Annotated in this window: 57 protein-coding genes and 1 pseudogene (1 of these 58 cut by a window edge); 31 read left to right on the top strand and 27 right to left on the bottom strand. The window is 73.6% G+C overall.

Features of this window, described 5'->3' with window-relative positions; all coding sequences use genetic code 11:
* The coding region (locus AB0E19_RS25725; RefSeq protein ID WP_362184552.1) for a carboxyl transferase domain-containing protein at positions 1 to 500 on the bottom strand (500 nt) is incomplete at its 3' end.
* 134 nt (positions 501 to 634) lie between these two features.
* Between AB0E19_RS25725 and AB0E19_RS25730 the strand changes: the two genes are divergently transcribed.
* From AB0E19_RS25730 to hutH, 5 genes are all read left to right on the top strand, one after another.
* Positions 635 to 1525, top strand: coding sequence for a biotin--[acetyl-CoA-carboxylase] ligase (locus AB0E19_RS25730; protein WP_362184553.1), 891 nt, complete (start codon positions 635 to 637; stop codon positions 1523 to 1525).
* Between the two features lie 122 nt (positions 1526 to 1647).
* Complete coding sequence (locus tag AB0E19_RS25735; protein WP_362184554.1) at positions 1648 to 2889, top strand: adenylate/guanylate cyclase domain-containing protein; 1242 nt, start codon at positions 1648 to 1650, stop codon at positions 2887 to 2889.
* Between the two features lie 52 nt (positions 2890 to 2941).
* On the top strand, positions 2942 to 3730 hold the full coding sequence (locus AB0E19_RS25740) for an enoyl-CoA hydratase-related protein (protein ID WP_360605649.1): 789 nt from the start codon (positions 2942 to 2944) through the stop codon (positions 3728 to 3730).
* A 102-nt stretch (positions 3731 to 3832) separates the two neighbouring features.
* Entirely contained in the window at positions 3833 to 4966 is a 1134-nt protein-coding gene (locus tag AB0E19_RS25745; RefSeq protein WP_362184555.1) for a sensor domain-containing diguanylate cyclase, read from the top strand.
* Between the two features lie 79 nt (positions 4967 to 5045).
* The gene (gene hutH / locus AB0E19_RS25750) at positions 5046 to 6587 is read left to right on the top strand and encodes a histidine ammonia-lyase (protein WP_362184556.1); all 1542 of its coding nucleotides are present in this window, start codon (positions 5046 to 5048) and stop codon (positions 6585 to 6587) included.
* Positions 6588 to 6679: 92 nt separating this feature from the next.
* Here hutH and AB0E19_RS25755 read toward each other — a convergent pair whose 3' ends face one another.
* Positions 6680 to 6943 (bottom strand): hypothetical protein, encoded by a 264-nt coding sequence (locus AB0E19_RS25755; protein ID WP_362184557.1) that lies wholly within the window; start codon positions 6941 to 6943, stop codon positions 6680 to 6682.
* 114 nt (positions 6944 to 7057) lie between these two features.
* Here AB0E19_RS25755 and AB0E19_RS25760 point away from each other — a divergent pair, with 114 nt between their 5' ends.
* Both AB0E19_RS25760 and AB0E19_RS25765 read left to right on the top strand, forming a co-directional pair.
* Positions 7058 to 7441 (top strand): hypothetical protein, encoded by a 384-nt coding sequence (locus tag AB0E19_RS25760; protein ID WP_362184558.1) that lies wholly within the window; start codon positions 7058 to 7060, stop codon positions 7439 to 7441.
* Positions 7442 to 7636: 195 nt separating this feature from the next.
* Complete coding sequence (locus AB0E19_RS25765) at positions 7637 to 8908, top strand: Ig-like domain-containing protein (protein WP_362184559.1); 1272 nt, start codon at positions 7637 to 7639, stop codon at positions 8906 to 8908.
* Positions 8909 to 8978: 70 nt separating this feature from the next.
* Here AB0E19_RS25765 and AB0E19_RS25770 read toward each other — a convergent pair whose 3' ends face one another.
* The 3 genes from AB0E19_RS25770 to ilvA all read right to left on the bottom strand — a co-directional run bounded on the left by AB0E19_RS25770 (position 8979) and on the right by ilvA (position 12150).
* Complete coding sequence (locus AB0E19_RS25770) at positions 8979 to 9839, bottom strand: ABC transporter permease (RefSeq protein ID WP_362184560.1); 861 nt, start codon at positions 9837 to 9839, stop codon at positions 8979 to 8981.
* On the bottom strand, positions 9836 to 10846 hold the full coding sequence (locus tag AB0E19_RS25775; protein ID WP_362184561.1) for an ATP-binding cassette domain-containing protein: 1011 nt from the start codon (positions 10844 to 10846) through the stop codon (positions 9836 to 9838). Before AB0E19_RS25775 ends, AB0E19_RS25770 begins: the two co-directional genes overlap by 4 nt.
* Positions 10847 to 10920: 74 nt before the next feature.
* On the bottom strand, positions 10921 to 12150 hold the full coding sequence (gene ilvA / locus AB0E19_RS25780; RefSeq protein WP_362184562.1) for a threonine ammonia-lyase: 1230 nt from the start codon (positions 12148 to 12150) through the stop codon (positions 10921 to 10923).
* Between the two features lie 146 nt (positions 12151 to 12296).
* On the opposite strand from ilvA, the gene AB0E19_RS25785 reads away from it, so the two are divergent.
* Genes AB0E19_RS25785 through AB0E19_RS25800 form a run of 4 tightly spaced genes read left to right on the top strand, consistent with a single transcriptional unit; the run spans position 12297 to position 13782 of the window.
* Positions 12297 to 12809, top strand: coding sequence for a MarR family transcriptional regulator (locus AB0E19_RS25785; RefSeq protein ID WP_362184563.1), 513 nt, complete (start codon positions 12297 to 12299; stop codon positions 12807 to 12809).
* A 33-nt stretch (positions 12810 to 12842) separates the two neighbouring features.
* Positions 12843 to 13289 carry a sigma factor-like helix-turn-helix DNA-binding protein gene (locus tag AB0E19_RS25790; RefSeq protein ID WP_362184564.1) on the top strand — a complete coding sequence of 149 codons (447 nt, stop codon included), beginning with the start codon at positions 12843 to 12845 and terminating at the stop codon, positions 13287 to 13289.
* The gene (locus tag AB0E19_RS25795; RefSeq protein ID WP_362184565.1) at positions 13286 to 13534 is read left to right on the top strand and encodes a hypothetical protein; all 249 of its coding nucleotides are present in this window, start codon (positions 13286 to 13288) and stop codon (positions 13532 to 13534) included. The genes AB0E19_RS25790 and AB0E19_RS25795 overlap by 4 nt, the downstream gene beginning before the upstream one ends.
* Positions 13535 to 13590: 56 nt before the next feature.
* On the top strand, positions 13591 to 13782 hold the full coding sequence (locus AB0E19_RS25800) for a DUF1059 domain-containing protein (protein ID WP_362184566.1): 192 nt from the start codon (positions 13591 to 13593) through the stop codon (positions 13780 to 13782).
* 134 nt (positions 13783 to 13916) lie between these two features.
* On the opposite strand, the gene AB0E19_RS25805 is transcribed toward AB0E19_RS25800, so the two are convergent.
* On the bottom strand, positions 13917 to 15071 hold the full coding sequence (locus AB0E19_RS25805) for a cystathionine gamma-synthase (RefSeq protein WP_362184567.1): 1155 nt from the start codon (positions 15069 to 15071) through the stop codon (positions 13917 to 13919).
* A gap of 173 nt (positions 15072 to 15244) precedes the next feature.
* On the opposite strand from AB0E19_RS25805, the gene AB0E19_RS25810 reads away from it, so the two are divergent.
* Positions 15245 to 16351, top strand: coding sequence for a hypothetical protein (locus tag AB0E19_RS25810; protein WP_362184568.1), 1107 nt, complete (start codon positions 15245 to 15247; stop codon positions 16349 to 16351).
* A 93-nt stretch (positions 16352 to 16444) separates the two neighbouring features.
* A complete protein-coding gene (gene msrA / locus AB0E19_RS25815) occupies positions 16445 to 17104 on the top strand; it encodes a peptide-methionine (S)-S-oxide reductase MsrA (RefSeq protein ID WP_360605677.1) in 660 nt (219 codons plus the stop codon).
* An 82-nt stretch (positions 17105 to 17186) separates the two neighbouring features.
* Here msrA and greA read toward each other — a convergent pair whose 3' ends face one another.
* Complete coding sequence (gene greA / locus AB0E19_RS25820; RefSeq protein WP_362184569.1) at positions 17187 to 17684, bottom strand: transcription elongation factor GreA; 498 nt, start codon at positions 17682 to 17684, stop codon at positions 17187 to 17189.
* Between the two features lie 189 nt (positions 17685 to 17873).
* A complete protein-coding gene (locus tag AB0E19_RS25825; RefSeq protein WP_362184570.1) occupies positions 17874 to 18275 on the bottom strand; it encodes a DUF4307 domain-containing protein in 402 nt (133 codons plus the stop codon).
* A gap of 98 nt (positions 18276 to 18373) precedes the next feature.
* On the opposite strand from AB0E19_RS25825, the gene mca reads away from it, so the two are divergent.
* The 5 genes from mca (at position 18374) to AB0E19_RS25850 (ending at position 23398) form a co-directional block, all read left to right on the top strand.
* Positions 18374 to 19255 (top strand): mycothiol conjugate amidase Mca, encoded by an 882-nt coding sequence (gene mca / locus AB0E19_RS25830; RefSeq protein ID WP_360605683.1) that lies wholly within the window; start codon positions 18374 to 18376, stop codon positions 19253 to 19255.
* Entirely contained in the window at positions 19248 to 19490 is a 243-nt protein-coding gene (locus AB0E19_RS25835; protein WP_362184571.1) for a hypothetical protein, read from the top strand. Before mca ends, AB0E19_RS25835 begins: the two co-directional genes overlap by 8 nt.
* A 230-nt stretch (positions 19491 to 19720) precedes the next feature.
* Positions 19721 to 20596, top strand: a complete 876-nt coding sequence (locus tag AB0E19_RS25840) for a metallophosphoesterase (protein WP_362184572.1) — start codon at positions 19721 to 19723, stop codon at positions 20594 to 20596.
* A gap of 8 nt (positions 20597 to 20604) precedes the next feature.
* A complete protein-coding gene (locus tag AB0E19_RS25845) occupies positions 20605 to 21270 on the top strand; it encodes a 4'-phosphopantetheinyl transferase superfamily protein (protein ID WP_362184667.1) in 666 nt (221 codons plus the stop codon).
* A 103-nt stretch (positions 21271 to 21373) separates the two neighbouring features.
* Entirely contained in the window at positions 21374 to 23398 is a 2025-nt protein-coding gene (locus AB0E19_RS25850; protein WP_362184573.1) for a thioredoxin domain-containing protein, read from the top strand.
* A 76-nt stretch (positions 23399 to 23474) separates the two neighbouring features.
* On the opposite strand, the gene AB0E19_RS25855 is transcribed toward AB0E19_RS25850, so the two are convergent.
* From AB0E19_RS25855 to AB0E19_RS25865, 3 genes are all read right to left on the bottom strand, one after another.
* Complete coding sequence (locus tag AB0E19_RS25855) at positions 23475 to 23873, bottom strand: rodlin (protein WP_360605693.1); 399 nt, start codon at positions 23871 to 23873, stop codon at positions 23475 to 23477.
* 96 nt (positions 23874 to 23969) lie between these two features.
* Positions 23970 to 25004: an LCP family protein gene (locus AB0E19_RS25860; RefSeq protein WP_362184574.1), complete on the bottom strand. Its 1035-nt coding sequence runs from the start codon at positions 25002 to 25004 to the stop codon at positions 23970 to 23972.
* A gap of 404 nt (positions 25005 to 25408) precedes the next feature.
* A complete protein-coding gene (locus tag AB0E19_RS25865; protein ID WP_362184575.1) occupies positions 25409 to 25819 on the bottom strand; it encodes a rodlin in 411 nt (136 codons plus the stop codon).
* Positions 25820 to 26037: 218 nt separating this feature from the next.
* Here AB0E19_RS25865 and AB0E19_RS25870 point away from each other — a divergent pair, with 218 nt between their 5' ends.
* Together AB0E19_RS25870 and AB0E19_RS25875 are read left to right on the top strand one after the other, a co-directional pair.
* Positions 26038 to 26451 carry a rodlin gene (locus AB0E19_RS25870; protein ID WP_360605701.1) on the top strand — a complete coding sequence of 138 codons (414 nt, stop codon included), beginning with the start codon at positions 26038 to 26040 and terminating at the stop codon, positions 26449 to 26451.
* A 180-nt stretch (positions 26452 to 26631) separates the two neighbouring features.
* On the top strand, positions 26632 to 26865 hold the full coding sequence (locus AB0E19_RS25875) for a chaplin (protein ID WP_362184576.1): 234 nt from the start codon (positions 26632 to 26634) through the stop codon (positions 26863 to 26865).
* 75 nt (positions 26866 to 26940) lie between these two features.
* Here the strand turns inward: AB0E19_RS25875 and AB0E19_RS25880 are convergent, their stop codons facing one another.
* Positions 26941 to 28218: an FAD-dependent oxidoreductase gene (locus AB0E19_RS25880; RefSeq protein ID WP_362184577.1), complete on the bottom strand. Its 1278-nt coding sequence runs from the start codon at positions 28216 to 28218 to the stop codon at positions 26941 to 26943.
* 14 nt (positions 28219 to 28232) lie between these two features.
* Positions 28233 to 29540 (bottom strand): ATP-grasp domain-containing protein, encoded by a 1308-nt coding sequence (locus AB0E19_RS25885; protein WP_362184578.1) that lies wholly within the window; start codon positions 29538 to 29540, stop codon positions 28233 to 28235.
* Positions 29541 to 29855: 315 nt separating this feature from the next.
* Here AB0E19_RS25885 and AB0E19_RS25890 point away from each other — a divergent pair.
* A pseudogene (locus tag AB0E19_RS25890) lies at positions 29856 to 30698 on the top strand (glycosyl hydrolase); the annotation flags it as partial.
* Positions 30699 to 31418: 720 nt separating this feature from the next.
* Here the strand turns inward: AB0E19_RS25890 and AB0E19_RS25895 are convergent.
* The 9 genes from AB0E19_RS25895 to AB0E19_RS25935 form a co-directional block, all read right to left on the bottom strand.
* Positions 31419 to 32567 carry a GNAT family N-acetyltransferase gene (locus AB0E19_RS25895; protein ID WP_362184579.1) on the bottom strand — a complete coding sequence of 383 codons (1149 nt, stop codon included), beginning with the start codon at positions 32565 to 32567 and terminating at the stop codon, positions 31419 to 31421.
* Complete coding sequence (locus AB0E19_RS25900; RefSeq protein WP_362184580.1) at positions 32564 to 33238, bottom strand: lipopolysaccharide biosynthesis protein; 675 nt, start codon at positions 33236 to 33238, stop codon at positions 32564 to 32566. The genes AB0E19_RS25895 and AB0E19_RS25900 overlap by 4 nt, the downstream gene beginning before the upstream one ends.
* 52 nt (positions 33239 to 33290) lie before the next feature.
* The gene (locus AB0E19_RS25905; RefSeq protein ID WP_362184668.1) at positions 33291 to 34427 is read right to left on the bottom strand and encodes a glycosyltransferase; all 1137 of its coding nucleotides are present in this window, start codon (positions 34425 to 34427) and stop codon (positions 33291 to 33293) included.
* A gap of 23 nt (positions 34428 to 34450) precedes the next feature.
* Entirely contained in the window at positions 34451 to 35254 is an 804-nt protein-coding gene (locus AB0E19_RS25910; protein ID WP_362184581.1) for a polysaccharide deacetylase family protein, read from the bottom strand.
* A complete protein-coding gene (gene murJ, locus AB0E19_RS25915) occupies positions 35151 to 36842 on the bottom strand; it encodes a murein biosynthesis integral membrane protein MurJ (RefSeq protein WP_362184669.1) in 1692 nt (563 codons plus the stop codon). Before murJ ends, AB0E19_RS25910 begins: the two co-directional genes overlap by 104 nt.
* 364 nt (positions 36843 to 37206) lie before the next feature.
* Positions 37207 to 38547 (bottom strand): O-antigen ligase family protein, encoded by a 1341-nt coding sequence (locus tag AB0E19_RS25920; protein WP_362184582.1) that lies wholly within the window; start codon positions 38545 to 38547, stop codon positions 37207 to 37209.
* 2 nt (positions 38548 to 38549) lie between these two features.
* Positions 38550 to 40004, bottom strand: coding sequence for an exopolysaccharide biosynthesis polyprenyl glycosylphosphotransferase (locus AB0E19_RS25925; protein WP_362184583.1), 1455 nt, complete (start codon positions 40002 to 40004; stop codon positions 38550 to 38552).
* Positions 40001 to 41137 (bottom strand): glycosyltransferase, encoded by a 1137-nt coding sequence (locus tag AB0E19_RS25930; RefSeq protein ID WP_362184584.1) that lies wholly within the window; start codon positions 41135 to 41137, stop codon positions 40001 to 40003. Before AB0E19_RS25930 ends, AB0E19_RS25925 begins: the two co-directional genes overlap by 4 nt.
* Before the next feature lies 1 nt (position 41138).
* Positions 41139 to 42200, bottom strand: a complete 1062-nt coding sequence (locus AB0E19_RS25935) for a DUF3344 domain-containing protein (protein WP_362184585.1) — start codon at positions 42198 to 42200, stop codon at positions 41139 to 41141.
* Between the two features lie 379 nt (positions 42201 to 42579).
* Between AB0E19_RS25935 and AB0E19_RS25940 the strand changes: the two genes are divergently transcribed.
* The 6 genes from AB0E19_RS25940 to AB0E19_RS25965 all read left to right on the top strand — a co-directional run bounded on the left by AB0E19_RS25940 (position 42580) and on the right by AB0E19_RS25965 (position 46735).
* On the top strand, positions 42580 to 42819 hold the full coding sequence (locus tag AB0E19_RS25940) for a chaplin (RefSeq protein WP_362184586.1): 240 nt from the start codon (positions 42580 to 42582) through the stop codon (positions 42817 to 42819).
* A 274-nt stretch (positions 42820 to 43093) separates the two neighbouring features.
* Positions 43094 to 43960 (top strand): hypothetical protein, encoded by an 867-nt coding sequence (locus AB0E19_RS25945; protein WP_362184587.1) that lies wholly within the window; start codon positions 43094 to 43096, stop codon positions 43958 to 43960.
* A gap of 248 nt (positions 43961 to 44208) precedes the next feature.
* Positions 44209 to 44481 carry a hypothetical protein gene (locus tag AB0E19_RS25950; protein ID WP_360605729.1) on the top strand — a complete coding sequence of 91 codons (273 nt, stop codon included), beginning with the start codon at positions 44209 to 44211 and terminating at the stop codon, positions 44479 to 44481.
* Positions 44482 to 44642: 161 nt separating this feature from the next.
* Entirely contained in the window at positions 44643 to 45524 is an 882-nt protein-coding gene (locus tag AB0E19_RS25955) for a hypothetical protein (protein ID WP_362184588.1), read from the top strand.
* Positions 45525 to 45647: 123 nt separating this feature from the next.
* The gene (locus AB0E19_RS25960) at positions 45648 to 46160 is read left to right on the top strand and encodes a hypothetical protein (RefSeq protein WP_362184589.1); all 513 of its coding nucleotides are present in this window, start codon (positions 45648 to 45650) and stop codon (positions 46158 to 46160) included.
* Between the two features lie 296 nt (positions 46161 to 46456).
* Positions 46457 to 46735 (top strand): chaplin, encoded by a 279-nt coding sequence (locus tag AB0E19_RS25965; protein ID WP_360605735.1) that lies wholly within the window; start codon positions 46457 to 46459, stop codon positions 46733 to 46735.
* A 74-nt stretch (positions 46736 to 46809) separates the two neighbouring features.
* Here the strand turns inward: AB0E19_RS25965 and AB0E19_RS25970 are convergent, their stop codons facing one another.
* Together AB0E19_RS25970 and AB0E19_RS25975 are read right to left on the bottom strand one after the other, a co-directional pair.
* Entirely contained in the window at positions 46810 to 47676 is an 867-nt protein-coding gene (locus AB0E19_RS25970) for a tyrosinase family protein (RefSeq protein WP_362184590.1), read from the bottom strand.
* Positions 47660 to 48058: a tyrosinase family oxidase copper chaperone gene (locus AB0E19_RS25975; protein WP_362184591.1), complete on the bottom strand. Its 399-nt coding sequence runs from the start codon at positions 48056 to 48058 to the stop codon at positions 47660 to 47662. Before AB0E19_RS25975 ends, AB0E19_RS25970 begins: the two co-directional genes overlap by 17 nt.
* A gap of 149 nt (positions 48059 to 48207) precedes the next feature.
* Here AB0E19_RS25975 and AB0E19_RS25980 point away from each other — a divergent pair, with 149 nt between their 5' ends.
* Genes AB0E19_RS25980 through AB0E19_RS25990 form a run of 3 tightly spaced genes read left to right on the top strand, consistent with a single transcriptional unit; the run spans position 48208 to position 50415 of the window.
* A complete protein-coding gene (locus AB0E19_RS25980) occupies positions 48208 to 48711 on the top strand; it encodes a DUF5949 family protein (protein WP_362184592.1) in 504 nt (167 codons plus the stop codon).
* Positions 48712 to 48728: 17 nt separating this feature from the next.
* Positions 48729 to 49388: a vitamin K epoxide reductase family protein gene (locus tag AB0E19_RS25985; RefSeq protein ID WP_362184593.1), complete on the top strand. Its 660-nt coding sequence runs from the start codon at positions 48729 to 48731 to the stop codon at positions 49386 to 49388.
* A gap of 1 nt (position 49389) precedes the next feature.
* Positions 49390 to 50415: a glycosyl hydrolase gene (locus tag AB0E19_RS25990; protein ID WP_362184594.1), complete on the top strand. Its 1026-nt coding sequence runs from the start codon at positions 49390 to 49392 to the stop codon at positions 50413 to 50415.
* On the opposite strand, the gene AB0E19_RS25995 is transcribed toward AB0E19_RS25990, so the two are convergent.
* Positions 50381 to 50977 (bottom strand): TetR family transcriptional regulator, encoded by a 597-nt coding sequence (locus AB0E19_RS25995; RefSeq protein ID WP_362184595.1) that lies wholly within the window; start codon positions 50975 to 50977, stop codon positions 50381 to 50383. The two genes, AB0E19_RS25990 and AB0E19_RS25995, sit on opposite strands and share 35 nt — an antisense overlap.
* Positions 50978 to 51004: 27 nt before the next feature.
* Positions 51005 to 51703, bottom strand: coding sequence for a hemolysin III family protein (locus AB0E19_RS26000; protein WP_362184596.1), 699 nt, complete (start codon positions 51701 to 51703; stop codon positions 51005 to 51007).
* A gap of 198 nt (positions 51704 to 51901) precedes the next feature.
* Here AB0E19_RS26000 and AB0E19_RS26005 point away from each other — a divergent pair, with 198 nt between their 5' ends.
* Positions 51902 to 53734, top strand: coding sequence for a phosphoenolpyruvate carboxykinase (GTP) (locus AB0E19_RS26005; protein WP_362184597.1), 1833 nt, complete (start codon positions 51902 to 51904; stop codon positions 53732 to 53734).
* Between the two features lie 138 nt (positions 53735 to 53872).
* Here the strand turns inward: AB0E19_RS26005 and AB0E19_RS26010 are convergent, their stop codons facing one another.
* On the bottom strand, positions 53873 to 54401 hold the 3' portion of the coding sequence (locus AB0E19_RS26010) for a hypothetical protein (protein WP_362184598.1). It continues 62 nt past the right edge of the window; 529 of the gene's 591 nt are visible here — the last part of the coding sequence; its start codon lies off the right edge, out of view; its stop codon occupies positions 53873 to 53875.

The following is a 54401-nucleotide window of genomic DNA, read 5'->3' on the forward strand; positions in this document are numbered from 1 at the left end:
CGTAGGGTGTTGCGGCGGAAGATCTCGCCGTACATCCCGAGCGCGCTCACGCCCTCCTGGATGCGGGCGCCGCCGGAGTCGTTGATGCCGACGACCGGGCAGCCGGTCTTCAGCGCGAAGTCCATCACCTTGATGATCTTCTGGCCGTACGTCTCGCCGAGGGCCCCGCCGAAGACCGTGAAGTCCTGCGAGAACACGGCCACCGGACGGCCGTCCACGGTGCCGTACCCGGTGACGACGCCGTCGCCGTACGGCCGGTTGTTCTCCAGGCCGAAGTTGGTGGACCGGTGCCGGGCCAGCTCGTCCAGCTCCACGAAGGAGCCCTCGTCGAGGAGCAGGGCGATCCGCTCACGCGCGGTCAGCTTCCCCTTCGCGTGCTGCTTCTCCACGGCCCGCTCCGAACCGGCGTGCGTGGCCTCGTCGATGCGGCGCCTGAGGTCCGCGATCTTGCCCGCGGTCGTGTGAATGTCGATCTCGTACTGCTCTGCCGGCTCGGACATCGGGATGCGGCTCCCTGCCTGGTCACGGGGGGTTCGTTGACTGCGAATGGGCTACTGAAGGCCTACTGATCCGTAGGGTATCGACGGCGATACGGTTCGGCACTGCGGTCTTTGCCACACCTAGTCTGGCTTGCATGACGTCCTCCAACGCCTCCGGCGGTCGCTGGTCCGACCTCGACCGGCCCCCGCTCAACACCTCCGTCCTGCGCCGGGCCCTCCTCCTCCCGGACGGGCTGTGGAGCTCCCTCGACGTGGTCGCGAGCACCGGCTCGACCAACTCCGACCTGGCCGCGCGGGCGGGCGAACTGCCCGAAGGGGCCGTGCTCGTCGCCGAGGAGCAGACCTCCGGCCGCGGCCGGCTCGACCGCACCTGGAGCGCGCCCGCGCGGTCCGGGCTCTTCCTCTCCGTCCTCCTCAAGCCGGACGTGCCCGCGCACCGGCTCGGCTGGCTGCCGCTGCTCACCGGAGTCGCCGCCGCCACCGGCCTCGTCAAGGCGGCCGGCGCCGACCTCTCCCTCAAGTGGCCCAACGACCTCCTCGTCACCATCCCCAAGGACTCCGACAAGCTCCGTCCAGGGGAGACCCCAATCGGCGAGGAGCGCAAGGCCGGCGGGATCCTCGCCGAGCGGGCCGGGGACGACGGGATCGTCGTCGGGCTCGGCATCAACGTCTCGCTGCGGGCCGACGAGCTGCCCGTCCCCACGGCCGGCTCGCTGCTGCTCGCCGGCGCCGTCTCCACCGACCGCGACACCCTGCTGCGGGCCGTCCTGCGCTCCCTCGCCGACTGGTACGGCGCCTGGGTGCGGGCCGACGGCGACCCCGAGGCGTCCGGGGTCCTGGCGGCGTACACGGCCGACTGCGCGACCCTCGGCCGGCGGATCCGCGCCGACCTGCCGGGCGAGCGGATGCTGGAGGGCCAGGCGCTCTCCCTGGACGGCGACGGGCGCCTGGTCGTCGCCACCGAGGGGGGCGGCACGGAGGCGGTCGGCGCGGGCGACATCGTCCACCTGCGGGCGACGGGCTGAACCCCCGGACCGTTCAGGCGTGAGCCAGCCCACACCTGTCGTATCGTGGAGCGCGATCCAGGCGAACAGATCGGCAGGACAGTGGGAAGCGGCAGCGGCAGGGAACGGGCAGGAGGCGGCCGGTGACCGTCGACGACGCGAACGCGGGCGACGGCCGCTCCGAGTCGCACGCGCCGCGGGGTTCACACGAGCCGGACGGCGCGCACGAGCCGTCCGGGGCGACCCCGTCCGGCCGGGCGGCCGATGCCTCCGGCGGCGCCGAGGGCTCGGCGTACCCCACGCCGCACCACGCCGTCGACCACACCGTCGAGCCGACCGACGACCCGCTCGCCATCCGCCTCGAACAGCTCATCCTCGGCGCCGACCGCCGCTACACCCCCTTCCAGGCCGCCCGCACCGCCGGCGTCTCCATGGAGCTGGCCTCCCGCTTCTGGCGGGCCATGGGCTTCGCCGACATCGGGCAGGCCAAGGCGCTGACCGAGGCCGACGTGCTCGCCCTGCGACGCCTCGCGGGCCTCGTCGAGGCGGGGCTGCTCAGCGAGCCGATGGCGGTGCAGGTGGCCCGCTCCACCGGGCAGACCACCGCCCGACTGGCCGAATGGCAGATCGACTCCTTCCTGGAGGGCCTCACCGAGCCGCCCGAGCCCGGCATGACCCGCGCCGAGGTCACGTACCCCCTGGTCGAGCTGCTCCTGCCGGAGCTGGAGGAGTTCCTGATCTACGTGTGGCGGCGGCAGCTCGCCGCCGCCACCGGGCGCGTCGCGCAGGCCGCCGACGACGAGGAGATGGTGGACCGCCGGCTCGCCGTCGGCTTCGCCGACCTCGTCGGCTTCACCCGCCTCACCCGCCGCCTGGAGGAGGAGGAGCTCGGCGAGCTGGTCGAGGCCTTCGAGACCACCTGCGCCGACCTGGTCGCCGCGCACGGCGGCCGGCTCATCAAGACCCTCGGCGACGAGGTGCTGTACGCGGCGGACGACGCCGGCATCGCCGCCGAGATCGCGCTCCGGCTGATCGAGACGCTCAGCCAGGACGAGACCATGCCCGCGCTGCGGGTCGGCATCGCCTTCGGCACCGTGACGACCCGGATGGGCGACGTCTTCGGCACCACCGTGAACCTCGCCAGCCGGCTCACCTCGATAGCGCCGAAGGACGCCGTCCTCGTCGACAGCGCCTTCGCCGAGGAGCTGACCCGCACCGGCGAGGTGCCCGTCTCCGAGGCCGAGGCGGCGGAGGAGGCCGCCCGCGCCGAGAAGGAGGGCCGGGCCCCGGAGACGTACCGCTTCGCGCTCCAGCCGATGTGGCAGCGGTCGGTGCGCGGCCTCGGCGTCGTGGAGCCCTGGCTCCTGAACCGCCGTCCGACCTAAGATCCCTCCCGGTGAACCATGTGAACCGTCGTTAACCGGGAGGGCGCAGGAGATGTCCGAGCAGCGTTTTGGTGAGTTCGTGCTGGTCCGCAAGGAGGGGCACGTCGCCGAGTTCGTCCTCGACCGGCCCAAGGCGATGAACGCGGTCTCGTCCGAGATGGCCCGCTCCATCGGCGAGGCCTGCGCGGCGCTCGCCGCCGACCGGGACGTCCGGGTCACCGTCCTGAGCTCGTCGAACGACCGCGCCTTCTGCGTCGGCGCCGACCTGAAGGAGCGCAACTCCTTCACCGACGCCGAGCTGGTCCGTCAGCGGCCCACCGCCCGCGCGGCGTACACCGGCGTCCTGGAGCTGCCCATGCCGACCGTGGCGGCCGTGCACGGCTTCGCCCTCGGCGGCGGGTACGAGCTGGCGCTCTCCTGCGACGTCATCGTCGCCGACGCCACCACCGTCGTCGGCCTCCCCGAGGTCTCCGTCGGCGTCATCCCCGGCGGCGGCGGTACGCAGCTGCTGCCGCGCCGGGTGGGCGCGGCGCGCGCCGCCGAGCTGGTCTTCACGGCCCGCCGGGTGGAGGCGGCGGAGGCCCGCGAGCTCGGTCTGGTGGACGTGCTCGCGGAGGACGCCCGGACGGCCGCCCTGGAGCTGGCGGGGCGGATCGCGGCGAACTCGCCGGTCGGGCTGCGGGCCGCGAAGAAGGCGATGCGGCTGGGCCAGGGCCTGGACCTGCGGGCGGGCCTGGAGGTCGAGGACGGCGCTTGGCGCTCGGTGGCCTTCTCTGGCGACCGCGCCGAGGGCGTGGCGGCGTTCAACGAGAAGCGGAAGCCGCAGTGGCCGGGCGAGTGAGACGCACCGCCCTCCGGGCCGATTGATCCCTTTTTGTACTAGATGTCACTTTCCGTGACGTCTCGGAGGGGAAATCCGCACAAACCTCCCTAAGCTGGAGGAATGGGAGAGGATGTGCGGTTGCGGGCCGTGGTGGCGCTGGCGCAGGGGATGGCGGCGGCGCACACCCCCCGCGAGTTCTGGCGGGCCGCGGCGCTCGGGGCGTGCGCGGGGCTGGACGGGAGCTTCGGCGCCCTGTCGGTCTGGGAGCGGGACCACGGGCGGCTGCGGGTCCTGGTGAACGCGGGGGAGCGGGCCTCCGGCGAGGAGGAGTTCCCGGATGCGGAGACGTATCCGGTGCACCAGTTCCCCGAGATCACCGAGTTCCTGCACGAGCGGTGGGCGGTGGGCGCCGGTCCGCACGCCTGGATCGAGACGGCCGGCGCCGAGCCGGTCACCGGGCGGGTGGAGGGGCTGCGGCGGCGCGGCCGGGGCGCCTGCGTGGTCGCCCCGATCGTGCTGCACGGCCGGGCCTGGGGCGAGCTGTACGTGGCCAGGCAGCTGGGGGCGAAACCTTTCACCAGCGAGGACGCCGACTTCGCCAACGTCCTCGCGGCGGTCGTCGCGGCCGGCATCGCCCAGGCCGAGCGCCTGGAGGAGGTCCGCAAGCTCGCCTTCACCGACCCGCTCACCGGCCTCGCCAACCGCCGGGCGGTCGACGCCCGCCTCGACGAGGCCATCGAGCGCTACCGGTCCGACGGCTCCGTCGTCAGCCTCGTCGTCTGCGACCTCAACGGCCTCAAGCGCGTCAACGACACCCACGGCCACGCGGTCGGCGACCGCCTCCTCGAACGCTTCGGCTCGGTCCTCTCCCGCTGCGGCGCCCGGCTCCGCGGCGCCCTCGCCGCCCGCCTCGGCGGCGACGAGTTCTGCCTGCTGGCCATCGGCCCGAGCGCGGACGAGGTGGTGGCCGTCGCGGAGGAGCTCTGCGTCCGGGCGGCGGAGCTGGAGCTCGGCGAGGGCGTCGCCATCGGCGTCGCCTCCACCGGCGACCCCATCGGCCCGCTGAAGTCCGCCCGCCGCCTCTTCCGTCTCGCCGACGCGGCGCAGTACCAGGCCAAGGCCGCCCGCTCCACGAAGCCCGTCGTGGCGGGCCGCGACGGCACCGTCATCCGCCTCGCCGACGCCCCGCCCGGCGCCCGCGACCGCCGCCGCTTCCGCGACGCGCCGACGGTGGAGCCGCCTCCGGATCGGTAAGGGGTCGCCCTGGTGGGGGACGGTGACAGATTGCCTAGTGACAGGTCGCTCTTCAATCCGTAGGGTGCTGAATATGGATATGCAGACAGTCGTTCTCGGCACGTCCGGCACGACCCCGCAGGACGTCATCGCCGTCGCCCGTCACGGCGCCCGTGTCGAGCTGTCGGAGGGGGCCGTCGAGGCGCTCGCCGCCGCCCGCGCCGTCGTCGACGCGCTCGCCGCCAAGCCCGAGCCCGTCTACGGCGTCTCCACCGGCTTCGGCGCCCTCGCCACCCGGCACATCGACCACGAGCTGCGCACCCAGCTCCAGCGGAACATCGTCCGCTCGCACGCCGCCGGCATGGGCCCGCGCGTCGAGCGCGAGGTCGTCCGCGCCCTGATGTTCCTGCGGCTCAAGACCGTCGCCTCCGGCCACACCGGCGTCCGCCCCGAGGTCGCGCAGACCATGGCCGACGTCCTCAACGCCGGCATCACCCCGGTCGTCCACGAGTACGGCTCCCTCGGCTGCTCCGGCGACCTCGCCCCGCTCTCCCACTGCGCCCTCGCGCTCATGGGCGAGGGCGACGCCGAGGGCCCCGACGGCACCGTCGGGCCCGCCGGCGAACTGCTCGCCGCCGCCGGCATCGAGCCCGTCGTCCTCCGCGAGAAGGAGGGCCTCGCCCTCCTCAACGGCACCGACGGCATGCTCGGCATGCTGATCATGGCCCTCGCCGACCTCGACACCCTCTACAAGTCGGCCGACGTCACCGCCGCCCTCTCCCTCGAAGCCCTCCTCGGCACCGAGAAGGTCCTCGAACCCGAGCTGCACGCCATCCGCCCCCACCCGGGCCAGGCCGCCTCCGCCGCCAACATGCTGGCCGTCCTCAAGGGCTCCGGCCTGACCGGCCACTTCCAGGCCGGCGAGGCCCCCCGCGTCCAGGACGCCTACTCGATCCGCTGCGCCCCGCAGGTCGCCGGCGCCGGCCGCGACACCATGGCCCACGCCCTGCTCGTCGCCGAGCGCGAGCTCGCCGCCGCCGTCGACAACCCGGTCGTCCTCGGCAACGGCGAGGTCCGCTCCAACGGCAACTTCCACGGCGCCCCCGTCGCGTACGTCCTCGACTTCCTCGCCATCGCCGCCGCCGACCTCGGCTCCATCGCCGAGCGCCGCACCGACCGGCTCCTCGACAAGAACCGCAGCCACGGCCTGCCGCCCTTCCTCGCCGACGACGCCGGCGTCGACTCGGGCCTGATGATCGCCCAGTACACCCAGGCCGCCCTGGTCAGCGAGATGAAGCGGCTCGCCGTCCCGGCCTCCGCCGACTCCATCCCCTCCTCGGCGATGCAGGAGGACCACGTCTCCATGGGCTGGTCCGCCGCCCGGAAGCTGCGCACCGCCGTCGGCAACCTCGCCCGGATCATCGCCGTCGAGCTGTACGCCGCCACCCGCGGCATCGAGCTGCGCGCGGGCCTCACCCCGGCGCCCGCCTCGCAGGCCGCCATCGACGCCCTGCGCGCCGCCGGCGTCGAGGGCCCGGGCCCGGACCGCTTCCTCGCCCCCGACCTGGCCGCCGCCGACGCCTTCGTCCGCGAGGGCCGCCTGGTCGCCGCCGTGGAGCCGGTCACCGGCCCGCTGGCCTGACCGCGGCCCGCGTCCGCGGGAGGCCGCCCCCCCCGGCCGGGGGGGCGGCCTCCCGCGCGTTCGCAGGACGCGTCCGACCAGGACGCGCCCGACTAGGACGCGCGCCCGTGCCGTCGCATCGCCAGTGCCACGAAGCCGGCGCCGACCCCGAGGAAGCCGGTCCCGCCCAGCACGTACGCGGTGGTGTCCGGGCCGCCGGTCTCGGCGAGCCGGCCGGTCGCGGGCTCGGTGGCGCCGCTCCGTACGCCCGCTCCGGGAGCCGCGCCGGAGGCGTTGGCCGAGGGGACGAACCACAGGGCGCACAGCAGGGTCCCCGCCGCGGTGGCGGTCAGCAGCGGGCGTCGGGCGGCGGACACGCGGATCTCGTTCTCCTCACGCAGAGCCCCGCGGGAAGCCCGCGGTGCGCCGATGGTAGTGAACCCAGCGGGTCACGGGAAAGCCGAGGCCGGGCAGGCCATACGCTCCCAGCCATGAGCACTCCCGAAACCCCCGCCACCGCCGCCGGGACCATGGCCGAGACCGCCACCCGCCACGTCCGCCTCCGGGTCGACATCGTCCTGGAGATCGACGGCCCCGCCGAGCTGACCGCCGCCGCCGAGGGCCGGATCGACGCCGACGAGTTCATGCCGGCCGACGAGCGCGAGCACGCCAGGACCGCCGTCCGGGAGGACCCCTCCGAAGCCCTCGCCTACCTCGTGGAGCCCTTCGACCTGGTCCGCGACCTGCCCGGCGTCGAGCTGGTCCAGGCGGCCTGGAGCAGCGAGGAGATCGAGTACGACCCCGACGCGATGGAGTGGGAGCTCGACGAGGATGATGAGGACGGCGAGGACGGGGAGGACGACGTCCGGCCGTAGGCGGCGAGCAGAGGACGGGCCCCGGGACGGCGTCCCGGGGTCTTTTCGCGCCGTCATGGGGCGGACGGGGAACCGGAAGGCCCCCGTGCGCGTGTAGATCAGTGGTGTTCAGTGGTCTTCCCCACAAACCCCCCGCTTCCGGAACCGGAGGGGGTCTTATGGGTGTTCTGATGGATTGACAGGGAATCGGCGACGATGGAGAAGCGTGTGATGACGGTCGGCAAGCGCCGCAGGAGCCTGGCCGCGGCGGCGGCGGTGCTCAGCGGCGTACTCGTGCTCTCGGCCTGCAACGACGACGAGGCGTCCGGCCCGGCCGCGTCCGGCTCGGCCACCGCCACCTCACAGGCCCAGGTCGACGAGGCCGCCGAGCAGAAGACGTCCAAGGCGCAGATCGCCATCTCGCCGGAGAACGGCTCGCAGAACGCCTCCATCAACAAGGACGCCAAGGTCGCCGTCACCGAGGGCAAGCTCACGGAGGTCACCATGACCTCCGCCGAGGGCACCTCCGTCAAGGGCGAGATAGCGGCCGACGGCCTCTCCTGGAAGCCGACCGGCCAGCTGGAGCGCGCCACGGTCTACAAGATCGCCGCGACCGCCGTCGACGCGGAGGGCCGGGAGGCGCACGAGAACTCCTCCTTCACCACCGTGTCGAAGGAGAACAGCTTCATCGGCAACTTCACCCCCGAGGACGGCTCGACCGTCGGCGTGGGCATGCCGGTCTCGATCAAGTTCAACAAGGCGATCACCGACAAGAAGGCCGTCCAGGGCGGCATCACCGTCTCCTCCAGCTCCGGCCAGGAGGTCGTCGGCCACTGGTTCGACTCGACCCGGCTCGACTTCCGCCCGGACGACTACTGGAAGGCCGGCTCGACGGTCACCCTCAAGCTCGACCTGGACGGGGTCGAGGGCGCGAAGGGCGTCTTCGGCGTCCAGCAGAAGACGGTCACCTTCAAGGTCGGCCGCAGCCAGGTCTCCACCGTCGACGTCGCCACGAAGACGATGACCGTCAAGCGCGACGGCAAGGTGATCCGCACCATCCCGATCTCCGCCGGCTCCCCGGACAACACCACCTACAACGGCGAGATGGTGATCTCCGAGAAGTTCAAGGAGACCCGGATGAACGGCGCCACCGTCGGCTTCACCGACTCCGACGGCAAGGGCGAGTACGACATCAAGGACGTGCCGCACGCCATGCGCCTGTCCACCTCCGGCACCTTCATCCACGGCAACTACTGGGGCGCCCGCTCCATCTTCGGTTCCGTGAACACCAGCCACGGCTGCATCGGCCTCGCCGACGTCAAGGGCGCCGGCGACCCGAACCAGATGGCCGCCTGGTTCTACGACCAGTCGATCACCGGCGACGTCGTCATCGTCAAGAACTCCAAGGACAAGACGATCGCCCCCGACAACGGCCTCAACGGCTGGAACATGAACTGGTCCGCCTGGAAGTCCGGCTCGGCCCTCTGACCCACCCGAGCGCGCACCGCATGAACGGGCCCCCCTCCCCTCGGGAGGGGGGCCCGTCGGCGCTGCGGCGTCAGCCCTCGGCGCGGCGGTACTTGCGGACGGAGAGGGTGCGGAAGATGACGACGATCAGGACCGAGTAGATCAGCGAGGCCCAGACCGGGTACTGCATCGGCCAGGCGTCGGAGGGGGAGAGGCCGGGGTCGCCGAAGAGTTTGCGGCAGGCCTGGACGGTGGCGCTGAACGGGTTCCACTCGGCGACCGGCTGGAGCCAGCCGGGGAGCTTGCTGGAGTCGACGAAGGCGTTCGAGATGAACGTGACGGGGAAGAGCCAGATCAGGCCGCCGGAGGTGGCCGCCTCCGGGGTGCGGACGGAGAGGCCGATGAGGGCGCCGATCCAGGTGAAGGCGTAGCCGAGGAGGAGCAGCAGGGCGAAGCCCAGCATGATCTTCCCGAAGTTGGTCGGCGCCGCGTAGCCGGGCCGCCAGCCGATGATCAGGGCGACGACCGCGAGGACCAGCAGGGTCAGGGCGGTCTGCACGAGGTCGGCCATGGTGCGGCCGGTCAGGACCGCGCCGCGCGCCATCGGCAGGGAGCGGAACCGGTCGATGAGGCCCTTGTGCATGTCGTCGGCGATGCCGGCGCCCGCTCCGGCGGTGGCGAAGGTGACCGTCTGGGCGAAGATGCCGGCCATCAGGAAGTTCTTGTAGACGTCCGGGTCGGTGCTGTTCCCGATCTGCATCGAGCCGCCGAAGACGTACGTGAACAGGATGACGAACATGACCGGCTGGATGAGCCCGAACAGGATCATCTCCGGGATCCTGGACATGCGGATCAGGTTCCGCTTCGTGATGACCAGGGAGTCCGAGAAGGACTGCGCGATGCCGCCCCTGGGGGCGGGGACGTGCGGGGCGGTGTCGGTGAGGCTGGTCACGCGGCCGGCTCCTTCCGCTGGAGGTCCCCGCCGTTCTCGTCCTCCAGGGCGAGGGCGGCGGCGTGGCCGGTGAGGGAGATGAAGACGTCGTCGAGGGTGGGGCGGCGCAGGCCGATGTCGTCGATCTCCACGCCGATGGCGTCGAGGTCCCGGATCACCTCGGCGAGCAGCTTGGCGCCGCCGGTGACGGGGACGGTGAGCTTGCGGGTGTGGTCCTCGACGGAGACGTCGCCGAGGCCGCGTTCGCCGGGGCCGTAGCGGGCGAGGACGGCCCGGGCGGGGGCGATGTCCTCGCGTTCGTGGACGACGACCTCGACGCGCTCGCCGCCCGTGCGGGCCTTGAGCTGGTCGGAGGTGCCGCGGGCGATGACCTTGCCGTGGTCGACGACGGCGATGTCGTGGGCGAGGTGGTCGGCCTCCTCCAGGTACTGGGTGGTGAGGAGGAGGGTGGTGCCGCCGGAGACGAGCTCCTTGATGACGTCCCACAGGGCCTGGCGGTTGCGGGGGTCGAGGCCGGTGGTCGGCTCGTCCATGAACATCACGGGCGGGGCGACGACCAGGGCGGCGGCGAGGTCGAGGCGGCGGCGCATGCCGCCGGAGTACGTCTTGGCGGGGCGGTCGGCGGCGTCGGCGAGGTGGAAGCGCTCCAGGAGCTCGCCGGCCCGCTCCTTCGCGGGCCGCGCCTTCATCTGGTAGAGCCGGCCGACCATCTGGAGGTTCTCGCGGCCGGTGAGGTACTCGTCGACGGCGGCGAACTGGCCGGAGAGGCCGATGGACCGGCGGACCTCGTTGGGGTGCTTCAGGACGTCGACGCCGGCGACGCTGGCGGTGCCGCTGTCGGGCCGGAGCAGGGTCGTCAGGACCCGTACCGTGGTGGTCTTCCCCGCGCCGTTGGGGCCGAGCAGCCCGAGGACGGTGCCCTCGGGCACGTCGAGGTCCACCCCGTCCAGTGCGGTGACGTCGCCGAAGGTCTTCACCAGTCCCTCGGCATGGATCGCGCCTGGCATGTCCACACTCCCGAATCATTGCTGGATCATTTCGGGCATTTCTGTCGATCCTAGGACAGTGTGGAGTGCCGTGCTCAGGCCAGGACCGTGTAGCCCGCCTCCCGCAACGCCCCCTCCACCTCGCGGCAGTGCTCCGGGCCCTTCGTCTCCAGGTGCAGCTCCACCTCCACCTCCGTGAGGCCGAGCCGCGGATCGGTGCGTACGTGACTGACGTCGAGCACGTTCGCGTCGACCACCGTCAGCACCGCGAGCAGCGTCGCCAGCGCCCCCGGCCGGTCCGCCACCCGCAGCCGCAGGCTCAGATAACGGCCCGCCGCCGCCATGCCGTGCCGCAGGATCCGCTGGAGCAGCAGCGGGTCGACGTTGCCGCCCGACAGGACCGCCACCACCGGGCCCCGGAACGACGACGGATCGCTCAGCAGCGCCGCGACCGGGCTCGCCCCGGCCGGCTCCACCACCAGCTTCGCCCGCTCCAGGCAGAGCAGCAGCGCCGAGGAGAGCGCGTCCTCCGAGACCGTGCGGACCTCGTCCACGTACTCCTGGACCAGCCCGAAGGGCACGTCGCCGGGCCGGCCGACCTTGATGCCGTCCGCCATCGTCACCGGCGCGTCGACGACCACGGGATGCCCGGCGGCCAGCGACGGCGGATAGGCCGCCGCGCCCTCCGCCTGCACCCCGATGATCCGCACGTCCGGCCGGACCGACTTCACCGCGAGCCCGATCCCGGCGGCGAGCCCGCCGCCGCCGACCCCGACGACGATCGTGCGGACCTCCGGGCACTGCTCCAGGATCTCCAGGCCGACCGTGCCCTGGCCGACGATGACGTCGGGGTGGTCGAAGGGGTGGATGAAGACCGCGCCGGTCTCCCGCGCGTACTCCTGCGCGGCGGCCAGCGTCTCGTCCACCACGTGCCCGTGCAGCCGCACGTCCGCGCCGTAGTCACGGGTCGCCGCGACCTTCGGCAGCGGGGCGCCGACCGGCATGAAGACCGTCGCGCGCACCCCGAGGAGCTGTGAGGCGAGCGCCACACCCTGCGCGTGGTTCCCGGCCGAGGCGGCGACGACCCCCGCCGCCCGCTCCTCCGGCCGGAGCCCCGCGATCCGCACGTACGCGCCGCGCAGCTTGAACGAGCCGGTCCGCTGGAGGTTCTCGCACTTCAGCAGGACCGGCGCCCCGACCAGCGACGACAGGTGGCGGCTGCCCTCCAGGGCGGTCACCCGGGCCACCCCCGCCAGCATCTTCTGCGCCCCGCGCACGTCGTCGAGCATCAGCCGGTGCAAGGGGTATGGCGTACCGAAGGTCATGACCCCAAGTCTCGCAGCTCACCGGGGTCGCGGCCGTGCGGACCGCGGGCCCGCGGCGGGTTTGCGCACGGCCGGTACGGACCCCGTCCCGTCCGCGTACTCTGTCCCCCACACCGACCACCCCCGCACGAGAGAGCCCCCCAGCCATGCCCACATCTCAGGACATGACGACCGAGCTCGACCCCGGCCTCCTCGATGCCCTCCAGCACCAGGTGGCCGTCTTCGCCCGCCGGGCCGAGCAGACCCGCCTCGGCGGCACCGGACAGCTCCGCAACTCCATGGACCGGGCCGCCTACCTCCTCCTCAACCGCCTCGACCAGGAAGGGCCGATGGGCGTCAAGGCGCTCGCGGCCGGCATGGGGATCGACTCCTCGACCGTGACCCGCCAGGTCGCCCCGCTCGTCGACTCCGGCCTCGTCAAGCGCGCCTCGCACCCCGAGGACGGCCGCGCGGTCGTCCTCCAGCTCTCCCCGCGCGGCCTGGAGCGCCTGGAGGAGGTCCGCTCCTCGCGCCGCACGCTCATGGCCGAGGTCACGGACGGCTGGACGGAGGACGAGCGCGAGTCCTTCTGCTCCCTGCTCACCCGCTTCAACGCGGCGCTCTCCGCCCGCCAGTCGGGACACCACATCGGAAGCGGCGGTTCGACGCAGGGGGGTTGACCCCGCTTCCCTCCCCACCCCATACATGAGCGGGTGGGGAAGCAGCGGACCCGATCCGAACACGCCGCCCGCGCCCGGGAGTTCGACGCCTTCGTGGCGGGCGCGGCGGGGCGGCTGCTGCACGTCGCCACGCTGCTCACCGCCGAGACCCGGACCCGGAACCCGTACGCCCGCGCGCTCCTCGCCGCCGCCCTCGCCCACACGTACGCGGTCCGCGACCGGGGCCACGACGAGGACCCGTACGCGCTGACCCGCGACGGACTCGCCCTCCGCTTCGCCCGGACCGCCCGGCGGCACCGCGCCGGCCGCGGCGGCGTCCTCGGCCCCCTCACCCCGCAGGAGCGGCTCGTCCTCGTGCTGCGCCTGTACGAGGGCGTGCCCGAGGAGCAGACGGCCGCGCTGCTCGGCCTCCCGGAGACCCGGGTCCGCGCGGTGTACGCCCGCGCGGTGGCGCGCGTCAGGAAGGGGGCCGCCGCGTGAGGCACGGCGACAAGGAGGCGGCCGTCCGGCGGCTGCTCGACACGCCCCATCCGCCCGTCCCGAGAGACCTGGCGGCGCGGGCCGCGGCCCGGGGCGGCCGGGCCCGGCGGCGGGAGCGGGCACTGCGGCGGACCGGCGGCGTGCTGGCCGGGATCGCCGCCCTCGCCTTCTCCCTCTGGGCGGCCGAGGCCCGCCCCTGGGAGCCGCCGCCCGCCGCGACGACACCGCCGTTCGCCGGGCCGTGAGGACGGCTCTAGCCTGGAGGAGGGGGTCGGTCGGAACAGCGACGCAGGAGGCCCACATGACCAGGAAAGCCGCCGACTGCCGGGACACCCCGAGCGTGTCGGGCTGCACGCTCTACATCTCGGGCGAGGAGGAGGAAGTGGTCCGCGCGGCGACCGAGCACGCCGTCTCCGTCCACGAGCACACGGACTCGCCGGAGCTGCGGGCGGAGGTCCGGGCGAGCCTGAAGGACTCCGTGCCGGGGACCTGAACGCCCCGGTGGTCCCGGGTACGGCATCGCTCGCCGTACCCGGGCCCGCACGCGGACCGGCGCCGGTGACCGGCGCCCGGATCGGCCCGGAGCCCCGGATCGGCCCGGAGCCCCGGATCGGCTTGGCGCCGTGATCAGCCCAGCGCCTCGCGCAGGTCGGCGATCAGGTCGTCGACGTTCTCGATGCCGACCGAGAGGCGGACCAGGTCGGCCGGGACCTCCAGGGCCGAACCGGCGACGCTGGCGTGCGTCATCCGGCCCGGGTGCTCGATCAGCGACTCGACGCCGCCGAGGGACTCGCCCAGGGTGAAGAGCTTCGCGCGGTTGCAGACGCCGACCGCCGCCTCCTCGCCGCCCTCGACGCGGAAGGAGATCATGCCGCCGAAGGACCGCATCTGCTTGGCCGCGATCTCGTGGCCCGGGTGCTCGGCGAGCCCCGGGTAGAGGATCTGCGTGACCTTCGGGTGCCGGGTGAGGAAGTCGGCGACCCTCGTCGCGTTCTCGCTGTGGCGGTCCATGCGGACGGCGAGGGTCTTGATGCCGCGCAGCACGATCCACGAGTCGAACGGACCGGCCACCGCGCCCATCGCGTTCTGGTGGTACGCCAGTTCCTCGCCGAGCTCCGCGTCGGCCGCGATCAGGGCGCCGCCGACGACGTCCGAGTGGCCGCCCATGTACTTGGTGAGGGAGTGCACGACGACGTCCGCGCCGAGCGCCAGCGGCTGCTGGAGGTAGGGCGAGGCGAAGGTGTTGTCGACGACCAGCTTCACACCGGCCTGCCGGGCCACGCCCGCGACCGCCTCGATGTCGGTGATGCCGAGCAGCGGGTTCGACGGGGTCTCGACCCAGATCAGCTTCGTGCGGTCGTTGACCGCTGCGCGCACCGAGGCGATGTCCGAGGTGTTCGCCACGGAGAAGTCGACGCCCCAGCGCTGCACGACCTTGGCGAAGAGCCGGAAGGTGCCGCCGTACGCGTCGTTCGGGATGACCACGTGGTCGCCGGGGGCGAGGAGGGTGCGCAGCAGGCAGTCCTCCGCGGCCAGGCCGGAGGCGAAGGCGAGGCCGCGCCGGCCGCCCTCCAGGGCCGCGAGGTTCTCCTCCAGGGCGGTACGCGTCGGATTGGCGCTGCGGCTGTACTCGTAGCCCCCGCGGAGCCCGCCCACGCCGTCCTGCTTGTAGGTGGACACCTGGTAGATGGGCGGGACGACCGCGCCGGTCAGCGGGTCGGCGGTGTTGCCCGCGTGGATGGCGCGGGTCTCGAAGTTCTGGTGGTTGTGCTGGTCGCTCATGGTCAGGAGCGTAGTGCCGGGGTCCGTCTCCTGCCGCTATTCGTCCACAGGGGCGGCGCGGCCGGGCAGGTGCCGGGCGGTCGGCGGGGGATCGGCGGGGGATCGGCGGGGGAGTTGTCCACAGCCTGGTCCCGGCCGGGTTCCTCCCCACCGCTGTCCTGGACAATGGACGCATGGAGATTCTCTGGTTCCTGATCGCCCTGGGCCTGCTCTTCGGCGTCCTCGGCCCCTATCTGCTGCGCCGCCGCGGCGGCGGCATCCGGCAGGTCGCGCCCGGCACGCCCGACGCGGCCGACCCGGAGGCGTACGGATTCGTCCGCCAGGAGGAGCAGGACGTGCGGCTCCCGGGGCCGGACCACGATCTCCTCGACGTCCTCCGGGTCGTCCAGGCCACCCAGGACTGGCGGGCCGCGTCCCAGCTGCTCGCCGGGACGCCGAAGGAGGGCGAGGTCCGCTGGCAGCGCGTCCAGGCGTTCGCGGGCGCGGCCTCCCTGGAGCTCGCGGAGAAGCCGGGCGTCGGCGGCGCCTGGCTGCGCGCCTGGCGTTCGGACGCGCCGAAGGACGCGGGCGCGGCCGCGGTGCACGCGGAGTTCCTGGTGCAGCAGGCCTGGCGCTCCTCGGCCGCCGGCAGCGACGACTTCCGGATCATCCTGGAGGAGGCCCGGAAGGTCGCGGACGAGGCGGCCCTGCTGGCCCCCGGCGACCCGGTCCCGTACATCACGCAGCTGGCGGTGGCCCGCGGACTCGGCTACACCCACGAGCAGTTCGACCAGGTGTGGGCGAAGGTCATCGACCGGGCGCCGCGGCACATGGGGGCGCACCTCGCCGCCCTGCACTACTGGTGCGAGAAGTGGCACGGCTCGCGCGAGGAGGCCGACCACTTCGCGACGACGGCCGCCGCCCGCGCCCCGCAGGGCTCGCTGCTCTCCGCGCTGCCGCTCTTCGCGGTCTTCGAGCACGTGCCGGACGTGGTGCTCGTCCAGGACTTCTACCGCACGGCCGTGGTGAGCAAGGCGATGGAGGGCGCGCTGTACGCGGTGCACTCGGCCCGCCCGGACGACCCGATGATGGCGCACGTGCGCCATCTGCTCGTGTACTTCCTGGTGCGCGGCGAGCGCTGGGCGGAGGCGATGCACCAGCTGGTCCGCGTCGACGGCCACGTGGGCGCGGTCCCGTGGACGCTGAGCGGCGACCCGGCGGCCGAGTACACCCTGTACCGGAACCTCGCGGTCGCCGGGTACGAGGCGAACGGCGGCAGCCCGGCCACCCTCCGCCACTGACGGCCGGCCCGCCCCGGGCCGCGTCGTCGGGGAACAGCGGTGTCCGCGCCGGCGTTGTGCCCACTGCCGAACCGCGTCGAGGAGAGATGCCGCATGTTCCTGTCCCGCACCCCCGTCCTGCCCGCCCCGGAGCAGGCCCTGCGCGGCCGCCCGGAGCCGGAGTTCTCCGTCCCCGAGCGCCACACGGTGCTCGGCAACCCGCTGCTCGGCCCGTACCCGGAGGGCCTGGAGGTCGCCGACTTCGGCCTCGGCTGCTTCTGGGGCGCCGAGCGGAAGTTCTGGCAGACCGACGGCGTCTGGACCACGCTCGTCGGCTACCAGGGCGGCTACACGCCGAACCCGACGTACGAGGAGGTCTGCTCGGGCCTCACCGGGCACACCGAGGTCGTCCGGGTCGTCTTCGACCCGGCGAAGGTGTCGTACGAGACCCTGCTCAAGGTCTTCTGGGAGTCCCACGACCCGACGCAGGGCTTCCGCCAGGGCAACGACGTGGGCACCCAGTACCGCTCCGCCGCCTACACCCACTCGCCGGCCCAGGCCGAGACGGCCGAGGCTTCCCGGGCCGCCTACCAGAAGGTCCTGACGGCCTCCGGCTACGGCGAGATCACCACCGCGGTCCTCCCCGCCGCCGACCGCGCCTTCTACCCGGCCGAGGCCTACCACCAGCAGTACCTCGACAAGAACCCGGCCGGCTACTGCGGCATCGGCGGCACCGGCGTCTCCTGCCCGATCGGGGTGGCGAAGGCCGAGTAGGCGCCGCACGGACCCCGGGAAGGCCGAAGGGCCGGTCCCCCCGCGGCGGGGGGACCGGCCCTTCGGGCGTGGAGTGGGGGCGTCAGCCGGTGTAGGGCTTGGCGCTGAGGATCTTGACCATGGCCTTCTTGCCGTTCGGGAGCTCGTACTCCGCGTCGTCGCCGGCCTTCTTGCCGTTGACGCCGACGCCGAGCGGCGACTGCGGCGAGTAGGTGTCGATCTTCTCGCTCGCGTACTCGCGGGAGGCGAGCAGGAAGGTCATCGTGTCGGACTCGTCGCCGTCGAAGGCGATCGTGACGACCATGCCGGGCTCGACGACGCCGTCGTCCGCCGGGGCCTCGCCGACCTTCGCGTTCTGCAGCAGCTGGGTCAGCTGACGGACCCGGAGCTCCTGCTTGCCCTGCTCCTCCTTGGCCGCGTGGTACCCGCCGTTCTCGCGCAGGTCGCCCTCCTCGCGCGCCGCGGCGATCTTCGTGGCGATCTCGGTACGCGCGGGACCAGACAGGTACTCAAGCTCTGCCTTGAGCTTGTCGTACGCCTCCTGGGTGAGCCAGGTGACGTTGTCGCTGGTCTGGGTCACAGGTGCTCCTCGTAGGTACTGGGAATACAAAGCATCGCCCTACGCGGAAGGCGGGTGCCAACCGGGTGGGCGAAACCACGAGCCTAACAATGTGTGGCGGAAAGCGGGAGGACATAAACCATCGGGATGGCGTCGGTCCAGGTCACCGCGGTGGCCCGCCGGGGCCCGTCCCGGTGTCCCTACCCACCGCTACCGCGGCGTACACCCCAGCAGCTCGGCGCTGGTGGCGCGGGCGGTCGTGCGCAGGGAGTAGACGCGGTCGACCCGGCCCTCCGGCTCGTCGACGACGACGTCCTTGCGGGCCACCTCGGCGCCGTCCTCGGAGCGGGAGCGGAGCGTGCACACGCCCTCGACGCCCTGGTCCTTGCGGACCTCCAGGTGCACCTGGACCTCGGAGTCGCTCACCACGTCGAACTTGATCATCTCGGCGCTGATCCGGTTGGCGCCGACGTAGTGCCAGCCGAACCAGCCGATCATGGCGAGGAAGAGGGTCCCGAGGACGGCTCCGGCGATCTTCAGCTTCCGGTCGGCCCGCTCGTCCGCCGAGCGCCCGTAGCGCCCCTCGGGCGGCTGCTCTCGCACGGCGCTCATGGTTCGGTCCTCTCGGGGCGGGGGCGGCGGAATTTTCGTCCCCCCGATTCCGTCACTATAGAGACCACGCTCCGCGTCGAATCACTGAGGATCGAGTCTTGACTGAGCAGCTGCGACTGATGGCCGTTCACGCCCACCCCGACGACGAGTCGAGCAAGGGCGCGGCGACCATGGCCAAGTACGTGTCCGAGGGGGTGGACGTCCTGGTGGTGACGTGCACGGGCGGCGAGCGGGGCTCGGTCCTGAACCCCAAGCTCCAGGGCGACCCCTCCATCGAGGAGAACATCCACGAGGTCCGCCGCAAGGAGATGGAGGAGGCCCGGGAGATCCTGGGCGTCGAGCAGGAATGGCTCGGCTTCGTCGACTCCGGGCTGCCCGAGGGCGACCCGCTGCCCCCGCTGCCCGAGGGCTGCTTCGCCCTGGAGGACGTGGACCACGCGGCCGGCGAGCTGGTGCGCAAAATCCGCTCCTTCCGTCCGCAGGTCATCACGACCTACGACGAGAACGGCGGGTACCCGCACCCCGACCACATCATGACCCACAAGATCACGATGGTGGCCTTCGACGGCGCGGCCGACGCCGAGAAGTTCCCCGAGGCCGAGTACGGCCCGGTCTTCACGCCGCAGAAGCTCTACTACAACCAGGGCTTCAACCGTCCGCGCACCGAGGCCCTGCACAAGGCCCTCCTCGACCGGGGGCTGGAGTCCCCGTACGGCGACTGGCTGGCGCGGTGGAGCGAGTTCGAGCGCAAGGAGCGGACGCTCACCACGTTCGTCCCGTGCGCCGACTTCTTCGAGACCCGCGACCGGGCGCTGATCGCCCACGCCACCCAGATCGACCCCGAGGGCGGCTGGTTCCGCGTCCCGATGGAGATCCAGAAGGAGGTCTGGCCGACGGAGGAGTACGAGCTCAGCAAGTCTCTGGTGCCGACCTCCCTCCCCGAGGAAGATCTCTTCGCGGGCATCCGGGACAATGCCTAGCATGAGCGCACACCTCGCACTGACGCAGCTGGTCCCCTTCGCCGCCGAAGAGCTGGACAAGAACAAGGTGACCCCCGGCGTCCTGGGGTTCGTCGTCTTCGCGGTCCTGGCCCTGGCCGTCTGGGCGCTGATGAAGTCGATGAACCGCCACATGCACAAGATCAGCTTCGAGGAGGCCCCGGAGACCGCCGAGGCCGCCCCGGGCGGCGGCAAGGCCGCCCCCGCCTCGAAGTAGCGGAGCACCGGCTCCCGCACTCCCGTGCACGTGTCCGCACCGCGTCTCCTCGCGGTGCGGACACGCGTGTCCTCCGGGCCGTGGAGGCATTCGCCGCACCGGTCACCGAGAGCGACGTGACAGGGTGTGGCGGAGTGCGTGCGGATCCCGTGCCCGGTGGCGCAGACTTCACCAGGACCATCGAAGGACCGCCGCAGGACCCGCGCCGACACGTGAGGGTGGAAGAACTGATGCCGGAAGACACCGCCACCGCCGGCGCAGGACGGTCCGCCGGCCGTCTGCTGGCCGTCTCCGACCTGCACATCGCCTACCGGGAGAACCGCGCCATCCTGGAGGAGCGGGTCCTCCCGACCTCCCCCGACGACTGGCTGGTGGTCGCGGGCGACGTCGGCGAGACCGTCTCCGACATCGAGGGCGCCCTCAAGCTGCTGCGCGACCGCTTCGCCCAGGTGATCTGGGTGCCCGGCAACCACGAGCTGTGGACCCCGGGGGACGACCCCGTCCAGCTGCGCGGCGAGGAGCGCTACCGCCACCTCGTGGAGATCTGCCGGGGCATCGGCGTGCTGACCCCCGAGGACCCGTACCCGGTGTGGACCGGCGCCGGCGGCCCGGTGGTCGTGGCGCCGCTGTTCCTCCTCTACGACTACTCGTTCCGGGCCGCGGGCCTCACCAAGGAGCAGGCGCTCGCCGCCGCGTACGAGTCGGGCGTGGTCTGCTCGGACGAGTTCCTGCTCCACCCCGAGCCGTACCCGTCCCGCGACGCCTGGTGCCGGGCGCGGGTCGCCGAGACCCGGGCCCGGCTGGACGCCGTCGACCCGGCCCTGCCGACCGTCCTCGTCAACCACTTCCCGCTCGTGGTGGAGGACACCGCCCTCCTGCACTACCAGGAGTTCGCCCAGTGGTGCGGCACCACGCTCACCGCCGACTGGCACACGCGCTACCGCGCCGCCGCCGTCGTCTACGGGCACCTGCACATCCCGCGCACCACCTTCCACGACGGCGTCCGCTTCGAGGAGGTCTCCATCGGCTACCCCAGGGAGCACCGCAAGCGCGGACTGCCCCGGGGAGTGCTGCGGGACGTCCTGCGGGTGGGGGAGGACCGGTGATCGGGGCGATCCTGCCGCCGGAGGCGTCCTGGGCGACGCTCGACCACGACCCGGGGCCCGACGTCCTGTTCCCCGCCGAGGCGGCGCTCGTCGCGGACTCCGTCGCGTCCCGGCGGGCCGAGTTCGCCGCCGGCCGCCACTGCGCCCGGCTGGCCCTGGCGCGCCTCGGGATCCCGCCGGTCGAGATACCGGCCGGGCCGCGCGGCGAACCCCGCTGGCCGGACGGGATCGTCGGCAGCCTCACCCACTGCGCCGGCCTGCGGGCCGCCGCCGTCGCCCGCCGCACCGACCTCCGCTCCGTCGGCATCGACGCCGAACCGCACGCGCCGCTCCCGGAGGGCGTACGCGACGCCATCGCACTCCCCGAGGAGGCCGCGCACCTGCGGGACCTGCGGCGCGAGCGGCCCGACGTCCACTGGGACCGGCTGCTGTTCAGCGCCAAGGAGTCCGTCTACAAGGCGTGGTTCCCGCTGGCCGGCCGCATGCTCGGCTTCGAGGAGGCCCACCTCGCCTTCGCCCCGGACGGCCGCTTCACCGCCCGGCTGCTCGTGCCGGGCCCGCACGTCGACGGCCGCACCCTGACCGGCTTCACCGGCCGCTGGACGGTCACCCCGGACCACGTCGTCACCTCGGTCCACGTCCCCGCACCCGAGGTGACGGAAACCCGCGCCTGAGCCCCCGCGCCGCGCGGCCCCGCACACCCTCCCGCCACCCCACGCGACGCCCGGAAGCGCCCCGTGACCGCCATCGCGCCCCCCGTTGCGCGAGGATGGGGGCATGCCCAACCGACTCGCTCAGGCCACGTCCCCGTACCTCCTCCAGCACGCCGACAACCCCGTCGACTGGTGGCCCTGGTCGCCCGAGGCCTTCGAGGAGGCCCGCCGCAGGGACGTCCCCGTACTGCTCAGCGTCGGTTACAGCTCGTGCCACTGGTGCCACGTCATGGCCCACGAGTCCTTCGAGGACGAGGCCACCGCCGCGCTGCTCAACGAGCACTTCGTCGCCGTGAAGGTCGACCGCGAGGAGCGGCCCGACATCGACGCCGTCTACATGGAGGCCGTCCAGGCCGCCACCGGCCAGGGCGGCTGGCCCATGACCGTCTTCCTCACCCCCGACGCCGCCCCCTTCTACTTCGGCACCTACTTCCCGCCGGAGCCCCGCCACGGCATGCCGTCCTTCCCCGAGGTCCTCGAAGGCGTCCGCACCGCCTGGACCGAGCGCCGCGGCGAGGTCGCCGAGGTCGCCGACCGGATCGTCAAGGACCTCGCCGGCCGCTCCCTCGCCGTCGCCGGCGACGGACTCCCCGGCGAGGAGGAGCTCGCCGCCGCCCTCCTCGGCCTCACCCGCGAGTACGACGCCACCCGCGGCGGCTTCGGCGGCGCCCCCAAGTTCCCGCCGTCGATGGCCCTGGAGTTCCTCCTCCGCCACCACGCCCGCACCGGTGCCGAGGGCGCCCTCCAGATGGCCGCCGACACCTGCGAGGCGATGGCCCGCGGCGGCATCTACGACCAGCTCGGCGGCGGCTTCGCCCGCTACGCCGTCGACCGCGCCTGGGTCGTCCCCCACTTCGAGAAGATGCTGTACGACAACGCCCTGCTCTGCCGCGTCTACGCCCACCTGTGGAAGGCCACCGGCAGCGACCTCGCCCGCCGGGTCGCCCTGGAGACCGCCGACTTCATGGTCCGCGAACTCCGCACCCCCGAGGGGGGTTTCGCCTCCGCGCTCGACGCGGACTCCGACGACGGCACGGGCAGGCACGTCGAGGGCGCCTACTACGCCTGGACCCCCGCCCAGCTGGAGGAGGCGCTCGGCGCACAGGACGCCGCCCTCGCCGCCACCCACTACGGCGTCACCGAGGAGGGCACCTTCGAGCACGGCGCCTCCGTCCTCCAGCTCCCCCAGGAGGCGGGCCCCGCCGACGCCGGCCGGATCGCCTCCATCCGCACCCGGCTCCACGCGGCCCGCGAGCGGCGCGAGCGCCCCGGCCGCGACGACAAGATCGTCGCCGCCTGGAACGGCCTCGCGATCGCCGCCCTGGCCGAGACCGGCGCCCTCTTCGACCGCCCCGACCTGGTCGAGCGCGCCACCGAGGCCGCCGACCTGCTGGTCCGCCTCCACCTCGACGACGGCGGCCGGCTCGCCCGCACCTCGAAGGACGGGCGGGCCGGCGCCCACGCGGGCGTCCTGGAGGACTACGCCGACGTCGCCGAGGGCTTCCTCGCCCTCGCCGCCGTCACCGGCGAGGGCGCCTGGCTCGACTTCGCCGGCCTCCTCCTGGACCACGTCCTCGACCGCTTCACCGGCGAGGGCGGAGCGCTGTACGACACGGCCCACGACGCCGAGACCCTCATCCGGCGCCCCCAGGACCCCACCGACAACGCCACCCCGTCCGGCTGGACCGCCGCGGCCGGAGCACTGCTCTCGTACGCGGCCCACACCGGCTCGGAGGCCCACCGGACCGCCGCCGAGGGAGCCCTCGGCGTGGTCAAGGCGCTCGGCCCGCGCGCCCCCCGCTTCATCGGCTGGGGCCTCGCCGTCGCCGAGGCCCTGCTCGACGGGCCCCGCGAGATCGCCGTCGTCGGCAGCGCCGCCGACCCCGCCTACCAGGAGCTGCGCCGTACGGCCCTCAGGGCGGTCACCCCCGGGGCGGTCCTCGCCGCCGGAGCCCCCGACAGCGAGGAGTTCCCGCTCCTGCGCGACCGCCCCCTGGTCGCCGGTTCGGCCGCCGCGTACGTCTGCCGTCACTTCACCTGCGACGCGCCGGTCACCGCACCGGACGCCCTGGCCGGCCTGCTGCGCTGAACCCCTGACAAGGGCACGGCCCCGCCGCCCCTCCGGAGAGGGACGGCGGGGCCGCGCCGTGGCCGAGCGACGTTGCTCAGCTGTTGCCGGCGCCGTTGCCGGACAGCACGGGGATGTCGCTGAGGATGTGCGACAGCGGCTCGTCACCCTTGGCCTGGGTGGAGTTCTCGACGCACTGCTGGTTCTGCGGGGAGGACAGGACGTTGATGTCCTGGACCGCGATCGGGATGAGGCCGACGATCGAACCGGCGTTGACCTTGGCCGGGAGACCCACGCACGGCTTGTTCAGGGAACCCTGGACGAGCGCGAACTGCGGGCTCATGTTGCCGTGGGTGGCGGAGTTGCCGAACTCCTGGTGCGCGCCGTTGCCGGAGAGCGAGGTGGTGCCACCGTCGTCGGCGATCGCGAGCGCCTGCCCGGCCGTCGCGCCGACGACCGAAACAGCCACCGCAGCGGTCGCGAGGAGCTTCTTCATGTTCTGGCCTTTCGGATGACTGGCCCAGGCTGAGTGCCGAGCCGTGCTGATCAACTGGTCGGGGCGGCCGAGGTTCCGGCATGTCCACCGGACGGCCTACGGGCAGATGAGCGAAGACCCCCGAGCGGGCGCGTAGTCGGCGACGGAGAGCTCGCTGGGCGCGATGGCGTCGCCGGACGGCAGCGGCCGGTCCGCGCGCAGTCGCGCGAAGACCTCGGCGGCCCCCTCCTCGTCCCAGCCCACCGTGGATCCGACCCCGTCGATCAGGGGGTTGAAGCCGCGGACGGGCACGGTCGCGAACTCGGTGCGGGACGGGCCGACGGCCTTCAACCGGGTCGCGAGCGCGAGCAGTTCGGACGCCGAGACGCCCCGCTCGACGGCGGCCGCGCCGCGCAGCGTCGTGGCGAGGTCCCGAAGTCTCGCCGGGTCCTTGAGGATCCCGCCGGAGCGGACCCGGTCCAGCATGTTGACGAGGAACTTCTGCTGCTTGCGGATGCGGCCGAAGTCCATCTCCCCGTCCGCCTTCCGCGAGCGCACGTACTGCAGTCCCTCGCCGCCGCCCACCCGCCGGGTGCCGACCGCCAGGTCCAGGCCGGTCGCGGGGTCCTTCAGCGGCTTCTGCGTGCAGATGGGCACCCCGCCGTCGACCCGGTCGACGCTGTCCATGAAGCGGCGGAAGTCGATTTCGAGGTAGCGGTGCACGTAGAGCCCGGTCGCCGCCTCGACGGTCTCGACCGCGAGGGCCGGACCGCCCTCCGCGCGGGCCGCGTTGATCTTCGCGAGATGGGAGTCGTGGACGGCGCCGGTCCGCCGGTCGGTGTGCGGGCCGGGGAGTTCGGCGAGCGAGTCGCGGGGCAGCGAGACCACGCTCACCCGGTCGTTCGCGGCGGAGACGTGGACGAGCATGATCACGTCCGTGCAGTCGCAGTCCGCACCGCCGAGCCGGAAACGTTCCTTCTCCTCCGCGGTGACCCCCGCCCGCGTGTCGACGCCGACGAGGAGCAGATTCAGTCCCTGTGCGGGAGAGGGGAGTTCGGTGGGTCCGCCGAGGGCGGAGGCGAGGGCTCCGGGGGCGAGCGCGAGAAGCGCCGCCGGTGCGAGCAGGAGCCGCCACGGACGGGGGAATCTCATGGCCGCACGCTAATTCGACCCCGCTCGCACACAGATACGCGACGCGGTACCGGGCGTGTGAATCACTCCGTTGCGAGGCTTGTGTAATGATGCGGGAATAGCAGCGGAAGGAGCGAGGATGGCGCCGCCGGTTCCCGGTAATCCCGGGAAATGGGAACGGATGGCCTTCATTCCGAAGAGCCGGTACGTGAGCGAACCGCCGACCGTCGACAGGGCCCCGTCCCACCGGCAATTCCCCGTCTATTCTGCCCTGGTGACCCAGTGGGTGCAGGCGGGGCGGGCGGTGCCGGGCATGCCGGACCGGGAGTGGGAGCGACTGATGTCCACCCCCGTCTGGCCGCGCTAGCGGGGCCGGTACGCACGAAGGGGCCGCCCCGGCGGGGCGGCCCCTCGGCACGCGATCGTCAGCTGTTGCCGACGCCGTTCCCGGACAGGACCGGGATGCCCTCCAGGATGTGCGACAGCGGCTCGTCGCCCTTCGCCTGCGTCGAGTTCTCGACGCACTGCTGGTTCTGCGGGGAGGACAGGACGTTGACGTCCTGGACCGCGATCGGGATCGCGCCCACGAGCGAACCCGCGTTGAGCTTCGCCGGCAGACCGATGCACGGCTTGTTCAGGGAACCCTGGACCAGCGCGAACTGCGGGCTCATGTTCCCGTAGGTGGTGGAGTTGCCGTACTCCTGGTGGGCGAAGTTGCCGCTCTTGGAGGTGGTGCCGCCGTCGTTGGCGATGGCGAGGGCGGGGGTGGCCGCGACGGCGGAGGCGCCGACGATCGAGGCGGCGGCGGCCGCGGTGGCCATGACCTTCTTGATCACGGGAGTTCCCTTCTAGAACCGGCTCCGTGCAGGGAGCCCCCTGATCAACTCGCTCCGGACCGCCGGGTTCCGCCCTGTCACCCCGTTGGCGGAGCGCACGCGGCAGCGCTCGCCGCGGCCCCCAGTCGATCGAGTGAAGCGCCGGAACCTCCCTCCTCGACCGCAGTTGATCCGGTCGCATCAATCAGCTCGATTGGTGGGAACAGAACGGATTCACCGTGATCAAGAAGATGATGGCGGCCGCGGCCGTCACCGCTTCGGCCGTCGGCGTCGCCGCCGCGGCCGCCGCCCCCGCGATGGCCATCGCCAACGACGGCGGCACGACCTCCCTCTCGGGGAACGGCGCCCACCAGGCGTTCGGCAACTCCACCACCGACGGCAACATGAGCCCGCAGTTCTCCGCCGTCCAGGGCTCGCTGAACAAGCTCTGCCTGGGTGCCCCGGTCAAGGGCAACGTCGGCTCCGTCGTCGGCATCCTCGTGCCGGTCGCCGTCCAGGACGTCAACGTCCTGTCCTCCCCGCAGAACCAGCAGTGCGCGGAGAACTCGACGCAGGCCAAGGGCGACGAGCCGCTGTCGCACCTCGTCGAGGACATCCCGGTCCTGTCCGGGAACGGCATCGGCAACAGCTGATCCGGAGACAAGCGCACCACAGGGCCGGCGGAATTCCTTCCGTCGGCCCTGTGTCGTGCGCGCCAACGGAGTGAATGCCCGGCCGGGGAACGCGGATTTCGGTTTCCTTCGAGAGAGTTTGTCGTTGTCCGTGTGAGCGACGGAAGCCGATCTCCCGTCGCGGAAATGGAGCCAGACGAAATGAAGTGCAAGAAGGCTGCCGCCGTCATCGCCGGAGTCATCATGGCCATGGGCGCGGCCACCCCCGCCTTCGCCGACGCGGACGCGCACGGCGCGGCCATCGGTTCGCCGGGTGTCCTCTCGGGCAACGTCGTCCAGGTCCCGATCCACATCCCGGTCAACCTCTGCGGCAACAGCATCAACGTCATCGGCGCGCTGAACCCGGCCTTCGGCAACACCTGCATCAACGCCTGACCCGGAACGTCGTGGGCGAGCCCACGGCACCGGCCGGCCCCGGGAGGCGACCCGCCTCCCGGGGCCGGCCGCTTCCTACGCCCGCACGGCCGCCGCCCGTTCGCCGCTGCGCGGCCGGCCGACGCCGCCGCCTCGGGACCCCGCGCGCAGCCGTCGCCGCACCCCCCGCACCAGCCGGCCCGCCGTGTAGCCGGAGCCGAAGACGAACCGCATGACCGGGCCGTACGAGGGCGCGGTCACGAGTCCGGCGAGGAACAGCCCCGGCCAGGACGACTCGAAGAGGGCGCCCGTCTCGGGGGCGCGGACCGGACCGACCGTGCGCAGCGCGGAGCGGAGCGCCGGGTCCAGGACCCCGGCCCGGTCCAGGGAGGGGACGAAACCGGTGGCGGCGACGACGTGGTCGGTCTCCAGGGCCGAGGCCCCGTCGGGGCCCTCGACGACGAGCCGGAGGCGCTCGTCGCCGGTGAGGGCCGCCGAGACGATCCGGTGCCCGAGGCGGACGTCGGTGACGGCGGCGAACCGCTCGCGCAGCCACCAGGCCCCGGCCGGGCCGAGCGCCGAGTCGAAGAGGCGCGCCCGGGTGGCGGCGGGCAGCCGCCGGAAGACGCCGGGGGTGTCGGCGTACAGCTTGTTGGTCCAGCCGCAGCCGAGTCCGGTGTGCGGGGCGCGCAGGGTGGCCCAGGGGCCCCGGTCGAGGGCGGGCGGCAGGGTGTTCCAGCGCAGCAGGTCGGCCCGGGCGACGATCCGTACGGCGGCGGCGCCGGCCTCGACGAGCAGGGCGGCGGTCTCCAGGGCGGCCTGCCCGGCGCCGACGACGGTGACGTCCCGCCCGGCGAGCGCGTCGAGTTCGCCGTGGTGGCTGGAGTGGGTGACGTACCGGCGGGGGAGGTCCCGGAGCGGGCCGGGGACCTCCAGGAAGGGGAGGACGCCGACGGCGAGGGCGACCGTGCGGGCCCTCAGCGTCTCGCCGTCCTCGGCGGTCACCGTGAAGCCCTCGGGGGCGGGCGCCACCGCGGTGACCAGCCGTTCGTCGACGGCGGGGACCGCCTGCCGGGCGAACCAGTCGCCGTAGGCGGCGAAGAAGGAGACGGGGAGCGGAACGCCGTGCTCGGCCCGCACGCCCCGGTCGGCGGCGTAGGCGTCGAGCCCGTACGCCCCCGCCGGGTCGGAGAGGTGCGAGGCCCACGGCTCGGACTTCAGGAACATGCCGGAGGGCATGGCGTGCCAGGACTCCATGGGCCGGCCGAAGGTGACCGGGCCGAGGCCGTGGGCCGCCGCGTGCGCGGCCACCGAGAGCCCGTAGGGGCCGGCCCCGACGACCACCAGGTCGTGGACCGGATTCGCGTTCGCCATCGTGTCTTCCGTCTTCATCGCTGGGTGAGCTGGGTGGAGGAGGGGCGGCCCGCGGGGCGGGGGAGGGCGGCGGGGTGCCGGGGCCGGCGGGCCGCGAGCCGCCGGCGGACCGCCGCCAGGGCCCGGCGCAGCAGGTGGGCGAGCCAGGCGCGGCCCATGGCGAGCGCGGGCGCCGGGTCGTCGGCGGCGAACCAGGCGCGCTCGGCGGGCCCCCGCGCGGCGCCGGGCTCGGGGGCGTACCGGCGGCGCGGGGAGGCGAGCAGCGAGAGCGCCGCGTAGTTCTCGACGACGAACCGGCGGCCGTACGCGGGGGCGAGCGGCGGCACCGGGCGGCCGGTCAGGTCGAGGTGCAGGGCCCGCACCACGTCGAGGCCCCGGCGGTCGGCGAAGAGCCGGAACTGGGCGCCGGGGCGGGGGTTGAAGTCCAGCAGGTGGTACGCGCCGGTGTCCCGGTCGAGCCGGAAGTCGAGGTCGCACACGCCCCGGTGGCCGAGCGCTTCGAGCAGACCGCGGGCGAGCCGGTCCACCTCAGGGTTGGGCGTCCAGCGGCCTACGGCGGTGAGCCCGGCGCCGTCCGGCCAGGACCGCTCCTTGCGGCCGGTGGCCCCGGCGGCGCAGCGGCCGGCGGAGTCCGCGTACCCGTGGAAGAACCAGTCGAGGTCCCGGCCCGGCGGCAGCAGCTCCTGGAGCAGCAGCGGGCTGCCGGCCTGCGGGGTGCGGCGGTACAGCTCCCGCACCTCGGCCGGCGAGCGGAGGATCGTCGTACTGCGCAGCCCCGAGCCGGCGGGCAGCAGCCACGGGCGGCTCCACTTGGCGACCACCGGCAGGCCGAGCGACCAGGCCATGGCGGCGGCCTCGTCGGCGTCGGCGGGGAGTTCGGTACGGGGGTGGGGCAGGCCGAGCTCGGCGCAGACCTCGGCGAGCCGGGCCTTGTCCGCGACCCGCAGCAGCTGGTCCTCGGTCCGGTCGGGCAGCAGGATCCTGCCCGCGAGTTCGGTTCGGCGGCGGGCGAGCGCGAGGGCGCTGACGTCGTCCAGCGGCACGGCGAGCACCGGAGCTGACGGGGTGTCGGTGATCTCGCCGGCGATCCGGAGCAGCAGCGCGGCCAACTCGGTGGAGGCGGCGGAGGCGGGCCGGGCCCGGACCGAGCGGACGTACCGCGAGCGGGCGACGGGGCTGTCGCGGGACTCGACGACCGCGTGCACGGGGATTCCGGCCCGGCCCAGCGAGCGGGCGGCCCCCAGGGTTCCGTGGTGGAAGGGGTTCCGGTCGAGCCGCACGAGGACTGCGGGTACGCGGGTGTCGTAAGGCGGCACGGCCATGGCCCCTTCATCTCGGGTGCCCCAACTGGGCGATGAAATCCTCTAATGGACTACGGAGCGAAGGAAAGCCGAGTTCACGGTCGGCTCATTAGGAATACTTTCGGAACATCGGATTGACTGTGCGTCAAAGGGCGTACGCCTGAAGGAGCGGCCATGGAACCTGTCGGAGGAACACCGAGAAAAAGACGGACATGGCTGGGGGTGATCACCGCCGGTCTCCTCGTCTCGGGCTCGGTCGCGCTGTCGGCACCCGCGCAGGCCGCCGCATCCCTCACGACGGAGGACCCCGGTCCGACTCTCCCGGCCGCCACGGCCATGGGCGCCTTCCTCGATTCCGGTTCGCGGGGCGTCAGCCGGATCGCCGAGCTGGAGCGCTGGCTCGGCGGCCGCGAGCTCCGGGTCGGCCACACCTACCTGCCCGGCGACCTCTGGTCCAACATCGAGGGCCCGCCCGGCTTCCTCGACGCGTGGGCCGACTGGCGCAACACCAAACGGGACCGGATCCTCGTCCTCAACGTCCCCATGCTGGAACGGAACGAGGCCGGCGTCTCCGACCAGGAGGTACGCCGCCAGCTCCAGCTCGGCGCGGCCGGCTACTACGACCACCACTTCCGCACCCTCGCGCAGCGGCTCGTCGAGGCGGGCGCCCTGGACCCGGTCCTCGTCCTCGGCTGGGAGATGAACGGCACCACCTACACCCACCGGTGCGGACCCGACCCGACGGCCTGGAAGAAGTACTGGAACCGGATCGTCACGACCATGCGGTCCGTGCCCGGCCAGCGGTTCCGCTTCGACTTCAACCCGAGCCGGGGCCGGGACGCGGTGCCGTGGACCGAGTGCTATCCGGGCGACGACGTCGTCGACATCATCGGCATGGACTCGTACGACCAGCCGCCCGGCGCGGATTTCGACCGGCACGTGAACGAGCCGTACGGACTCCAGAAACAGGTCGATTTCGCGGCCGAGCACGGAAAGCAGATCTCCTACCCCGAATGGGGGCTCTTCCGGAACGGCGACAATCCGACGTACATGCGGCGCATGCTGGAATGGATCCGGCAGCACAAGCCGCTCTACCACACCATCACGGACTATTGCCCGCACGGCGTCTGGCAGTGCGACGACAATCCGCAGTCGTCCCGGGTCTTCCGGGAGATGCTGTACGGGGTGGAGCCTTCGGTGCCGGTGGATCCGGTGGATCCGGTGGATCCGGTGGACCCCGTGGATCCTGTTGACCCGGTGGATCCTGTTGACCCGGTGGACCCGGTGGACCCGGTTGACCCGGTGGACCCGGTGGACCCGGTGGATCCTGTTGATCCGGTGGATCCGACGGTTCCTGAGCCGAAGCCTGAGCCCAAGCCTGAGCCCAAGCCGGAGCCGAAGCCTGAGCCGAAGCCGGAGCCCAAGCCGGAACCGAAGCCTGAGCCGAAGCCGGAGCCCAAGCCGGAACCGAAGCCTGAGCCGAAGCCGGAGCCCAAGCCGGAGCCGAAGCCTGAGCCGAAGCCGGAACCGAAGCCGGAACCGAAGCCTGAGCCGAAGCCGGAACCGAAGCCGGAACCGAAGCCTGAGCCGAAGCCGGAACCGAAGCCTGAGCCGAAGCCGGAACCGAAGCCGGAACCGAAGCCTGAGCCCAAGCCGGAACCGAAGCCGGAACCGAAGCCTGAGCCCAAGCCGGAACCGAAGCCCGAGCCGAAGCCCGAGCCCAAGCCCGACTGTTGGAAGGTCGAGCTCGGGGACTGGGTGGAGAGCTGGATCGGTGGGCCGGTGTGCGTGCCGAAGGACACCGGGTGGAAGGACGAGCCGCAGGGCGATCTCGGTCTCGGACTCGACCTGGACCTCGACTGGAAGGGGGCCCTCAACGGCGTCTGGCCGTTCTGACGGTCAGCCGCCCGGCACGGACGCGGGCGCGCGGCCGGGGCGGCGGGCGAGGAGCCGGCCGGCCCAGGCCCGCTCCCGCGCCTGCCGGGCCGCCCAGCGCCGCGCGTCCGCCGCGCCCGCGTGCAGCCAGAGGAGCGGGGCCGTACCGCGGCCGGTGAGCAGCAGCCGCCGGTTGCGGACCGGCTCCGGCCGCCAGTGCTGCTTGTACGGTTCGCTGCCCCGCAGCATGCTCAGCGTGGCCCGGCCGCCCGCGCTGGTCTCGCGGGCCCCGTGCCGCAGCAGCATCGCGGCGACGTCGACCTTCCGCTCCCGCAGCACCGGGTCGGCGCCGTACAGATAGCCGCCCGCGAGGCGCGGGGACATCAGGGTGAGGTCGGCGGCGACGACGTCCTCGCCGAGCCGGAACTCGGTGACCATCGCGTCGCCGCGCTCCACCATGGGCCGGACCGCCCGGGCGAGGTGCTGGGCGAACCGCTCGCTGGTGTGCTCGGCGGTCACCCCGCGCCCCCGCCACTGGAGTTGATGGAGGGTCAGGAGGCGGTCGAGGGCGGCCGGCACGTCGGGTCCCGTCACCACGTGCGCGTCGATGCCGAGCGCGTCGAGCTTGCGCAGCTTGGCGCGGACCCGCTGGGCCTTCCCGGACGGGATCCGTTCGAGCAGGCCCTCCATGGGGACGGCCGGCAGCTCCAGGCAGAGCGAGTCGGGGAGCCGTCGGCGCGGCCCGCGCCAGTGCGCGAAGACCCGTTCGGCGGCGGCGCCGGGCCGCACCTCCCGCAGGTCGACGACCGCGCCCCGGGCGGTCCGGGCGACGGCCTCGGCGAGCGCGGCGGCCGCCTCGGGGCGCTCGTCGTCGAGCAGGACGTCGGTGAAGTCGGTGATGGCGCCGCCGAGCTGGGTGAGCACGGGCAGCGGCCCGCGCGCCCGCATCAGGGGCGCCGCCGCGACGAGCGCGCCGGACCCGTCCCGTACGAGCACCACCCGCAGCGCTCCGGGACGGCCGTACGACACCCACCAGGAGTGCAGCCAGGAGTGGGACTGGAAGGGGGTCGCCGAGGAGCAGCGCCCGTACAGCGCCGTCCACTCGGCCGCCAGCCGTCCGAAGGCCTCCGTGTCACGGCAGAGCTCGGTCCGCAGGGTTCTTCCCAAGGTCACACCGCCTCCGGTTCGGGCTGGTGGGCGGCGGGCGCGGGCACCGCCGCGCCCGTGGCCGCCGCCGGGCGGGAGTGGCGGCCCTCGGCGCGGCCCGCGGCCCGCTTCGGGCGGACGAGCAGCGCGAGCCCGCCGAGCAGCCCGCCGGCACAGGCGCCGACGAGGGCGGAGAGCGGCGCGGACGGAGACACGGGGGTGGCCGGCTTGGTCGCGCGGGAGAACTGGACGACCTTCACGCCGGTGCTGCCGGCGACGTGCGAGGAGTTCAGGACGAGTGAGCGGGCCACCCCGTCGGCGATCGACACCGCCTTCGACGGCTTCGACGCCCGGGCGGTGATGGAGATCATCGGCGCGTCCGGGGAGGTCTCGGCCCGGACGCTCTCGCGGAGGGCGGCGGCGGTGACCCCGGCCCACACCTGGGCGTCGCCGGTGACCGCGATGTCGGTGGCGACCCGGCCGTACGCCTGGGCGAAGCCGAGCGCCGCCGCAGGGTCGGACTTCTCGCCGGGCACGACGATGACGTAGCTGGTGGCGGCGTACTCGGGGGTCTTCAGGGCCCCGTAGCCGCCGCCGAGCGCGGCCCCGGCGACCACGGCGGCGGGCAGCACCGCCCAGCGGCCGGGGGAGCGCAGGGGGGCGGGCAGTCGTACGGCGCGGGGTGGGGTGGTGGTCATGACGGGCTCTCTCGCTGGGACGGGCAGGGGCTTCGGAAGGCGTTCGGGGTGCTCAGGGTGCGGGGCGGCCGTGGACGGCCCGGTCGTAGAGGCTCATCAGCCGGTCGGCGCTGTGCGCGATGTCGTAGCGGCGGGCGGCGGCCGGGGCGGGCAGGCGTACGGGCCGGGGGCCGTGCGCGGCCCGCAGCTCGTGCAGGGCGCCGATCAGCTCGGGCACCGACTCGCCGATCCGCCGGGCGCCGGGCGCCGCGTCGGCCGGCAGGTCCTCGATCGCCGGACACGCCACGTACAGCACGGGCAGTCCTGCGGCGAGCGCCTCGACGACGGCGAGCCCGAAGGTCTCGTCGGGCGAGGTGGAGACGAAGACGTCCATGGCGGCGAGGAGTTCGGGGAGCATCGGCCCGGCGGGCCCGTCCAGCGGCGGGTCCTCGCAGGCGCCGAAGAACAGCACCCGGCCGGCCGCGCCGCACTCGCGGGCCACCGCGCGCAGCTCCTCGCGGTGCTCGCCGTCGCCGACGAGGAGGAGCCGGGCCTCCGGCACCGAGGCCACGGCCCGGATCAGCCGGTCGAACCGCTTGCCGGGCGCGAGCCGTCCGACCCCGCCGACCACGAAGGCGTCCTCGGGGATGCCGAGGACGCCCCGGGTGAGCCGGCGGGCGCGGGGGACGAAGGCGAAGCGGCCGGTCTCGATGCCGTTCGGCACCACCTGGATCCGCTCCGGTGCCACCCCCCAGGCGGCGAGCCGGCGGGCCACGCTCGCCGAGACCGCGACCGTGGAGGTGCCGAGCCGCTCCGAGGCCAGATAGAGCGCGCGGGTGCCCGTCGACAGCGGGCGGCCCTCGATCTGCGACTCCCCGAGCGAGTGCTCGGTGGCGATGACCCGGCGCACGCCGCCCAGCCGGGCGGCCAGCCGGCCGTAGACGCAGGCCCGGTACAGATGGGTGTGGACGAGGTCGTAGCCGCCCTCGCGGACCAGCCGGGCGAGCCGGGGCAGCGCGCCGAGGTCCCGGTTCCCGGTCATGCCGAGGTGGGTGACCGGGGTGCCGTCGGCCTCGATGCCGAGCGCCACCGGGCCGGGGTTGGTGAGCGTCACCACCCGGCCCTGGACCGGGAGGTGGCGCAGCAGGAGGCGGAGCTGCTGCTCGGCGCCGCCGATGCCGAGGCCGGTGATGACGTGCAGCACCTTCAGGCGGCCGCTCTTCCCGGGGCCGCTCATCCCAGCACCGCCGCGGCCGGGCCGGTGTGGGCGGGGACCAGCTCGGCGGGGTGGCGGCGGCGCAGCGGGTGCAGGGCCCGCTTCGCGGTCAGCCGCCACGAGGTGTCGGCCTCCCCGATGTGGACCCGGGGCAGGGCGTGGGCGCTGGTCAGCGGGCCGGGGTCGATGGCGCAGGCGTGGCGGTACCCGGCCTTGCGCACGGCGCGGACCACGCGCGGGTCGACCGCCCCGTAGGGGTAGCAGAAGCCGTCCACCGGGCCGCCGGTGATCTCCTCCAGGAGGGCCCGGGAGCGCTTGGTCTCGTCGGCGAGGGTGGCGTCGTCGGCCTCCGTGAGGCGGCGGTGCGTCAGTCCGTGCGAGCCGATCTCCATGCCGGCGCCGGCGATCCGCTCGATGCCCTCCTCGCTGAGCAGCGACTTGCGCGGGCCCTCGGCGTCCCAGTCGTTGACGCCGCCGAGCCGGCCCGGCAGCACGTAGACCGTGGCCGTGAAGCCGTGCCGGCGCAGCAGCGGCAGCGCCGAGTCGAGGAAGTCGGCGTAGCCGTCGTCGAAGGTGAGGCCGACGAGGCCCCTGGCGCGTCCCGCGGCGGTGGCGGCGAGCAGCTCCCGCACCGAGACCCCGCGCAGGCCGCGGTCGCCGAGCCAGTGGAGCTGGCGGGCGAAGCGCACGGGGGAGACCGTCACCCGGTACGGATCGTCAGCGGTGTCCGTGATCGAGTGGTACATCGCCACCCACAGGGGCGGCTTCGCCCACAGGGGCGGCTTCGGCAGCAGACGGCGCAGCGCGGTGGGGGCGGGCATGGGCGGTCCTTCGGCGTCGGGTGGCGGTGTGGGGGAGGGGAGGGATCTCCGGCGCCTTGGCGGCGCAGGCGATGAAGACGAGGAAGACGGCGGCGACGACGAGGACCGCGACGGCGAGGGAGGCCAGGGGCGGGTCGATCGCCACCGAGGCGAGCCAGCCCGCGCCGGTCGCCCAGGCGCCCGCCGTGGCCAGCCGCAGCAGGCCCTCGCCGAGCCGGTCGGGCCGGACCGGGACGGTCTGCCGGTGCGCGCCGCGCAGCAGCAGGACGGCGGTGAGCGTGATGCCGAGGGCGTTGGCGGCGGCGATGCCGACGGCGCCCCAGGCGGCGGCGCCGGGCACTCCGGCGGCGGCGGTGGCGGCGAGCCCCGCGGCCATCGCGGCGGCCGGGTACCAGAGGGGGCGGGCGGCGGAGAAGTAGCAGCGGACGAGGGCGCCGACCATGGTCTGGCCGAGCAGCCCGAGCGCGTAGACCCGCATGACGGCCGCGGTGGCGACCGTGTCCGAGCGGTCGAACTCACCGCGCTGGAAGAGCAGTTCCACGATCTTCGGGGCGGCGGCGATCACGACCGAGGCGCCCACCAGGACCACCACCGCCGCCAGCAGCAGATCCCGCTCGACCCGCCGCCGCGCCCCCTCCGGATCGCCCGCGGCCAGCGCCCGCGCGACCACCGGGAAGCTGACCGTGCACAGCATCAGCGACAGGATCATCGGCATCTGCGCGATCTTCTGCGCGTAGTTCAGGTGCGAGATCGCGCCCGACGGCAGCGGCGCGGCGAGGAACCGCTCGATCAGCGTCTGCGACTGCCGGATCAGCGAGAAGGCGACCACCGGTGCGATCAGCCCGAGCACCACGAGCCGTCCGTCCCCGGCGAAGCCCGGCGCGAGCGCCTCGGGCTCCCGCGACGGCACCGGCCGCGCCCGCAGCTCCCGCACGAGCGCCGGCGCCTGCACCAGCACCATGAACACCCCGCCGACCGCGACCCCGGCGGCGGCCGACCGCACCCCCCACGGCTCGCGCAGGAGCACCATCGTGCCGATGATGCCGACGTTGTACGCCACGTAGATCGCGGCCGGCGGCAGGAAGACGTGGTGCGCCCGCAGCGCCGCCGAGCAGTAGCCGACCAGCGCGAAGGTGAGCACACAGGTCGCGGTGAGCCGGGTGCAGTCCACCGCGAGCCCCGGGTCGGAGAGGCCCGGCGCGAGCAGCCGGACGACCGCGGGCGCGGCCGCGATCAGGACCGCGGCGACGGCGGCGACGGAGAGCGTCAGCCGCGGCAGCGTCCCCCGCACCAGCTCCCGTACGGGATCCCCGAAGAGCGAGCCCGGACGGCGGGCGAGGGCACGGGAGAAGGCCGGCACCAGGATCAGCGCCATCGCGTCCTCGATGAGCAGCGTCGAAGCGAACTCCGGCACCGTCCACGCCACCAGGAAGGCGTCCGTCTCCGCGCCCGCGCCGAAGTACCCGGCGAGGATCTGGTCCCGTACGAGCCCGAGCACCGCCCCGAGCGCCGTCAGCGCCGCCGTCACGGCCGCCGCCTTCGCGAGGAAGCCGCCGCCCTGCCCGCCCGCCGCCGCCCGCACCTTGATCCGCGCGTGCGCCCGCCGCCCCTTCGGCGCCACGGGCGCGGGGGCCGGAGCGGGCGGCGGCGGCGCGGTGGCCGTGGCGACCGGCGCGGGCGTCCACACGTCCGAGGCGGGGGTGTGCCCCACCGGGCGGTGCACCGGGACCCGCCGCGCCCCGCTGAGCCCGGCCGGCGGCGGTGACGCGGCACCGCCCCCCGGCAGCACGGCGGCCCCCGGGGCGCACGGGGAGTCCGTGGCGCCCGGGGGCATGGGGGACCAGGGGTCGGTCAGGGGTTCGCCGCGCGGCGGACACGGCGGGACGGCGGGGCCGCCGGGCCCCGGGGGCGCGACGTACGCGTCCGTGGGATCCGGCGGACCGGCCCACGGGTCACGCACCGCGCACCTCCGGCGGGCCCTCGGGCCCGGGCGCGAGGGCCCACCAGGCGGCGAGCCCGAAGACCACCGACATCAGCACCGTCGACGGGCCGCCGATGTCCGCGTAGAAGAAGTCGATCAGCTGCCAGGACAGCAGCCCGCCCGCCACGAGCGCGCACTCCGCGCCCGTCCGGCGCCGCCGCAGCGCGCCCACGAGCAGCGCCAGCCAGCTCCCGGCGAGCGCGAGCAGCCCGATGAGCCCCTGCTCGCTGAGGACCAGCAGGTACATGTTGTGCGGGGAGAGCAGCGGCTGCTTCCGGTAGCCCGCGCCCGCGCCGGCCGTGTCGCTGCCCGCGGAGAGCGCCACCGAGGCGTTCGAGTCCCGGTAGTGGGGGAAGCCCTTCAGACCGACGCCGGTCAGCGGCTCGGAGCGCCACATCCGCCCGGCCGCCGCCCACATCGTGTACCGGTCCGTCACCGACTGGTCCGGCGCCGCCGTCACCCGCGTGATGCTGGTGACCCGCTCCTTCACCATCTCCGAGCCCAGCCCGAAGCCGCCGACGAGGACCACCGCGAGCGCGCCCACCGCCAGCGTCACCCGGGCCGCCCGGCGCACCCCGCCGAGGAGCAGCTGGATCCCGCAGGCCAGCACGGTCGCGATCCACGCGCCCCGGCTGAAGGAGAGCAGCAGCGGCACCACGAGCAGTCCGGCGCAGACCAGCGCCGCGGTCCGCGCCCGCCCGGCCGGCGAGCCGAGCGCGATCCCGGTGACGGTCACCAGGCCGTACGCGACCACCGTCGCCATGCCCATCACGTCGGTCGCCCCGAAGGTGCCGACGGCCCGGATGTCCTCGCCCTGGTACGACGCGCCCGTGCCCGTCAGGAACTGCCCGACGCCCACCGCGCCCTGGATCAGCGCCAGCCCCACGAGCCCCCACGCCACGACCGCGAAGTCCCGCCGGTCCCGGATCATCAGCAGCACCGCCGCCGGGACGAGCACGAAGACCTGGACGTAGCGGGCGACACCCGGCAGGCTCGACGCCGGGTCGTTCGACGTGATCGCCGCCAGACAGATACCGAACACCGGCAGCCCCAGGACGACCGCGGCCGTCCGGGTCAGCGGCCGCGCGCCGCCGCGCAGGAGCCGTACGAGGCAGATCAGGACGAGGAGGCCCGAGGCCGCGTCGGCGATCGTGCCGGTGCCGCCCGTCCCGCCCTGCGCCCCGCCGCCGCCCGGCACCAGGAGCAGCGCGATCACCGCGAGGACCGGGGAGAGCGCCCCGGCCCTGCGGGCCCAGTCCCTCAGGTCCGGCGTCCCCGCGAGGGCCGGCACCGTCGTCACGGCCGTGGCCATCCTCAGCTCCCCGTCGGTCGCACGAGCCCGGCCGCCGTGCGGACGAGGATGCAGACGTCCTGCCAGAGCGACCAGTGGTCGATGTAGTGGTTGTCGAAGCGGCAGCGGTCCTCGATCGACGTGTCGCCGCGCAGCCCGTGCACCTGCGCCAGACCGGTCAGCCCGACCGGCATCCGGTGGCGGGCCGCGTACCCCGCGTGGATCTTGCTGAACTGGGCGACGAAGTACGGCCGTTCGGGCCGCGGCCCGACCAGGCTCATGTCGCCGCGCAGCACGTTCCACAGCTGCGGCAGCTCGTCGAGCGAGGACTTCCGCAGGAACCCGCCGGCCGCGCTCATCCGCCGGTCCCCGGCCACGTTCCACCGGGTCGCCGACTCCGTCTCGTCCGACGGGCGCAGGGTCCGGAACTTCAGCAGCGTGAAGTGCCGCCCGTGCTGGCCCACCCGCTCCTGCCGGAACAGCACCCCCGGCCCGTCCGAGAGCCGCACCGCGAGCGCGCACACCGCGAGGACCGGCAGCGCCAGCGCCAGCGCCGGACCGGCGAGCGCGATGTCCAGGGCACGCTTGGCCAGCGTCCCGCGCCGCTCGGTCGCCGGCACCAGACGCCGCCGCGCGTACCCCCACACGTGCTCGCCCATCGGGCCCGCGTACCGCTCCCCGCCGACCCGCCAGGTCGTGCAGCCGTAGTGCTGGAAGAGGGTCACCAGCTCCGGCTCGTGGGAGAGGAACACCGCCTCGCGGACCGAGTTCTGGATGACCGCCCGGCGGATCTCCTCCGCCGTCGTCAGCAGCGGAAGCCCCGGCTCCAGCGGCCGCTGCTCACCGACCGTCGCGTCCGGCAGCCCCACGATCCCCACCGGCCGCATCCCGTACTCGGGGTGCTGCGCGGCCGCCGCCGCGAACCGGCGGGCCGCCGCGGGCGGACCCACCACGAGCGCCGACCGCGGCCGCTCCCGGGCGATCCGCCGCCCGCGCGCGAGCAGCACCGCCCGCAGCACGGCCGCCACCCCGACGTGCGCGGCGTACGCCCCGCACAGCCGCAGCGGCCCGATCGCGAGCAGCGGCGACCAGGCCGCCGCGACCGCCGCGACCACGCACCACACCACCCCGGCGCGCGAGGCGAGCGCCGGCAGCTCGTCGAGCAGCCGGGCGTGCATCGGCGGCCGGTGGAGCCCGCCGCGCCCGTCGAGCAGGAGCAGCAGCGCCGCGGCCGGCAGCAGCAGCCGCGGGTCCTGGTGCACCGGGGCGAGCAGCGCGGCCCCGGCCAGCACCGCCAGACAGTCGACGACCCGCAGCGCCGGGGCCCCGGGGCCCGGCCGCACGGCCGCCCGGCGGCGCGCCGGCGCGAGCCGGCCGGGGAGCCGCCGACGGGGGACGAACGAGGCCGGCCCGAAGGCCGGACCCGCGACCGGCCACGGGCCGGGTGAGGAAGGAACGCTGGTACTTTCCGTGGTCACTGCGCAATCGGCTCTCTGTGCTCCGTGCCCCGCACTCCGGCCAGCTCGCGGTAGATCTCCGCGACGGCCGCGCCGGTGCGCCGCACATCGAAACTGCTGAGGACGTGCTCGTGGGCCTCACGGCCCAGGCGGTGCCGCAGCTCCGGCCGGCCGAGGAGGCGGCCGAGAGCGGCGGCGAGGGCGGCCGGGTCCTCCGACGGGACCAGGCACAGGGCTTCATGGCCGGGCGGCAGGCTCTCGCGGGCCCCGTCGACGTCGGCGACGACGACCGGCCGGCCCGCCGCCATCGCCTCCAGGGGCGCCAGCGCCATGCCCTCCCAGCGGGACGGCAGCACGACGACGTCCGCCGCCCGGTACCAGGGCGCGGTGTCGCCGACCGCGCCGGTGAACCGCACCGAGGGACCGGCGGCGGGACGCAGCCGCTCCCCGTCCGGACCGTCGCCGACGAGCACGAGCCGCGCGGTCGGCACCTCGGCGAGGACCGCCGGCCAGGCGGCGAGCAGCACGTCCTGGCCCTTCTGCCGGCACAGCCGGCCCACGCACACCACGGTCGGCGCCGGGTTCCCGGCCGGACCGCCGGTCGCGAACCGCGCCACGTCCACGCCGTTGTGCACCACCGACCAGGCCGCCACCACCCCGGCCTCCTCGCCGGTACGCCGCTCCGCCTCGCTCACGCACAGGATCCGGTCGGCCCAGCGGGCCCCGAACCGCTCCCAGCGGCGCGCCAGTTCGGCGGTGGTGCCGGTCACGGCCTCGAAGGACCAGGCGTGCGGCTGGTACACGGTCGGGATCCGCCCGCGCACCGCGAGCCGGGCGCAGAGCCCCGCCTTCGCGGAGTGCGCGTGGACGAGTCCGGGCCGCACGGCCCGCACCACCCGGGCCAGCCCGCGGGTCTCCCGCAGCAGCGCGGGACCGGGGTCGCGCCCGGCCACCCAGTCGTGGACCTCGGCGCCCTCGGCGCGCAGCTCCGCGGCGAGCGCGGTGCCGGGCGGGCAGGCGGTGACGGGCCCCAGCCCGGCCGCGCGCTGGGCGCGCACCAGGTCGACGACGACCCTGGCCACCCCGCCGTCGCCGGGCTGGACCGCGTGCAGGACGGTGACGGACCCGGGGTCCGTCTCGATCGGGGCCCGCACGTCAGCGCCGTACGTCCGCCTGCAGGAAGAGCGCGCCGAGCCAGACGGTGTCCTCGCGGCTGCCGAGCCGGACGTGGACACGGTCGGCCCCGTTGCGCAGCGCCCCCCGCAGATCGAAGACGTCGGAGTCGTACCCGAGGGTGTTCCCGGCGGCGGGGAAGCGTGCCGTCCCGGCCTTGCCGAATTCGGTGATGCTGGAGTTCAGCCAGTCGTTCACGGAATTGGCGGAATCACCGATCGGGGTGGACTTCTGACGGCCCGTCCGTACCTCCAGGTAATCCCCGGAAGTTCCCCGGTCGCCGTCATAGGCGATCACTCCGAGCCGTCCCTCGGTGTCCTTCGGATAACGGTTCCCGTCGAGTGCGAGGCGCAGCTCGCCGGAGCGCGGACCGGCCGTCTCGAAGCCGTCCCAGACGCTCAGCCGGCGCAGTGGCTCCTCGGCCTTCTCGTACGCGGCGACCAGCGTCCAGCCGCCCCAGCCGCCCACCGCGCTGCGGCCCATGGCGACGTTGACCTGCGCGACCGTCCACTGCCCCGGCTCCGCCCAGCGGACCAGCCCGGTGACGTCGGCGGAGGCCTGGAAGGCGTCGGCGCCGTCGGCGGTCCGGTGGCCGACCAGGGTGTCGGCGAGGACCGCCTTGTACTGCCCGCCGGGCTCCGCGATCAGCACCCGGCCGTTGTCCTTCGGCGGCTTCTGCTCGCCCACCCGCAGGTTGCCGCCCCAGTACAGCCGGGCCCAGGCCACCCGCGCCCCGGCGGGCACGGCCAGTTCGGCACGGCTGGAGTTGTACGTGTTGGGGTCGTCGTCCACGTCGACGTAGCCGATCGGCGTTCCGTCGTTGGAGGTCTCGGTGCCCTTGAGGCCCTTCGCCGAGGCGTTGGCGGCGCGCACGATCCCACCGTGCAGCTCGGCCTGGTAGCGCGCGGCGAAGGGGACCCGGGCGGCCTCCCCGGGCGCGGGCGGCGCGGTGGCGGAGGCGAGCGGCGCCGCGGCGGACAGAACCGCGCACGACAGGGCGCACCACACGCTGCGACGCACAGCAAGAACCGCTGAATTCCGCATACAGGTTCTCCGCTTTGATGAGAGGAGGAAGGGAAGACCCGTGAAGACCGGGGGAGGGGGAGGTGTCGTCCGCACGAAATGGGTGAACGCGCGGCGGGCCCGGAAGCAACGTTCGGGAACGTTATAACCCCGGCGCGGGGCGATAGTAAGCATTAGATGCTCGGAAACGCTAACTCCCGTATCCGCGCGGCAGGTTCCTCGTTGAGCGTGTTGCGCCTTTCTCCGGCCCGTCGCTCGAATGGCCCTCCCGCAGGCCAAAGATCGGTTGAACGTCACCCGTTCGGGAGAGCAACCGACGAATAGCCGGCGCGTTGTTGAGGGAGCCGGGCCGAACAGTCCGCGCAGTCCGAGTTGGAAATCGATCGAGGAGAACTTCTCCATGTCCCGTATCGCCAAGGCCGTCGTCCTGACCGTGGGTGCCGCCGCCGCGGTCGCCGGTGCCGCCGGTGCCGCCGCCGCCGACTCCATCGCCGAGGGCGCCGCTGTGAAGTCCCCCGGTGTCGGCTCCGGCAACGTCGTGCAGGTCCCGGTCCACATCCCGGTCAACATCTGCGGCAACACCGTGAGCGTCATCGGCGCGCTGAACCCGGCCTTCGGCAACGTCTGCGCCAACGTCTGACCTCGCACGTCGGATCGGTCCTTCCGAAGCCGGTGCGCCCACCCCTCGGGGCGGGCGCACCGGCTTTTTCCTTGCGGCCACTGGGCCGGTACCCGTTCGGACGCACGCCTGTGCGCCGTCCGGTGCAACGGCGTACGCCCCTTCGAGGGGCAGGCCGGAGGGCGGATTCACTCGAACGGAGGCGTGGCGCTCAGTAGTTCTGCGGTTGCGGAGGGCTATACCCGCAGGCACGGTGAGAGAGCAGTTGTCCGACGCATAAGGAAAAGGAACACATATGCGTCCCCTGGCTACACGCCGTCTCACCGCCCTGGCGATATCCGCCGCCCTCACCCTCGGTACGGCGGGACCCGCCTTCGCCGACGAACACCGTCCCTCCCGCGCGGCCGACCGGGCCGCTCGCGCCCCGCTTCCCGACGCCGCCGCCCTGCTGACCCAGACCAAGGCCCTCGCGGACGTCGGCGGGGTGACGACCCCCGTGACCGAACTCGTCACCGCCGCCCTCAAGGCCGACGAAGGCCAGCTCCCCGCGGCCGACGCCGACGCCCTGAAGGCGAAGATCCAGGCCGCCGTCGACCAGGCCAAGGAGACCGCTCCCGCCCCGCTGCCGGAGACCCCGGCCGCCCCGGAGCTGCCGGTCACCCCGCCCGTCGCGGACGCGCCGGTCACCCCTCCCGCCGTCGAGGCCCCGGTCGCCCCTCCGGCCGTCGAGGCCCCGGTCGCCCCGCCCGCCGTGGACGCGCCCGTCGCCCCGCCGGCCGTCGAGGCCCCGGCCGAACTGCCCGTGAAGCCGCCCGTGCCCCTGCCCGTCACGGCCGGGGCCAGGGCCGCCCAGGCCGCCCCCGCCGATCTGGTGGGCGACGCGCTCGGCACCGTCGAGAAGGCCGTCGCCGGGCTGCTCGCCGCCGTCACCTCCGGGGACGCCGCCGGAGTCGCCCCGCAGGTCACGGCCACGCTGACCTCCCTGGTCAACCTCGCCGTCGCCACCGTGCTCGGCAGCGGGCTGCCCGCCCCGGACCTGGCGGGCCTCCCCGCGCTGCCCGCGCTCCCGGTCGAGGCGCCCGAGCTGCCCGTCGACCCGCCGGTCGAAGCGCCGGAGCTGCCGGTCGACGTACCGGTGAAGCCGCCGCTGCCGGTTCGCTGACCCGCGCGCGCCCCCGACCCGTACCGGTCCGGCCTCCCGCCGGGCCGGTACGGGCGCGTCCGCGTCCGCGTCCAGTCGTCCGGAAATAGCACCGGTCCCCTTCGATCGGGTGCAGTGTCGAGAAATCCTTCCTCCTGGAGTTTCCGGGGAGCGAACCTCTCGTTACAGAAGACGGAAGCGACGCACGGGAATTCGTCAAGAAGCCTGTGCGGAACGCGAGTTGAAAGAACAGAGGAAGGATTCTCCCCATGAAGCCCACCAAGGTCGCCGCGGTCGTCGCCGGTTCCCTCATGGCCCTCGGTGCCGCCGCCCCCGCCATGGCCCAGCAGGCGTTCACGCCGACCAGCCTGAACGGCGGCCTGGAGGCCATCGCCGCCAACGGGCTGAAGTCCGACGTGCTCAGCAGCACCACCGAGGGCTCCCCGGTCAAGTCGGTCACCGACACCGCGACCCAGCTGAACCAGACCGGCAAGGGCCTCCCGCTGGTCGGCGGCCTCCCGGTCAACCCGCTCGGCGGCTGATCGAATGATTTTCTGACCGGCCGCCGTGTGGCCTCGACTTCACACGGTGTGCCGCTCCCTACTCTCGGGACCGTCCCACGCGAACGTCAGCGCGGGACGCGGCCGGACGGAGCGAGGGGGGATCCTCGCCGGTCTCTCCCTTTCTCCCGAGGAAGAGCGGTATGCGGTCCATCATCAGCAGGAAAGTACTCACCGCGGCGGCAGCGACCGGCTTGCTGTCGCTGACCGGCGGTCTCGCGCTGGCCGCGAACGCGCACCCCGGCACGGGCGACACCCCGGGCCCCGGCAACGGGCAGGCCCACGCCCCCCTCTCGCCGGAACTCTGCGGTGCCGACATGGACCTGGGCGCATACGTGGCGTCGGCCGTCGGAGACCTCTGCGCCCACGCGACGGAGGAACCCGACGGCGGCTACGGCGAAGAGCCCGAGGAACCCACCCCGACGCACCCGCCCACGCACCCGCCGACGAAGCCGCCGACGAAGCCGCCCACGCACCCGCCGACGACTCCGCCTACGACTCCCCCCACGACTCCGCCGACGACTCCCCCCACGACTCCGCCGGGTGAGTGCGAGGAGCCGGGGCCGGGCTGCGAGCCCACGCACCCGCCGACCAAGCCGCCGACGAAGCCGCCCACGCACCCGCCGACGACTCCCCCCACGACTCCGCCGACGACTCCGCCCACGACTCCCCCCACGACTCCGCCGGGTGAGTGCGAGGAGCCGGGGCCGGGCTGCGAGCCCACGCACCCGCCGACGAAGCCGCCGACGAAGCCGCCCACGCACCCGCCGACGACTCCGCCCACGACTCCGCCCACGACTCCCCCGGGTGAGTGCGAGGAGCCGGAGCCGGGTGAGGAGCCGGAGCCCGGCTGCGAGCCCACCACGCCGCCCACCACCACCCCGCCCACCACGCCGCCCGAACTCCCCGAGACGGGCAGCGACCCCGCCCTGTGGGGAGCGGCCGCCGTCAGTGCCGCCCTCATCATCGGCGGCACCGTCGTCCAGCTCCGGGGCGGCCGCCTCGTCCGGAGCCGTCGCCACTGACGTACGCGCCTGCCTGACGTGACGTCAACAGAGGCCCCCGCCCTCACCGGTGGGGGCCTCCGGCGTTGCTGCACATGGGGGATCCAGGCGCGACGTTCCGGCCGAGTGGCTCGTTCACCCGGCATGACTCTGCGCTCTCACGCCGGCATGGGACTCCTCATGACCGCACTCGCCTCCGCCGCCATGGCCGCTCCGGCCGCCGCCGTCGAGGCCCCGGTGATCGTTCCCCTCCAGGGCCTGGAGCCGGTCCTGCCGATGGACGCCCCGACCGTCGCGACCGGTGTGCCGGTGCCGATGCCCGGTGCCCCCACCGGCTTCCAGAAGGGCCTCGGCGCACTGCCCGACGTGACCCTGCCGTCCGTCCCGCTCACCGGCACGCTGCCCGAGACCGTCGTGGACGCCCCGCTCCCCGAGCTCCTGAAGGGCAGCGAGCCCGGCAGGGCGCTCCTCGCCAGCCCGCACTCCGAGATGAAGGCCGCCACCCCCGGCGCCAGCCTCGGCCACCCGGTCGAGGCTCCCCAGGGCAACGGCCTCGCCGGACTGCCCAAGCTCGCCGACCCCCGGCTCGGCCTCATCGCCCCGACGCTCAGCGGCGCCCTCGACTCCCGGCTCGGCCTCGCTCCCGAGCGCGGCTGAACCCTTTCCTCGCCCCTTCCCCCCTCTTTTCGGAATTCCGTTCGGGTGGGTTCCGCGCGAGTGAAGACACGATTCTTCCCCGCTACCGCAAGGGCCTTTCCTCGTTGCACCAGAAGGCTTGTCGCATGGCCACGGCCCGCGGCCCGGAGTGTCGCCCCTCGTATCCGACGGGGGGCGGACATCGGACCGCGGGCCACCTTTTCGGCCCAAAGACCGTGACCCGCTCCGTGGTACGGCGTTGAACGCACGTGACGGCCGTGATCCCTGCGGTCGCTCGACCCATTCAAGGAGTTCTGATGTCTCGCATCGCGAAGGCTGCCGCCGTTCTGGCCGGCACCGGTGCCGTCGCCCTCAGCGGAGCCGGCCTGGCCGTCGCCGACTCGGGCGCCGAGGCCGTCGCCGCCCACTCGCCCGGCGTCGCCTCCGGCAACGTCGTCCAGGTCCCGGTCCACGTCCCGGTCAACCTCTGCGGCAACACCGTCAACGTCATCGGCCTGCTGAACCCGGCCTTCGGCAACCACTGCGCCAACGTCGACGCCCCGCACGACAACGGCGACGGCGGCTACGGCGGCTGACCGCCCCGCTTTCCCCGGGCGTCCCCCCGGCCCCTCCAGGGCCGGGGGGACGCCCGCGTCCGGGGCCCGCTCCGTCAGGCGTACCGGTAGATCGCGCCGTGGTCGAACATCTCGGCGGGCGTCACGCCCCACGGTGCCATCGGCTGGTGCCGCGCCACCACCTTCCGGTACTGCGCGTCGCCCAGGGGCGGCGGCTCCGCCGGCAGGTACGCCGCCTGCGGATTGCGCTGCTGCCACCGCGACCACACCAGGTCCACGAAGGAGTGGTGCAGCCAGAACACCGGGTCGTTCACCGAACCGCCGCCGAGCATCAGACCGCCCACCCAGCGGTGCACCCGGTTGTGGATCCGGAACCGCTCGTTGCCCGAGCCCTGCGCCCAGCCTTCGAGACGGTTGCGGAACCCCGACGGGCTGGTCGAGTTCCACGGGGCCGTGTCGTACGTCCGCTCCCGCATCACCTCCTCCAGCTGGGCCGCCGTCGGCAGCGCCACCGGATCGCGCGGACGGCCGAAGTCCCTGGTCAGGAAGGAGGTCTCGGTCATCGCGTGCTTCACCGTCCACTTCCCCTTGGCGTACGCGAAGGGGCCGGTGGTCACCTGGAGGTCCGAGCGGCGGCCGTTGCCGCCCATGAAGTCCTCCGACCAGAGCGAGGCGGCCGGGGTCGAGTCCCGGGTCCAGTCCCAGTAGGGGACCGTCACCGTCGCGTCGATCCGGCGCAGCGCCCGCTCGAACTCCAGGAGGAACTTCCGGTGCCAGGGCAGGAAGCTCGGCGCCATGTGGGCGGTCCGCAGCCGGCCGGCGCCGTCGGCGACGTAGTGGTCGATGTGCATCCGGACGAACTCGTCGTACGTGCCGCGGCGCTTCAGTTCGAGCACCGCGGCGACGAACCGGCGACGCTCGGCCGTCGTCAGGTCGCGCTGGTTCTTACGCGTGTACACCACGCGGGTTCCCTCCCGTCGGGTCGGAGTGGAGGCCGTGCCCCGCCGCGTACCGGGAGAGCGGGGCCGACCCCGCCGCGTCCACGGCCGCGCGGGTGGCGGCGAGCGGGCTCGGACAGGACTCGTAGTGGTCCAGCGGGGTCACCCAGCCGCCGTCGGCGCAGCGCATCAGGTGCAGCGGCCGCCCGTCCACCAGGGCCACCGGCTCGCCCGCGGGCCCGGTGAGGCCGCGGATCCGGCGGCCCGCGTACATCTCGTCGAAGGCGTACGGGTCCGTTCCCGTCTCCGGGGGCCGGGCGGCGATCCGGCCGAGGGTCCCGCCGGTGGCGGCGGTGACGGCCAGCGCGAAGAGCGACCGGAGGGCGACACGGCGCGGGAAGGGCATCGGCGATCTCCTGGTGTCGACAAGGGGCCTCAGGGCACAACGATGAAAACCCTTGTTCGTTGCGGCCGGGAGTTCGAGCGGGGGAATGTCGGCCGGATGAGTGAATTCGGTACGGGGAAAGGGTGGTTGCCCCACTAGCATCCCCTTCCATGACCACTCCCCACGTCCTTTCCGAGGCGCGCAGCGTCTCTCCGCTGGGCACGCTCACGGTGATTCCGTGGTCCAGCGAAGTCACCGAAGACTCCGCCGGCACGCCTTTCCTCATGGCGTATTCCCTCGGCGACGGCCGGGACGGGCCGGAGGCCGGGCAGCAGGCCATGCGCTCCGCCCTGGAGTCGATGGGCCTCTCGGTCGGCGACCGGCTCTTCGACCTGGAGAAGGACGCGGGGATCAGCGCCTCGCTGATCGTCGAGGCCGGCACCGCCGTCCTCACCCTGCCCTTCCTCAAGGTGCAGTGCCCGGTGCCCGCCGAGTGGCAGGCCGCCGCCCGCGAGACCGGCAAGGTCTACTTCCTCTGCTCGGTGCGCCCGTGGGCCGAGGCGGTCCCCGGGCAGCCCGTGGACGAGGACCGGCTGCGCGCCTTCGTCTCCGACGAGGAGATGCTCGCGGAGTGCGCCCACGTCCTGCTGCCGGTCCGGCGCGTGCAGGGCTGAGCGGAAGGGGCGGCGCGATGACGACGCTCGGGGTACGGAGCGGGGTGCCGGGGCAGCGGCAGGAGGACCGGGCGGTCCCGGCCGGGCGGTCGGAGGACGGCACGGTCGGTGCGGGACGGGGGCTCGGCTGGCTCCTCGTCGTCACCGGCGCGGCCGGGATCCTGGCCGCGTGGGTGATCACGATCGACAAGTTCAAGCTCCTGGAGGACCCGGGCTTCCAGCCGGGATGCAGCCTGAACCCGGTCGTGTCCTGCGGGAACATCATGAAGAGCGAGCAGGCGGCGGTCTTCGGCTTCCCCAACCCGCTGCTCGGCCTCGTCACGTACGGCGTCGTCGTCGCGATCGGCGCCGGGCTCCTGGCCGGGGCCCGGTACCGGGGGTGGTTCTGGCTCGGGCTGAACGGCGGGACGCTGTTCGGCGTCGGCTTCTGCACCTGGCTGATGCAGCAGTCGCTGTACGAGATCAACGCCCTCTGCCTGTGGTGCTGCCTCGCCTGGGCGGCGACCATCACGCTGTTCTGGTACGTCACCGCGCACAACGTGCGGACGGGAGTGCTGCCCGCGCCGGCGGCGGTGCGGGGCTTCTTCGCGGACTTCGCCTTCGCGCCGCCCGTGCTGCACATCGGGATCATCGGGATGCTGATCCTGACCCGCTGGTGGGAGTTCTGGACCAGCTGACGTGAGTCGTCCCCGCCATCGCTCCCGGCCGCGGGCCGCACTTCTGGTGCTGCTCGCGGCCGTCGCCGCGCTCGTGCTCCTGCCCGGGATCGTCGGCCGGCTCGCGCCGGGCGAGCGGCACGCCGCGCCCGCGCCCGAGCCCTCGCCGCTGTCCGGGGTGCCGTCCGGCTTCTTCACCGGCTCCGACGCGGAGGGCGTGCGGCGGATCGCCGGGGCGCAGGCGTGGCTGGGCGGCGGGCGGCTGACGGTCGGGCACACCTATCTGCCGGGCGACCGCTGGTCGAACATCGAGGGCCATCCGGAGCTCTTCGCGCCCTGGGCGCGGTGGAAGGCCGAGCGGCCCGGGCGGCTCTTCGTGCTGAACGTGCCGATGATGGACCGCAACGAGGCCGGGCTGACCGACGCCGAGGTGCGGGAGGGGCTGCGGCGCGGGGCGGCCGGTGCCTTCGACGGGCACTTCGAGGCGCTGGGCGAGGGGCTGGTGGAGCACGGGCTCGGGGACGCGGTCCTGGTGCTCGGCTGGGAGATGAACGGCACCACGTACGGGCACCGCTGCGGGCCGGACCCGGCGGCCTGGAAGGCGTACTGGCGGCAGGTGGTCGGGGTGCTGCGGGGGGTCGAGGGGCAGCGGTTCCGCTTCGACTTCACGCCGAGCCGGGGACGGGACGCGGTGCCGTGGCCGGACTGCTACCCGGGCGACGACGTCGTCGACATCATCGGGATGGACGCCTACGACCAGCCCGAGGGGGTCTCCTTCGAGGAGCAGGTGGCCGAGGAGTACGGGCTCGCGCACCACGTGGCCTTCGCGAAGGCGCACGGCAAGCCCGTCTCGTACCCGGAGTGGGGGCTCTTCCGGAACGGGGACAACCCGGCGTACGTCCGGGGGATGCTCGACTGGTTCGCCCTGCACCGGCCCGTCTACCAGACGGTGACCGACTACTGCCCGCACGGGGTGTGGGGATGCGCCGCCAATCCGCGCTCGGCCGAGGTGCTCAGGGGCGCGCTGGGAGCGCCGGCCCGGCCCTGAGGGTGTCGAGGGTGCGGTGCAGCAGTGCCGTGAGGTCCTCGGCGAGGCCGCGCTCGGCCCAGTAGAGGACGGCCTCGCGCAGGGCGCCGAGGACGGCGGCGGCGAAGACCCGGACCTCCAGGTCGTCGGGGGCGCGGCCGGTGCGGTCGGCGAGGGCGCGGGCGAGCCGGCGGCCGGTCTCGGCGGTGGTCTCGGTGAGCCGGGCGCGGACGGCGGGGGTGTCGGCCATCAGCCGGGCGCGGACCCGGAGCTCCTCCGGGTCGGCGGCCAGGGCCGTGCCGATGGCCTCGACGACGACCGCGCGGAGGGATTCGAGGGGATCCTCGTCGGCCGGGCGGGCGCGCAGCAGGGCTTCGAGGCGCTCGTCGTCCTCGTCGGTGAGGAGGATGTCCTCGCGGACCGGGAAGTAGCGGACGACGGTGGAGGGGGAGACGTCGGCCTCGGCGGCGATGCGCTCGATGGTGGCGGCCTCCCAGCCGTGGGCGGCGGCGATCCGTCGTCCGGCCCGGCGGATCGCCGCGCGGGTCTTCTGCTTCTTGCGTTCCCTCAGACCACTGGCCATGGGGTCATTCTGCCGTGTCATCCCTGGTCAGGACTGGTAGGCGACCAGGGAGATGCCGACGTAGTGGACGATGAAGGCGGCGAGGGTGAAGGAGTGGAAGACCTCGTGGAAGCCGAACCAGCGGGGGGACGGGTTCGGGCGCTTCATGCCGTAGATGACGCCGCCGGCGCTGTAGAGCAGGCCGCCGACGACGACCAGGACGAGGACGGCGATGCCGCCGGTCCGCATGAAGTCGGGGAGGAAGAACACGGCGGCCCAGCCCATGGCGATGTAGCAGGGGGTGTAGAGCCAGCGGGGGGCGCCGACCCAGAAGACGCGGAAGGCGATGCCGGCGGCCGCGGCGGCCCAGACCGCCCACATGAGCGGCTTCGCGGTGGAGTCCGGGAGCAGCAGCAGGGTGAGCGGGGTGTAGGTGCCCGCGATGATCAGGAAGATGTTGGCGTGGTCGAGGCGGCGCAGGACGGCCTCGCCGCGCGGGCCCCAGTTCCCCCGGTGGTAGAGCGCGCTGATGCCGAAGAGCAGGCAGGCGGTGAGGACGTAGATCCCGCAGGCGATCCGGGCGCGCGGGGAGTCGGAGAGGGCGACGAGGACCAGTCCGGCGACGATCACGGCGGGGAACATGCCCGCGTGCAGCCAGCCCCTGAGCCGTGGCTTCAGCGGGAGCGACGGGGCCTGGGCGGTCGGTTCGGGCTCGACCGGGGTCACTTCCGGCGTGGCTGCAGTCATGACACGGAATCGTACCTACGGCCCCGTAGGTGCCGGATACGAGTGGCGATGCTCACGTGTGCACCCCCCTGGACATATGGGCGTATCCAGCGGATGATCAAATGAGTGCGGTCGGCACCGGATGAGCAGCTACGACGCATCCGGGTCGCGGCCCCCACGGGGCAGACAGCGGAATACACCCCTCTACAAGGAGCAATCGTGGCGCGCGACAACGCGGCTCCCCTTCCCACCCAGCACCAGGAGCTCGTCTCCTGGGTGAACGAGATCGCCGAGATCACGCAGCCGGACAGCATCGTCTGGTGCGACGGCTCCGAAGCCGAGTACGAGCGCCTGTGCGAGGAGCTCGTCGCCAAGGGCACGTTCACGAAGCTCGACCCGGTGAAGCGCCCGAACTCGTACTACGCCGCCTCCGACCCGACCGACGTCGCCCGCGTCGAGGACCGGACCTTCATCTGCTCCGAGAAGGAGGAGGACGCCGGCCCGACCAACCACTGGAAGGCCCCGGCGGAGATGAAGGAGCTCTTCGCGGGCTCCGAGGGCATCTTCCGCGGCTCCATGAAGGGCCGCACCATGTACGTGGTCCCCTTCTGCATGGGCCCGGTCGGCTCCCCGCTCTCCGCCATCGGCGTCGAGATCACCGACTCCGCCTACGTCGCGGTCTCCATGCGCACCATGACCCGCATGGGCCAGGCCGTCCTCGACGAGCTCGGCACCGACGGCTTCTTCGTGAAGGCCGTCCACACCCTCGGCGCCCCCCTCGCGGAGGGCCAGGAGGACGTGCCGTGGCCGTGCAACTCCACCAAGTACATCTCGCACTTCCCGGAGACCCGCGAGATCTGGTCGTACGGCTCCGGCTACGGCGGCAACGCGCTCCTCGGCAAGAAGTGCTACGCCCTGCGCATCGCCTCCGTCATGGCCCGTGACGAGGGCTGGCTCGCCGAGCACATGCTCATCCTCAAGCTGACCCCGCCGCCCTCCGCCTCCGGCCTGGCCGAGGCGAAGTACGTCGCCGCCGCCTTCCCGTCGGCCTGCGGCAAGACCAACCTCGCCATGCTGGAGCCGACCATCCCCGGCTGGACCGTGGAGACCATCGGCGACGACATCGCCTGGATGCGCTTCGGCGAGGACGGCCGCCTCTACGCCATCAACCCCGAGGCCGGCTTCTTCGGCGTCGCGCCCGGCACCGGCGAGCACACCAACGCCAACGCCATGAAGACCATGTGGGGCAACTCCGTCTTCACCAACGTCGCGCTCACCGACGACGGCGACGTGTGGTGGGAGGGCATGACCGAGACGGCGCCCGCGCACCTCACGGACTGGAAGGGCAACGACTGGACGCCCGCGTCCGAGACGCCCGCCGCCCACCCGAACGCCCGCTTCACCGTCCCGGCCGGGCAGTGCCCGATCATCGCGCCGGAGTGGGAGGACCCGAAGGGCGTGCCGATCTCGGCGATCCTCTTCGGCGGCCGCCGCGCCACCGCCGTCCCGCTGGTCACCGAGTCCTTCGACTGGAACCACGGCGTCTTCCTCGGCGCCAACGTGGCCTCCGAGAAGACCGCCGCCGCCGAGGGCAAGGTCGGCGAGCTGCGCCGCGACCCCTTCGCCATGCTGCCGTTCTGCGGCTACAACATGGGCGACTACATGGCCCACTGGGTCAAGGTCGGTGCCACCGCCGACGCGGCGAAGCTGCCGAAGATCTACTACGTGAACTGGTTCCGCAAGAACGACGCCGGCAAGTTCGTCTGGCCCGGCTTCGGCGAGAACAGCCGCGTCCTCAAGTGGATCGTCGAGCGCCTCGACGGCAAGGCCGAGGGCGTCGACACCCCGATCGGCGTCCTGCCGACCCGGGAGGCCCTGGACACCGACGGCCTGGACCTGGCCGACGAGGACCTGGACTTCCTGCTCACCGTCGACAAGGACGTCTGGCGCGAGGAGGCCGCCCTGGTCCCCGCGCACCTGGAGACCTTCGGCAGCCACACGCCGAAGGAGCTGTGGGACGAGTACCGCGCGCTGGTCGAGCGCCTGGGCTGATCCCGTAGCAGCATGAGACTCGTGGTGGGCTGCCCCGACATACCGCCCTGACCAGTGGGGTCACGACGGTCCACCACGACGCAACCGGCCCCGGAGCCCCCTCAGGCTCCGGGGCCGGCGCATCTCCCCGTGCGGGGATCAGTCACCCCGGTCCTCCAGGTAGCGGGTGTGCGCCCGCTGACGGAGCTCCTCCGCCTCCTGGAGTGCCGCGGCGATCCGGCCGGCCTCCTCGCGCAGGGCGGCCAGCTGCCGCTCCAGATGGCGCTCGGGAGGCTCGGAGCCCGGGTTCACCCGGCTCCACCAGCGGGTGCGGACGAAGGCGTCGACCGCCTCCGGCACGTCCTGGCGGACCGCGCGGGCCAGCACGTGCAGGTGCTCCGGGTCGCTGACCCAGCCCGGTTCGAGCAGCGCCTCGAAGAGCACGTCCAGCTCGTCGAGCCGCTCGCGGGCCCGCTCCGGCAGCTCCACCTCCGCGAGGTACTCCCGCAGGGTGGCGTGGTCCTCGCGCAGCGACTCCAGCTGCTCGTCGGCGCTCGGGAAGGCCGGGGCGTCCGGCCGCTCCGGCGGGGCGATCAGCGCGCCCGCGCCGTACAGGCCGAGCACCACGAGCGGCCAGAGGCCGCCGGCCGCGCCGGTGAGGCCGATGCCGAGCCCGGCCAGGCCGCAG

The sequence above is a fragment of the Streptomyces sp. NPDC047974 genome (assembly GCF_040653375.1).
Lineage (GTDB): Bacteria > Actinomycetota > Actinomycetes > Streptomycetales > Streptomycetaceae > Streptomyces.

Bases quoted from the DNA above. Each gene is read 5' to 3' on its own strand.
- AB0E19_RS25730 (WP_362184553.1), top strand. From the start codon at position 635: ATGACGTCCTCCAACGCCTCCGGCGGTCGCTGGTCCGACCTCGACCGG.
- AB0E19_RS25740 (WP_360605649.1), top strand. From the start codon at position 2,942: ATGTCCGAGCAGCGTTTTGGTGAGTTCGTGCTGGTCCGCAAGGAGGGG.
- AB0E19_RS25745 (WP_362184555.1), top strand. From the start codon at position 3,833: ATGGGAGAGGATGTGCGGTTGCGGGCCGTGGTGGCGCTGGCGCAGGGG.
- hutH (WP_362184556.1), top strand. From the start codon at position 5,046: ATGCAGACAGTCGTTCTCGGCACGTCCGGCACGACCCCGCAGGACGTC.
- AB0E19_RS25760 (WP_362184558.1), top strand. From the start codon at position 7,058: ATGAGCACTCCCGAAACCCCCGCCACCGCCGCCGGGACCATGGCCGAG.
- AB0E19_RS25765 (WP_362184559.1), top strand. From the start codon at position 7,637: ATGGAGAAGCGTGTGATGACGGTCGGCAAGCGCCGCAGGAGCCTGGCC.
- AB0E19_RS25775 (WP_362184561.1), bottom strand. From the start codon at position 10,846: ATGCCAGGCGCGATCCATGCCGAGGGACTGGTGAAGACCTTCGGCGAC.
- ilvA (WP_362184562.1), bottom strand. From the start codon at position 12,150: ATGACCTTCGGTACGCCATACCCCTTGCACCGGCTGATGCTCGACGAC.
- AB0E19_RS25785 (WP_362184563.1), top strand. From the start codon at position 12,297: ATGCCCACATCTCAGGACATGACGACCGAGCTCGACCCCGGCCTCCTC.
- AB0E19_RS25800 (WP_362184566.1), top strand. From the start codon at position 13,591: ATGACCAGGAAAGCCGCCGACTGCCGGGACACCCCGAGCGTGTCGGGC.
- AB0E19_RS25805 (WP_362184567.1), bottom strand. From the start codon at position 15,071: ATGAGCGACCAGCACAACCACCAGAACTTCGAGACCCGCGCCATCCAC.
- AB0E19_RS25810 (WP_362184568.1), top strand. From the start codon at position 15,245: ATGGAGATTCTCTGGTTCCTGATCGCCCTGGGCCTGCTCTTCGGCGTC.
- msrA (WP_360605677.1), top strand. From the start codon at position 16,445: ATGTTCCTGTCCCGCACCCCCGTCCTGCCCGCCCCGGAGCAGGCCCTG.
- AB0E19_RS25825 (WP_362184570.1), bottom strand. From the start codon at position 18,275: ATGAGCGCCGTGCGAGAGCAGCCGCCCGAGGGGCGCTACGGGCGCTCG.
- AB0E19_RS25835 (WP_362184571.1), top strand. From the start codon at position 19,248: ATGCCTAGCATGAGCGCACACCTCGCACTGACGCAGCTGGTCCCCTTC.
- AB0E19_RS25840 (WP_362184572.1), top strand. From the start codon at position 19,721: ATGCCGGAAGACACCGCCACCGCCGGCGCAGGACGGTCCGCCGGCCGT.
- AB0E19_RS25850 (WP_362184573.1), top strand. From the start codon at position 21,374: ATGCCCAACCGACTCGCTCAGGCCACGTCCCCGTACCTCCTCCAGCAC.
- AB0E19_RS25855 (WP_360605693.1), bottom strand. From the start codon at position 23,873: ATGAAGAAGCTCCTCGCGACCGCTGCGGTGGCTGTTTCGGTCGTCGGC.
- AB0E19_RS25860 (WP_362184574.1), bottom strand. From the start codon at position 25,004: ATGAGATTCCCCCGTCCGTGGCGGCTCCTGCTCGCACCGGCGGCGCTT.
- AB0E19_RS25875 (WP_362184576.1), top strand. From the start codon at position 26,632: ATGAAGTGCAAGAAGGCTGCCGCCGTCATCGCCGGAGTCATCATGGCC.
- AB0E19_RS25880 (WP_362184577.1), bottom strand. From the start codon at position 28,218: ATGGCGAACGCGAATCCGGTCCACGACCTGGTGGTCGTCGGGGCCGGC.
- AB0E19_RS25885 (WP_362184578.1), bottom strand. From the start codon at position 29,540: ATGGCCGTGCCGCCTTACGACACCCGCGTACCCGCAGTCCTCGTGCGG.
- AB0E19_RS25900 (WP_362184580.1), bottom strand. From the start codon at position 33,238: ATGACCACCACCCCACCCCGCGCCGTACGACTGCCCGCCCCCCTGCGC.
- AB0E19_RS25910 (WP_362184581.1), bottom strand. From the start codon at position 35,254: ATGCCCGCCCCCACCGCGCTGCGCCGTCTGCTGCCGAAGCCGCCCCTG.
- AB0E19_RS25920 (WP_362184582.1), bottom strand. From the start codon at position 38,547: ATGGCCACGGCCGTGACGACGGTGCCGGCCCTCGCGGGGACGCCGGAC.
- AB0E19_RS25935 (WP_362184585.1), bottom strand. From the start codon at position 42,200: ATGCGGAATTCAGCGGTTCTTGCTGTGCGTCGCAGCGTGTGGTGCGCC.
- AB0E19_RS25940 (WP_362184586.1), top strand. From the start codon at position 42,580: ATGTCCCGTATCGCCAAGGCCGTCGTCCTGACCGTGGGTGCCGCCGCC.
- AB0E19_RS25945 (WP_362184587.1), top strand. From the start codon at position 43,094: ATGCGTCCCCTGGCTACACGCCGTCTCACCGCCCTGGCGATATCCGCC.
- AB0E19_RS25950 (WP_360605729.1), top strand. From the start codon at position 44,209: ATGAAGCCCACCAAGGTCGCCGCGGTCGTCGCCGGTTCCCTCATGGCC.
- AB0E19_RS25955 (WP_362184588.1), top strand. From the start codon at position 44,643: ATGCGGTCCATCATCAGCAGGAAAGTACTCACCGCGGCGGCAGCGACC.
- AB0E19_RS25960 (WP_362184589.1), top strand. From the start codon at position 45,648: ATGACTCTGCGCTCTCACGCCGGCATGGGACTCCTCATGACCGCACTC.
- AB0E19_RS25965 (WP_360605735.1), top strand. From the start codon at position 46,457: ATGTCTCGCATCGCGAAGGCTGCCGCCGTTCTGGCCGGCACCGGTGCC.
- AB0E19_RS25975 (WP_362184591.1), bottom strand. From the start codon at position 48,058: ATGCCCTTCCCGCGCCGTGTCGCCCTCCGGTCGCTCTTCGCGCTGGCC.
- AB0E19_RS25980 (WP_362184592.1), top strand. From the start codon at position 48,208: ATGACCACTCCCCACGTCCTTTCCGAGGCGCGCAGCGTCTCTCCGCTG.
- AB0E19_RS25985 (WP_362184593.1), top strand. From the start codon at position 48,729: ATGACGACGCTCGGGGTACGGAGCGGGGTGCCGGGGCAGCGGCAGGAG.
- AB0E19_RS25995 (WP_362184595.1), bottom strand. From the start codon at position 50,977: ATGGCCAGTGGTCTGAGGGAACGCAAGAAGCAGAAGACCCGCGCGGCG.
- AB0E19_RS26000 (WP_362184596.1), bottom strand. From the start codon at position 51,703: ATGACTGCAGCCACGCCGGAAGTGACCCCGGTCGAGCCCGAACCGACC.